The organism is Pseudomonas sp. MF7453 (assembly GCF_016405455.1).
In the GTDB taxonomy this organism is placed as follows: Bacteria; Pseudomonadota; Gammaproteobacteria; order Pseudomonadales; family Pseudomonadaceae; genus Aquipseudomonas; species Aquipseudomonas paralactis.
The window spans coordinates 1-56,759 of the sequence record NZ_JAEKCN010000008.1 but is presented as its reverse complement, the minus strand read 5'-3'; the positions used below and the strand labels follow the sequence as shown (position 1 = coordinate 56,759).

Sequence of the window (56,759 nt, the reverse complement as noted above, 5' to 3'; positions counted from 1 at the left end):
GCTTGACCACTTCCGGGTTGTCGCAACGCAGCCACTGGCCACTGACCGGGAAGCCGCCGAAGCCTTTGCTCTCTTCGATGCCCGAGGCTTGCAGCAGCGGCAGAGCCGCGCCACCTGCGCCAAGGAACACGAACTTGGCGTCCACTTCGCGGCTGTTGCCGCTGTTAACGTCCTTGATGCTCACGGTCCAGCCGGCGCCGTTGCGCTTGAGGCCGGTGACGCGCTTGCAGTACTTGACCTGGGCATCCGCAGAGCTGGTCAGGTGGCTGAGCAACTGATTGGTCAGGGCACCGAAGTTGACGTCGGTGCCGTTCATCACGCGGGTAGCGGCGATTTTTTCGTCGAGCGGGCGGCCCGGCATCATTAGCGGCATCCACTCGGCCATCTCACTGCGGTCTTCGGTGTAATGCATATCCGAAAACGCGTGGTGCTGGCTGAGGGTCTCAAAGCGCTTCTTGAGGAAGGACACGCCTTTGTCGCCCTGCACGAAGCTCAGGTGCGGGACCGGGCTGATGAACGACCTGGACGAGCCAAAGGTGCCTTTCTTGGTCAGGTAAGCCCAAAACTGCTTCGACACCTCGAACTGGGTGTTGATGTGCACGGCTTTCTTGATATCGATGGAACCATCGGCGGCCTGCGGCGTGTAGTTCAGCTCACACAGCCCGGCATGGCCGGTACCGGCGTTGTTCCACGGGTTGGAACTCTCCGCGGCACCCGAATCCATCAGCTCAACGACTTCCAGCGTGAGGCCGGGGTCGAGCTCTTTGAGCAGTACGGCCAGGGTGGCACTCATGATGCCGGCCCCTACCAGAACTACGTCGACTGCTTCGTTATGCGCCATTTAACGCGTCTCCAAAATCTGCAGCACCAAATTGACGGCATGGCTGCCAGGAGTGACGGGGCGGTTCACGTGTTGCCCCAGGTTACCCATGGCCAGGATCGCCATGTCCGTTTCGCAATTCTTTGCAACTTCAGCACACGCTTCCTGCCGGGCTAATCTGCCTATGAACGCATTCATGGGCGCCTGTGGCAATTCGACTTATGGTCAAAGCGTGCGATTCGTGCAACCAATCCGTAGCGGACAGGCTCAAGCTCCGGTTTTTGAGGAAGGCTCGATCCTGTGTAATTGGGCTGACCCAGACGCTGATGGTGCTTGTACAAACGCCAAACTATTCATTTGCTCGCCACACTCTTGTGAAGTTGTGAAAACCCGTTTTTTCACGCTCTTTTGAAGACGTGAACCTCAAAAAAGGGCTGCCCCAGCCTGGCACCTGGCCCGTAAACCTCTGCCGACACGCGGCAAAACGGGCAAACAACACAAGTGGCCGAGCGCAACGGCAGCTCTGGCAGATTCGATAAAAGGCGGGGTGGTTTGCAAAGGAAACAGCAAGCACGCCAGCTTCACTCGATCTGTGTGGGCGGCTCTCTGTGGGCGATTTGGGGGTTAATGCCTGGGCATTAACGATGCTGCGGGGCCCGATCAGGAGACGTCCTTATAATCGGGGGGAGATTGTAGCGAAGAACGCCAAGGAAATGGGCGTGTTTTATGACTTTTATTCGGGTCCCGGTCAGGAGGCCAACGCTTGCCGATGTCGTGCGCGAAAAACCTGCGGGCTGACCCGGGCGCTGGCCGGCAGGGGCCGGTGCATCCAGCCAAGGTGAGTCTCGGTCACTTCAACCCAACCTTCACCGACGGGCGGCAGGCTGCATTGCTTGAATGCCTGGCAATGGCCCTGGGCGTCGAGCAGGGCAAAGTGGCGATGACGGGCGTGTGACATGAACAGGGTCTTGAGAAGGCGCATGGCTGTGTACCTGGTGTGTTACATGCTTGAAGAGTGCCAGTGTGGCATGACACTGCGGTGACCAATTTATGCGAATTTGTAATTTGCCCGTGGCTTCAGCCACCGTTCAGGATTGCTGGTGAGTGGCGTGCGTGCACCGTTATACTGGCGACCTGTCTGCACCTAGTCCTGGAGAAATGAGTATGTTGCAACGCCTGTTGTTCGGTTTGATCACTGTGACCAGTTTGACCCTGGTTGGCTGCGCCAACAGCCCGCAACAACTCAGCCCGCAACCTAAAGTCACTGCGCCGTTGGCTGCGGTAGGCCATGGCCAGCCGGTCTCGGTACGCGTGGTCGACGGGCGTCCGTCGCCGACCCTGGGCTCGCGTGGCGGCCTGTACCCGGAGACCGCACTGATTTCGGTGACCGGCCAGGATGTGCTGCCCAAGCTGCAGGCCCAGGCTGAAGCTGCTGTGCGTTTGCTGGGCTTTACGCCGACCAACTCGCCAGGTGTGCCGCAACTGACCGTGACCCTGGCCGAGCTGAAGTACCAATCGCCCAAAGAGGGGCTGTATGTGACCGAAGCCTCCATCGGCGCGACCTTCAAGTCTGACGTCAGCGCCGGTACCCGTCGCTACAGTGGTCGCTACGCTGCTTCGCTGAACCAGCGCTTTGGCATGTCGCCCAACCAGGAAACCAACACTAAATTGGTCAGTGATGTGCTCAGTGATGCCTTGACCCGCCTGTTCAAGGACCCAAGCATCGGTCAACTGCTCAGCGCGCAATAAGCCGGTTATAAAAAAACCGGGCTCATCACTGAGCCCGGTTTTTTTGTGCCTGTAGTTTGGTCAGGCGGCCGTATCGACATAAAAGTCCAGCATGCTCACGCCGGTGAGAAAATCCAGCTCCGGCAGGTCGGCATGTTGGTGCCCGCCGAGGGCGCAATACACCAGCCAATGGCGGTCCTGAACGTTGAACGCAAGGCTGCCGACCAGCGCCTCTTGCTCATCGCTTTGGGCGATCAGATACAGCCGATCCTGGTTTTGCGCATGCAACATGACAAGCTCCTCAAGCGTCGAAGGGCAACAGAGTGGCTTGTTAAGGTGACGTTCAGGTGACGCTGTAAATTACTGGATACATTAACCGTCAACGGAGAAGGAGCATTAACGGCGCAGGAGGCGACTATCGTTCAGGTTGGTATCTGGGCTGATATCCGAATACTGATTCGCCGAGGTTTGCGATGGCGCTGCTCATCAATGCTATTGCCCTGTTGGTTGCCTGCTCGGGCGCCCTGGTGCTGTTCATCACCCGCTTGCATGCGCAACGTGCGATGGCCGATCTGGCCATGCGCAGCGAAGAGCGCGCTATCGACCAGCCGATGCTCTTTCTGGATACGCACACTGAACGGGCGCATCGCCAGGCTTACCGCGTCGGGTTCGGCTGCCTTGGCCTGGCCCTGGCAATCTCCTGGCTCAGCACCCATTTCTAATTTCACTGCAAAACCAAATGTGGGAGCGGGCTCACCCGCCAAGGCGGTGTATCAGCCACTGAATCTTTAACTGAACCACTGCTATCGCAGGCGAGCCAGCTCCCACACTGGTCATGTACTGCCCGTAGAATCAGCGCCTGCCACATATCCCCTGTAGGGTCACATATTACAGGGGGATCCCGGCCTTGACCCGATACTGATTGCGTACCGGCGTCGCATACTGCACCACCAGATAAGGCCGGTGCTCGGCCGGGCATTCGTTCAGGCGCCGCTCCCATTCAGCTTTCGCCTTGGCCAACTCATCGGCCGGAAATACTTCGGCGGCTTTAGGCACTTGCAACTGCGGATCGGCATCATCCCACTGCGCGTACGCCAGGTAATGCACCGGGAACAAGCGGTAGCCACCGAGGATCTGCCGATCCATTTCCACTGCCAGCAGCTTGGTATCTTCGAAGCGCTCGGTAATCGGTGGCGCAAAGTTCACGTGCACCCGGCCTTTGTAGCCGGTGATACCCAGGGCAATGCTCACGTCGTCCTCGCCCGGCGCCTTGGTGTAGGTGCCGGTGGTGGCGCGGATGTACAGCTCGCGGGCCTTGGCGGCATCGCAAGGGTCGTACTCGTAGCTGATGGACACCGGCGTCAGGTTCAACGACTGAATGACCTCGGCAAACGGCTCGTCCTTGCGGCTGACGTGGAACATTTTGAGGATTGCCGATTCGGTACGGTCATCACCATCCTTGGCCCGGCCTTCGGCCTGGGCGATCCAGATCGACTGGCAGTCGTTGCGGATCGAGTGGTTGATATAGGCCGACAGCAGGTTGTAGGCCGCCATCTTCTCCTTTCGCCCGGTGATCGAACGGTGCACGATGAAGCTCTTGTTCAGGCGCATCAGGTCGCTGACAAACGGCTTTTGCAGCAGGTTGTCACCGATGGCGATGCGTGGTGTCGGCAGGCCTGCGTGATAAACGGCATAGTTGACGAAGGCCGGGTCCATCACGATGTCGCGGTGGTTGGCCAGAAACAGATAGGCAGTGCCGGATTTGAGCTGCTCGACGCCGGTGTAGGTCACGCCGTCGGTCGCCCGGTCAATGGTGTGGTCGACGTAGTACTCGACTTTGTCTTGCAGCGTCGCCACGGTGGTGACGCCGGCAAACTCACGGCGCAATTTGCGCGCGATCATCGGCTTGAGCAACCAGCCCAGGGCGCCGGCAAAGCGCGGGAAGCGAAAGTGGGTCAGGATGTCCAGAAAGGCCTTGTCACTGAACAGACGCGCCAGCACTGCCGGGACTTCGCTGTCGTTGTAAGGTCGGATGGTATCGAATTCGCCCATCATGCTCTCTTGTTAGAAACGGCTAGGGTAAGTAAAGGAAATAGCAGGGGCGGCGTGAGTAAACTGGCTCTGCCGGAATAGCCCTGTAAATAGACCGGCGATTATACGCACAAGTCACCTGGGAGACTGCGATGCTGGAAACTGCGCTGTACGATTGTCCTTATTGTGGCGAAGCGGTCGAGACAACCGTGGATTTGTCTGGCGGGGACCAGACCTATATAGAAGACTGCCAAGTGTGTTGCCGGCCGATCACGTTCGACCTGCAAGTTCATGGTGAAGAGTGGATGCTTGAAACCCGCAGCGAAAATGAATAGCAGGTAAGCCCCATGCAGCGAATCTACGAACCGGAAAACCTGATGGAGGGCGAGTTGCTGCAGCAGATGCTTGCCAGTGAAGGCATCGAGGCGCACCTGGTGGGGCGTCACTTGCTCGGTGGTACCGGCGAGTTGCCAATCTTCGGCTTGCTGGGGCTGGAGGTCGATAACGATCAGGCGGCTGATGCCCGAGAGCTGATTACTGCCTATATTGGCGCGCAACCGTTGCCCGGCGACGAACCCGACAGCTTCCCCGACGTACTGGTCTGTTAGGCTGTCTGTCGGTTTACCCCAAGAGTCGTGTTGCCCCATGTGTGGACGTTATGCCCTGTTTCGCTGGAACCCTGCCTTTGCTGCCTTGCCGGGCTTCCCCGCCGACCAGCAGGCCCAGTGGAACATTTCCCCGAATGATTCGGTACTGATCCAGCGCCTGAGCGAAGGCCAGCTCACCCTGGCGCGTGCCCGTTGGGGTCTTACGCCGCCCTGGCTGACAGACATGTCGCGCACCCCAGCCCATGCCCGCGCCGAAACCCTGGCCGAACAACCGATGTTCCGTGAAGCGTTCCGCCAGCGCCGCTGCCTGCTGCCGGCCAACGGTTTCTACGAATGGCGCGGCACCCAGCGCAAGCGCCCGTATTGGTTGACGCCGGGGGAGGGTTCTACCTTATTTTTTGCTGCGATCTGGGAAGCGTATCCCGTGCAGGAACAGGTGTGGCTGAGTACCGCGGTGGTCACCCAGGCGGCGCAAAGCCAACGTCGGCCATTGATTCTTGATGCGGCGGGGCAGGCCGCCTGGCTCGATCCCGAGACGCCGTTGCAGGTGCTGCAAGGGTTGCTGGCGGGTGAGCCCAGCGCTTTGCGTGAGCGCGTGCTGGCCAATATGGTCAATGATCCAAAGCTCAATGGGCCGGAGTGCCTGACCCCGGCTTGAGCCTGCACTGTGGGATGTATCCGAAAATCAGCGGTTAAATGTCTGATGTATCTGGCGCCAATACCAACGACCGCCTACGATACGCGCCATGTTTTCAGGGAGCGTGTTCATGAAGAAGTCATTGGCGGTAAGCGGTTTGGTTGCAGCGATGTTGCTGGCGGGTTGCCAGTCGGTCAACACGACCAGCGGCGGAGCCGTTGGGGTTGAGCGCAAGCAATACATGTTCAGCATGTTGTCGAGCCAGGAAGTCGACCAGATGTATGCCCAGTCCTACCAGCAGACTCTGGGTGAAGCCAGTGGCAAAGGCGTTCTGGACAAGACCAGCGCCAACGCCAAGCGTGTGCAGGCCATCGCCAAGCGCCTGATCGCTCAGGCGCCGACCTTTCGCGCGGACGCCGCCCAGTGGAACTGGGAAGTGAACCTCATCAAAAGCGACGAGATGAACGCCAACTGCGGGCCTGGCGGCAAGATCCTGGTGTATAGCGCGTTGATCGACAACCTCAAGCTCACCGACGATGAGTTGGCTGCAGTGATGGGCCATGAAATTGCCCACGCCCTGCGTGAACATGGTCGTGAAGCGATGTCCAAGGCATACGGTATCGAGATGGCCAAGCAGGGCGCCGGGGCACTGTTCGGTCTTGGCCAGGACAGCCTGGCACTGGCCGATACCGTGGCCAACTATGGCATGACCTTGCCCAACAGCCGCAGCAACGAAAACGAAGCCGACCTGATCGGCCTGGAGCTTTCTGCGCGTGCCGGCTATAACCCGAACGCGGCGATCACGCTGTGGAATAAAATGGCCAAGGCTTCCGAAGGCGCACCGCCGGAGTTCATGAGCACTCACCCGGCTTCCGACAGCCGGATCGCTTCGTTGCAGGCCGCGATTCCGAAGGTAATGCCGCTGTACCAGCAGGCCAAAAAATCCTGATGGGCGCTGTGTAGGAGCGAGCTTGCTCGCGAAAAACTCACCGGCGCCGCGTTATTCAAGCAGCACGCGTTATCGTTGACGTTTCTTGCGAGCAAACTCGCTCCTACAGGCATCAAGGCAAACTAGATCCAGCCACTGCTTTGCATGGCTTTGTAGACCGCCACGATTGCCAGCACAAAAAACGCCGTAGCCGCCAATCGACGAATCAAGGTCAGCGGCAGTTTCTCCGCGGCGAAATTCCCCGCTAGAACCACCGGTACGTTGGCAATCAACATGCCCAGGGTGGTGCCGATAATCACCAGCCACAACTCCGGATACTGCGCGGCCAGCATGACCGTGGCGATCTGGGTCTTGTCACCGATTTCCGCAAGGAAAAAGGCAATCAGCGTGGTCAGGAATGGCCCGAACTTGCGTGTGGTGCTGGCTTCGTCATCATCGAGCTTGTCCGGCACCAGGGTCCAGAGTGCCGTGGCACAGAAGCTCGCCGCAAGAATCCAGTGAAGCACCGCATCCGAGAAGAAACTCCCGAACCAGGCCCCCACGGCGCCGGCCGCCGCATGGTTGGCCAGGGTCGCGGCGACGATGCCGGCGATGATTGGCCAGGGCTTGCGAAAGCGGGCAGCAAGAATGAGCGCGAGCAGTTGCGTCTTGTCGCCGATTTCGGCCAAGGCAACGATTGCAGTAGGAACGAGTAGTGAATCCAGCATCAGGTAGTTTCCAGGGGCGGGTCGACACGGCTATGACACGTACAGCCTTCCCGCCCCGGGTAAGGTGTGCGTGTCATAGGTCTTGTCAAACCCCGGTCCGTCTGTGCGGACTCCTGGGTCGCATACGCCATGATCTGCTGACCAAGTATGTTGACGTATGCCGGACGAGCATGGCGCTCGTGGGAGACTACTCCCCTAGGACGCTGCGGATTCTGCCTAGGCAAAACCCATTCGGCAAGCCTTCTTTTTCAAATGTCCTTCAGGGGCGCTTGGCGCGGTAGATACGAAAACCATTGCCTTCGGCCTTGATCGCGCAGATACCCAAATGCTCTTCGATCAGCGGCTGGTACTTCAGAAAGCTGTTGGCGACCAGGCGCAGTTCGCCGCCTTTTGCCAGATGTTTGGCCGCTTTTCGCAGCAAGTTCTCCGTGGCGAAATAATCGGTGTGCACCCCGACATGGAACGGAGGGTTGCTCAAAATCGCGTTCAAACCCATCGGTGCGGCATCGATTCCATCACCGGTCAGCACCTCGGCTTCCAGCCCGTTCGCCGCCAGCGTCAGCCGACTGCTGGCCGCCGCAAAGGCATCCACATCCAGCATGGTCACGGTGTTATGCGGGTAGCGACGCTTGACCGCAGCCCCCAGTACCCCGGCGCCGCAACCGAAGTCGAGCAGGTGCCCGCTTGGCAGTTTGTCCAGATGCTCCAGCAGCAACTCGGTGCCGCGGTCCAGGCGGCCATGGCTGAACACGCCCGGAAGGCTCACCACCTTCAGCGGGCCTTCGGCCAGCGGTACGTCGAAAACCTGCGCCAGGCTTTCCAGCTCCACGGCTTGCGGAGCATTGGCGACGGTGACTTGCCACAGCTGGCAATGCCGCGCGTTATCCAGCTTGCGTGGCTTGCCCAGAGGGCTCATCTGCTTGGCGGCGCTTTCGATGCCACCTTTTTTCTCACCCACCAGAAACAACTCGGCGCCAGGCAGGCGTGCGGCCACGGCATTGAGCAGGTAGTGGGTGAGGTCCTTGGACTTGGGCAGGAAGATCACCGCCGCATCAAAGGCACGCTCGGGCACATTTACCCCGAACTGGCTGCGCTCGGGAAACCGCGCATCAAGCGCCGCCTGGTCGCCGGCGTGCCAACACCAGCCATGGGCGTTGGGCAGGCGCCCGAGCAAATCGTCGGCAGGCAGACCTACCAGCAGCAGGTTGCCTTGAAAAAGTTCGGCCTGGCGAAGCAGTACTTCACTGCGCGGATCCATGGTCTGCTCCTTGAAAAAGGGGCGCAGTTTATCAACTGACGACGCGCAGCGGGGCACCGCTGAAAAAGCCTCGGGCGTTTTCCGTCAGTTGGCCGACGATCCGTTGCCGCGCTTCGCGACTGCCCCAGGCGTTGTGGGGCGTGACAATCAAGCGAGGAATGTCGCCGGCCAGCAGCGGGTTACCATTGACCGGCGGCTCCACACTCAACACGTCGGTCGCCGCGCCACCCAAATGCCCGCTGCGCAACGCGTCCGCCAAGGCCTGTTCGTTGATCAAGCCACCGCGTGCGGTGTTGACGATAAACGCGCCGGGCTTGAGCAGCGCCAGTTCACGGGCGCCGATAAAGTCGCGGGTGTGTTCATTGAGCGGGCAATGCAAGGTCAGCGCATCGACCTGGGCCAGCAGTTCATCCAGTGGCACGCGGTCGGCGCGGGCCGGGCGCCCGGGAATTGCGCCGAGCACCACACGCATACCAAAGGCTTCGGCCAGACGCGCCACGGCACTGCCCAGTTCGCCATGGCCGAGCAGGCCGAGGGTTTTGCCTTCCAGTTCGACGATTGGATGGTCCAGCAGGCAGAACTGCCTGGCCTGCTGCCATTTACCGGCGGCTACATCCTGTTGGTAGTCCTTCAGACGCGTGGCGAGGTTGAGCAGCAGCATGATCGTGTGCTGGGCCACCGACGGCGTGCCGTAACCCTGGCAGTTGCTCACGGTGATGCCATGGGCGCGAGCGGCTTCAAGGTCGATATTGTTGGTGCCGGTGGCCGATACCAGGATCAGCTTGAGCTTGGGGCAGGCCGCCAGGTTTTGCGCCGTGAGCGGGATTTTGTTGCTGATCGCAACTTGAGCGCCCTGCAAGCGTTCCAGCACATTCTGCGCCGTGGTCTGTTCAAACAACTGCAGCTCGCTGAAGCAGTCACGCAAATCGCTGAGGTCAAGGTCGCCCAAGTCCAGCGAAGGGTGGTCGAGGAAGACGGCGCGGCGATTGTTCATGATCAACTGTACCTTTTGCGACGAGGTTCGAAGGCGTAATCTTCCGAGCCTATCAGATGAAATAATCAGTTACTTAATGGAGTGAGCATGTACGTCGCCGAGTTTTTGACCGTAGCCTTGATTCACTTGTTGGCGGTGGCCAGCCCCGGCCCGGATTTCGCCGTGGTGGTCCGTGAGAGCGTGACCCACGGGCGCCGCGCCGGCACCTGGACGGCCCTGGGCGTCGGCACGGCGATTTTCGTGCATGTGGGTTATTCGCTGTTGGGGATCGGTTTGATCGTGTCCCAGTCCATCGTGTTGTTCAATGCGCTCAAATGGGCTGCCGCGGCGTACCTGCTGTATATCGGCTTCAAGGCCCTGCGTGCGCAGCCGGCCAAGCCCACCGCCGAGGGCGAGTTGCACCGTGAAGCGGGCGAGCGCACCCCACGCGGCGCGTTTACCGCAGGCTTTGTGACCAATGGCTTGAACCCCAAGGCCACGTTGTTCTTCCTCTCGCTGTTCACCGTGGTGATCAACCCCCACACGCCGCTGGCGGTACAGGCTGGTTACGGTGTGTACCTGGCGGTGGCCACGGCCCTGTGGTTTTGCCTGGTGGCCATGTTGTTCAGCCAGCAACGCGTACGTGCCGGGTTTGCGAAGATGGGCCACTGGTTTGATCGGACCATGGGCGCGGTGTTGATTGCGATTGGGGTGAAGCTGGCGTTTACCAGCATGAAGTAATCAATTTTCTCAAGGGTACACAGCTCAAATGTGGGAGGGGGCTTGCTCCCGATAGCGGTGTGTCAGCCCTACATAAGCTGACTGACACCCTGCTATCGGGGGCAAGCCCCCTCCCACATGGGTCTTCCCTAAGCCGCGGATACTGGCGCAAAGCTAGCATTTGCTGAGTTCTGCAAATCATTCCTTTGGCTGATTTGGCTGAAACATAAGCCCTCTACAGTGCAGGTCTTAAAGCCAAGACCGCGCAGTCATTAAAGGGATTCGTATGTTGCAGACCCGTGTCATCCCGCCCGCCGAAGGTGCGTACCAATACCCGCTGCTGATCAAGCGCCTGCTGATGTCCGGGACTCGCTATGAGAAGACCCGGGAGATCATCTACCGTGACAAGCTGCGCTACACCTACCCGACGCTGATCGAGCGCGTTGCGCGCCTGGCGAATGTGCTGACCGAAGCCGGGGTCAAGGCCGGTGATACCGTGGCGGTGATGGATTGGGACAGCCACCGTTACCTGGAATGCATGTTCGCCATTCCGATGATCGGCGCGGTTATCCACACCATCAACGTGCGCCTGTCACCGGAACAGATTCTCTACACCATGAACCACGCCGAAGATCGCTTTGTGCTGGTCAACAGTGAGTTCGTGGGGCTTTACCAGGCGATTGCCGGGCAACTCACTACCGTCGACAAGACCTTGTTGATTACCGATGGTGACACCAGGACCGCAGAGTTACCCAACCTGGTCGGCGAATACGAAACCCTGCTGGCCGCCGCCAGCCCCCAATACGACTTCCAGGACTTCGACGAAAACTCCGTCGCCACCACCTTCTACACCACCGGTACCACCGGCAACCCCAAAGGCGTGTATTTCACCCACCGCCAACTGATGCTGCACACCATCGGCGTGGCGACCATCATGGGCAGCGTCGACAGCGTGCGCCTGCTGGGCACCAACGATGTATATATGCCGATCACGCCGATGTTCCATGTACACGCCTGGGGCTTGCCGTATGTGGCGACCATGCTCGGCTTGAAGCAGGTCTACCCGGGGCGCTACGACCCGGAATACCTGGTGCAGCTGTGGCGCGAGGAGAACGTCACGTTCTCGCATTGTGTGCCGACCATTCTGCAAATGGTGCTTAACGCCAAGGCTGCCCAGGGTGTGGATTTTGCTGGGTGGAAAATCGTCATTGGCGGCAGCGCGCTCAACCGTTCGCTGTACGAAGCCGCCAAGGCCCGCGGCATTCAATTGACCGCCGCGTATGGCATGTCCGAGACCGGGCCGCTGGTGTCCTGCGCGCACCTCAATGAGGAGTTGATGGCTGGTAGCGAAGACGAACGCACCACCTACCGCATCAAGGCCGGTGTGCCCGGGCCGTTGGTTGAGGCGGCAATCATGGACACCGACGGCAATTTTCTCCCCGCCGACGGCGAAACCCAGGGCGAACTGGTGCTGCGCGCACCCTGGCTGACCGAGGGTTACTACAACGAACCGCAAAAGGGCGCCGAACTGTGGGCGGGCGGCTGGATGCACACCGGCGATGTGGCCACGCTGGATGCGTTCGGCGTGATTGATATCCGCGATCGCATCAAGGATGTGATCAAAACCGGTGGCGAGTGGATCTCGTCCCTGGCCCTTGAAGACCTGGTCAGCCGCCACCCGGCGGTACGCGAGGTAGCAGTGGTGGGCATCGCCGATCCGCAATGGGGCGAGCGCCCATTCGCCTTGCTGGTGGTGCATGAGGGCCATGTGATTGGCGCGCGGGAGCTCAAGGAGCACCTCAAACCTTTCGTTGAACTTGGGCATTTGAGCAAATGGGCGATTCCAAGCCAGATCGCGGTTGTTACTGAAATTCCCAAGACCAGTGTAGGAAAGCTCGACAAAAAACGTATCCGTATCGACATCATCGAATGGCAAGCCAACAACAGCACGTTCCTGTCTACGCTTTAATGCCCCTCGCCGCGCCCTTTCGGGCGCGGCAATGCTCTATCTCAAGCCTCTACTTGTGATTTGCCGAATTTCAGCCATCCTTCCCGCGTCGACCTTCGTCGGCGTGGCGAAAGGGTTGTGGCAGACAGGTTGGTGATGCAAATCACACTTTAGAGGGATCAAGCACTACCCCCCTCTGGCTATAGTCCCTTTCAGAGTTTTTCGCGGATGTTGCGCGTCGAGCCATGGAGGCTCGGTTGCGGTTCGGCATTGGAATCGTTGTATCCCGGCCGTTACATCTGAAGAAAGGGCTCACTGCCATAACAATAAAATATGCACATGGAGTAGCGTCGATGACCCAAGTAAACCAGTTCTGGCGCCGGGCAAGACTGCCCCTGGCCGTCAGTCTCGCTTCTACGCTCGCCGGGCCTGCATTCGGCGTCAGTTTCAACATCGGTGAAATCGAAGGGAGCTTTGACTCCTCGCTTTCGGTGGGCGCGAGCTGGTCTACGGCCAAGCCCAATCGTGATCTGATTGGCGCCAACAATGGCGGCAAGGGCCTGTCCCAGACCTCCGATGACGGCCACTTGAACTTCAAGCGCGGCGAGACGTTCTCGAAGATCTTCAAGGGCATCCATGACCTGGAACTGAAGTACGGCGACACCGGCGTGTTTGTGCGTGGCAAGTACTGGTACGACTTTGAGCTCAAGGACGAAAGCCGTCAGTTCAAGGACATCAGCGACAACAACCGCAAAGAAGGCGCCAAGTCTTCGGGCGGGCAGATTCTCGATGCGTTCGTCTACCACAACTACTCGATTGCCGATGCCCCGGGTTCGGTGCGTTTCGGCAAGCAGGTGGTGAGCTGGGGCGAAAGCACCTTCATCGGTGGCGGCATCAACTCCATCAACCCGATCGACGTGTCAGCGTTTCGTCGTCCGGGGGCCGAGATCAAGGAGGGCCTGATTCCGGTCAACATGTTCTACGTGTCCCAGACGCTCACCGACAACCTGTCGGCCGAGGCGTTTTACCAACTGGAATGGGACCAGACCGTCACCGATAACTGCGGCACCTTCTTCTCGCAGCCGGACGTGATTTCCGATGGTTGCAGCAATAACCTGCGGGTGCTGAACAAGCGCTCGACCATTCCCGGCGCGGCACTGCCGACCCTGGGTGCCCTGGGCGTGGACGTCAACAACGAGGGCGTACTGGTGCGCCGTGGGCCGGACCGTGATGCCCGTGACAGCGGCCAGTTCGGCGTGGCCATGCACTATAACTTCGAACCGCTGGACACCGAGTTCGGTGCCTACTTCATGAACTACCACAGCCGTGCGCCGATTTTCAGTGCACAGGGCGCGCCGTCGGCGGCCTATACCCGTCCACTGGGCCCGCTGGGAGCATTGCGTCCGCTGATCGTGGCGGGCAGCTCGAACTACTTCGTCGAGTACCCGGAAGATATCCGCCTCTACGGCTTGAGCTTCTCCACCACGTTGCCTACCGGCACCGCCTGGAGTGGTGAATTGAGCTATCGGCCGAATGCGCCGGTGCAGTTGAGCACCACCGACATTCTGTTCGCCGGTGTCACGCCGATTCCCGGCTTTGGCAATGCTTCGGTGCTCAAGGGCTCGCCCGGCCAGGACCTGCATGGCTACAACCGCAAGGAAGTCACCCAATTCCAGACAACCTTCACGCATTTCTTCGACCAAGTGATGGGCGCCAGTCGCCTGACCACTGTGGGTGAAATCGGTGTGACCCATGTGGGTGGCCTGGAAAGCAAGTCCCAGGCCCGTTATGGCCGCGATCCGGTATTCGGCCCAGGCACGCTGCCGGGTGGGTTTTGCAACGCGCTGAACAACTCCACCGCCAACGGCGCCGGCCTGCCCAACGCTGCCGGCCTGAACACCAACTGCAACAACGACGGCTACACCACGGCAACTTCCTGGGGCTACCGTGCCCGTGCCATCTGGGAATACCCGGACGTGTTCGCTGGCGTGAACCTCAAGCCTAACGTGGCCTGGTCCCATGACGTCAAAGGTTACTCGCCAGGCCCTGGCGGCAACTTTGAAGAGGGTCGCAAGGCGGTCAGCCTGGGCCTGGATGCCGAGTACCAGAACACCTACACCGCGAGCCTGGCGTACACCAACTTCTTTGGTGGCAAGTTCAGCACCGTGGATGACCGCGACTTTGTCGCCTTGAGCTTCGGCGCCAACTTCTAAGCACACTCTTTTCAAGTGGCATGTATTCAGGAAGACCAGAGTATGAAAATAACTAAAAGTCTGTTGCACGTCGGTGTGCTTGGGCTGTCGATCCTGGCGAGCAACGTCATGGCGGCAGTCTCGGCGGATGAAGCTGCCAAGCTCGGTACTACCCTGACCCCGATGGGCGCCGAGATGGCGGGCAACGCGGCCGGCACCATCCCAAAATGGTCACCCTTGCCGACCAACGCAGGTGCCGTGGATGCCCGCGGTTTCCTGGCCAACCCGTATGCCAGCGAACAACCCCAATTCACCATCACTGCGCAGAACGTCGAACAGTACAAGGACAAGCTGGCTCCAGGGCAGTACGCGATGTTCAAGCGTTACCCCGACAGCTTCAAGATGCCGGTCTACCCGACTCATCGCGGTGCCACGGTGCCGGCTGATGTGTTCGCCGCCATCAAGAAAAACGCTACCACCACCAACCTGGTGTCCGGCGGCAATGGCTTGGAAAACTTCGAGACCGCCGTGCCGTTCCCGATTCCCAAAACCGGCGTTGAAGTCATCTGGAACCACATCACCCGTTATCGCGGCGGCAGCGTGACCCGTTTGGTCACCCAGGCTACGCCGCAAACCAACGGCTCCTACAGCCTGGTGTACTTCCGCGACCAGTTCGTGTTCCGCGACAAGATGAAGGATTTCGATCCGAAAAATCCGGGCAATATCCTGTTCTACTTCAAGCAGCAAGTCACCGCCCCGGCGCGTCTGGCCGGTGGTGTACTGCTGGTGCACGAAACCCTGGACCAGGTGAAGGAGCCGCGTTCGGCATGGGTCTACAACGCCGGCCAGCGCCGTGTGCGTCGGGCACCGCAAGTGTCCTATGACGGGCCGGGTACTGCTGCCGATGGCCTGCGTACCTCCGACAACCTCGACATGTACAACGGTGCGCCGGATCGCTACGACTGGAAGCTGGAAGGCAAGAAAGAAATATACATCGCCTCCAACAGCTACAAGATCGACGATCCGAAGCTCAAGTACGCCGACATCATCAAGGCCGGTCACATCAACCAGGATCTGGCGCGCTACGAGCTGCGCCGCGTCTGGCACGTGGTCGCCACCTTGAAGGAAGGCCAGCGCCACATCTACGCCAAGCGTGACTTCTTTATCGACGAAGACACCTGGCAAGCGGCGGTGATCGACCACTACGACGGCCGTGGCCAACTGTGGCGCGTCGCCGAGGCCCATGCCGAGAACTACTACGACAAACAAGTGCCGTGGTACGCCCTGGAAACCCTCTACGACCTGCAGTCCGGCCGCTACCTGGCCCTGGGCATGAAGAACGAAGAGAAACAGGCTTATGACTTCGGCTTCACCGCCACCACCAGCGACTTCACCCCAGCGGCCCTGCGCCAGGACGGTGTTCGCTAACCACTGCTGATGTATCCCCTGTGGGAGGGGGCTTGCGCCCGATAGCGGCTCGACAGTCGATAACTATGTTGGCTGATCCACCGCAATCGGGAGCAAGCCCCCTCCCACTTTTTGTTTGTGGTGTCTTCTGGGATATTTCTTGTCGCAGTTCTTTTTCAGCCATTTGTTGCAAAGATCTACAATCCCGCCGCTTTTACCGCTAGTCTGCGGACATCTGCAATGCCGACAACAGCCTTCTACAAGAGCCCGGCGATGACTGATCTGTCCCGAATTCAAGCGCCTGCCGGTGTGGTGATACCAACCCTGGAAGGCCGTTTCTACAGGCCCCCTTTGCCTGACGGCTACGTGCTGCGCCCGCGCCTGTGCGAACGGTTGAATGCCGGGCTGGAGGGGCGACTGTTGCTGGTCTGCGCGCCCGCCGGCTTTGGCAAGAGCTCGTTGGCGGTGGAGTTCTGTCAGGGCTTGCCCGCGCACTGGCAAAGTCTGTGGCTGGGCCTCAGCCCGCGGGACAATGACCCTGGCCGCTTCCTTGAGCGGTTGCTCGACGGCTTGCAGCACTATTTTCCGCAGCTGGGCGCCCAATCCCTGGGCCTGCTGAAAATGCGTCAGCGTCATCAACCCTTTGCCTTTGAAGAGTGGCTGGACGGCTTGCTCGATGAGCTGGCGGAGCATCTGTCCACACGCTCGCCGCTATTGCTGGTGCTGGATGACTACCACCTGGCCCAGGGCCCGGTGCTGGATCGTTGTCTGCAATTTTTTCTCAATCATTTGCCCGATGGCCTGTTGGTACTGGTTACCAGCCGGCAGCGTCCGGACTGGCACCTGGCACGCCTGCGTTTGTCGCGGCATCTGCTGGAGTTGCATGAACAAGACCTGCGCCTGACCCACGACGAATCCCTGGCCGTGCTGGATGGACACAGCAGCGGGTTGGGCGGCGAGGCATTGGAAAACCTGATCCGCCGCAGCGAGGGTTGGGTCGCCGGCCTGCGCTTCTGGCTATTGGCCGCGTCCGAAGCCGGTGGTAATGAGGGGGCCTTGCCCCAAAGCCTGCACGGTGGCGAAGGGTTGATCCGGGATTACCTGCTTGAAGAAGTCATCGACTGCCTGCCTGCCGACGTGCAGGCGTTCCTGTACGACACCGCGCCCCAGGAGCGTTTTTGCAGCGAGTTGTGTGATGCACTCCGCGAAGCCCATGACAGCGCCGAAATCCTGAGGTATTTGCAGGCCCATCAGGTATTTCTGGTGCCGCTGGATGAACAGGGCCACTGGTTCCGCTATCACCATTTGTTTTCCGACCTGCTGCGTACCCGTCGCGAGAAGAGCGCCACCTTGCCGCCGGCCAGCTTGCACTTGCGCGCCTGCCGCTGGTTCAACGCCCAGGGCTTGATCGACGAGGCGGTGGAGCAGGCGCTGCGGGCCGGCCATCTGGACGTGGCGGCGAACCTGGTCCAGAACCTGTCCGAAGAGCAGCTGTTGGCGGAGCAGAATGTGGGCATGTTGCTGCGCTGGAAGATGGACTTGCCCGACAGCCTGCTGATCAGCACGCCGCGTTTGATCGTGCTCTACAGCTGGGCATTGGGGCTGGCGTGCCAATTGGACGCGGCGCAGGAGCTCTCCAGCTACCTCAGCCGCTTCCTGCCGGCACCCTCGGCGACCGCGCAAAAATCCATGTTGGCCCAGTGGCTGGCGTTGAGCGGAATCATTGCCCGTGGGCGCGGGGATCACGAATTGACCCAGCGCTATTGCAACGAGGCATTGGAAAGCCTGCCGCAAAAGCGCTACGGCCAGCGCCTGATGTGCCTGTCGACCCTGTCCAATCTGGCGATTGTCGATGCCGACCTGTGGCGCGCCCGCGGTTTGAACCGCGAATCCCTGGAACTGGCGCAGCGCGTCGGTAACCCGTTGTTTGAAGCCCTGGCTCATTACGACCGGGCAAGGGTTCTGCAGGCGCGTGGCGAAATCCTGCGCTCACTGGATGAAGTACGCCAGGGCCTGGAACGCCTGCACGGCCTGGCGCCCCAGCGCCTGTATGCGGTGCGGGCGCGGCTGTCGCTCTACGAGGGTTACCTGCTGCTGGCGCGTTACCAGCCCGAAGCCGGCCTTGTGCGTTTGCGTACGGGCCTGGCCGAAGCCCGCGCCTGTCGGGATATCAGCGTACTGATCGGGCATTGCGTGATCGCCAGCTATGAAGGGCGGCGCTGCCAGTTTGCCAATGCCTTTGCCGAGCTGGCCGAGGCCGAGCGCTTGATGCACATCTGGGACGTACCGCCGATCTATTACCTGGCGATGATTACGCTGATCAAATGCGAGCTGTGGTTGGCTCAAGGCCGTATCGACCTGGCGGACGCCTGGCTGACCCGGCTGGGGCAGACTTACAACGGCGAGCACGCCGCCGCCGCGCCGGAATTTCATCCACATCTGCCGCAACATATCGAACTGCAACAAGCCGCGCTCGATGCGATACGCAGTCAGCCCGACACCGCGTTGCGACGCCTGGAAGAACTGGCGCAACAGTCCCAAAACAGCGGGCGTCAGATGATTGCCTTGATGGCGCTGACCCAGCAGGCACAGCTTCTGTTGGTGTGCGGCCAGGAAGCCAAGGCCCGGGCAGTATTGGCACGTGCGCTTGAAGCCGGCTCGGGCGGCGCATTGCAGCCATTTCAGCGGCTGCTGGAGGGCCACCCGGACTGGATGCGCGAGCAGTTGGGCAAGGATCCCCATGGCTTGCTGAACCAGAGCTTGCTGGCGCTGTTGCCCCAGGTCAGCGTGGTCCAGGCCCCGGCTCATCAGGAAACCCTGAGTACGCGGGAGCTGGCGGTGCTGCAACTGATTGCCCAAGGCTGTTCAAACCAGGAAATCAGCAACCAGCTGTTTATCTCCCTGCACACGGTCAAGACCCACGCCAGCCATATCAACAGCAAGCTCGGCGTGGAGCGCCGAACCCAGGCAGTGGCGCGAGCCAAGGCCATGGGCTTGCTGGCCTGAGCCCAGCGCCGTTTATGGCGCGGCGGGGCAGCCTTTGAGTGACGTGCCGATGGTTTGATTGATCAGTGCGGCGAACCGCTTGAGGTTGTTCTGATGCGCCACCACCAGATCGTCGATGCTCGGCCCCGCCGGTGATTGCAAAGTGCTGCGGCAGGTCAGTGCCGGGCGGTCGCCGTTGATCTGCCGCAGGCGCCAGCGTACATCGAGCAGCGCGTACTGCCCTGGGACCGAGTCAAAGCGCTGCACTTCAAGGCGCAGGGCCACTGCGTGGCGCGGATCGCTATTGGCCAATTGATCCACCAAAGCGCTCTTGAGTTCGTCAGCAAGGCTGGCGGCCCACCACTGGGTTTCCAGAATCGCCAGCCCGCTGTCACCCTGGCGCACCACGATCTGCGCGCGGTCGACCTGTGGCGGCACGCTGAGGCTTTCAATCCGTACACCACCGGCATCTGCGCCTGTGCTGTTGCTGGCGTGCGACGGAGTCAGGGTGTGGAAGGCGATGGGGTCACTGCGACAGGCCGCGAGCAACAGCATCGTGGTCAACAGGGTGATCTTCAACGGCGACGTCATGGCGGCTCCAATGGTCATTTGCGGGGTGGCCCTTGCAGGTCGTTCGGCGCAGCGTTATCGGGACGACCGCGAATCAGCGACTCTGGATGCCGGCCCAGGTAATCGGAAAGCTCGCGCAAGGAACGCGACATGCGCGCCAGTTCATCCAGGGTCTGTGTCAGTTGTTCACGCTGGGGAGAGTCTTCGGCCAGGGTTGAGCTGGCCGATTGCAGGGTCTTGCTCACGTCGGCCAGTGTCGTCTGCACACCCGGCAGCGTCTTGGCGTTGAATTGCGCCAGGCCCTTGCGCAGTTCGACAAGGCTGGCGTCCAGGTTGCCGGCAATCCGCTCGACCGGCAGTTGGCTGAGCTTGTTGACGATACCTTCGAACTTCTCTTGCAGTTGTTCCAGGTTGCCCGGGATGGTGGGGATGCCCACAGGGCGCTGGTTTGGATCGAACGCCACTTTCTCGGCTTTGGGGTAGAAGTCCAGAGCGATGTACAACTGGCCGGTCAAAAGGTTACCGCTGCGGGCCTGGGCGCGCAGGCCGTTTTCGATGAAGCTGCCGATCAGGCGCACGCCGGCCGCCTCATCGTCAGGGTTATTGTTCATGGCCTTGAGCAACTTGGTGTGCGCTTCGCCGAGCAGTTGCGGGTAGATCACGATGCCGACATTGACCGGGAAGCTGCGTTTCTTCGCATCGAAATCCAGATTGATCGATACCACCTTGCCGAACTCGACACCGAGGAACTCCACCGGTGCGTCGACTTTCAGCCCGCGCAGGGCCTGATCAAAGCGCAGGACCATGTATTGCCCCTTGCCATTGGGTGGGGCGAGGGCGCTTTGCTGGTCTTCGAACAGTTCAAAGCCGCGGTTCTCTTCTGCCGGCTTGTCGTTGGGATTGTAGGGTGGGGCCTGGAAGGAGATTCCGCCCATCAGCATGGACGACACCGATTCGGTCTTCAGTGCAAAGCCATTGGCACCGACGCTCAGATCCACACCGCTGGCATTCCAGAACCGGGTGTTTTCGGTGACGTACCCATCATTGGGCGCGTGAATAAAGACTTCGACGTTCACGCCCTTGCCTTCGCTGTCCAGCTCGTATGCCACCACCTGGCCGACCGGGATTTTGCGGTAATAGACCGGCGAACCGATGTCCAGGGAACCCAACGTTTGCGTGTGCAGAGTGAAGCGCTTGCCAGGCTCGCCATAGGTGATGGGGGGCGGGTTTTCCAGGCCGGTGAAATGTTTGGCGCGGTTTTCGGATTGGCCGATATCGGCGCCGATGTAGTCGCCGGACAACAGCGTGTCGATACCGGATACGCCGCCTGCGCCGATGCGTGGGCGCACGACCCAGAATTTCGAATCTTCACGGGTGAAGCTTTCGGCCTGCTTGGACAGCTCGATGGTGGCGTTGACACTTTTCTGGTCATCGCTCAAGGCCACGGCGGTCACTTGGCCGATCACCACGTTGCGGTACTTGACCTCGGTCTTGTTGGCGACCAGCCCACTCCCGGTCTTGAAGTTGAGGACGATGGTGGGCCCTTGCTGAAGCACGCTGTGGACCACCAGCGAAATACCGACCAGCACGGCGACAATCGGCACGATCCAAACCAGCGAGACACTGAAGCGACGCGTCTTGATCATGGGTTGCCCCGCAGGGGTGTCAGCCTTGGATGCACTCATCCGAGGTCTCCTCGTTAGGTGGGTTTTCCCAGATTAGCCGGGGATCAAAACTCATGGCCGCGAGCATGGTAAATACCACCACCAAGCCAAAAAACAGAATGCCCAGGCGCGGTTCGATCGTGCCCAGGGCTTGAAACTTCACCAGCGCGGCCACCAGTGCAACCACGATGACATCAAGCATCGACCAATAGCCGATCAGCTCGATAAACCGAAACAGCTTCGAACGCTCCTTGCGCGCCCACTGGCTGTTGCGCTGCACGGTGATCAGCAGCAGCCCCAGTGACAAGAACTTGATGCCCGGCACGGCAATGCTGGCGATGAAAATGATCAGTGCAATGTCCCAGGCGCCATGCTGCCAGAACTCCAGCACGCCGCTCATGATGGTGCTGTCTGCGCCGGAGCCGAGCATGGTGGTATTCATCACCGGCAGTAAATTGGCCGGTACGTAAAAGGCGAGGGCGGTCAGCATGTAGGCCCAGGTGCGCGTCAGGGATTGAGTTTTGCGCCGGTGCAAAGGCGCGCCGCAGCGCTCGCATTCGGTGGGCTCCAGGCGCATGTCGCAGGCCTGGCCGCAGGTATGGCACAGGCACAGGTTGAGCTCGCGGGCGGTGGGCGGTGAATTCATACGGTGTCCCAGAGGTCGCGGACATCGCGTCCGGCAATACGGATCAGCAACAGGCTGAGGGCGGCCAAGGCAAACAGGCCGGTGCCGGGGATTACATCCAGCATACCCGCCAGCTTGAACACGGCGACCATGGCGCCCAGCAGGCAGACTTCCAGCATACTCCAGGGCCTGAGCGCTTCCAGCCAGCGCATGCAAAGCTTGAATGCCGGCGAGCGCTTGCCGATCAAGGCGAAACTCAGCACCCAGATCAGCAAGGCCAACTGAAACACCGGCGCGATGATGATGGAGATTGCCGCCACCAACGCAATGAACGTGATCGGCCCCAGGCTCAGCGCCACCACCGAATCCCACAGCGTCGCGCTGTTTTTCAAGCCCTGCAGGCTGATGCTCATCACCGGATAAAAGTTGGCAAAGGTCCACAGCACTGCCGCGGTCACCGTCAGCGCGAGGCGTTGTTGCACCGACAGGCCGTTATAGCGCTGCAGCACACCCGAGCACCGCACACACAGGGCTTTTTGATGTTTAGCGAGCGTGACTTTTTCGTACACGCAGTCGCAGTGCTCGCAGATGATCTGTTGATTCACCAAAGGTGTTGCTCCAAATGCGACTGACTGCAGCGGTGGACTTAATGGCGCTTGTGTAGCTTAGCAGCGGATATACCGCGCAATCGACTCCTTCCAGAGCAGGGGCAAGCTACACCATACTGCACTTGGAACGCGCCATAGAGCTTGCAGGACACCCATGACTATCGAAAAACAACCGTTGATTCGCGAAACCTTCCCCGTCGGCCCGTTGCAGTGCAACTGCACCATCATTGGCGACCCGATCACTAAAAAAGCCATCGTAGTCGACCCCGGCGGCAACCACGAGTTGATCCTGGCGCGTCTTGATGCGTTGGGTCTGAAGGTGGTGAGCATTATCCATACCCATGCTCACCTGGATCACTTTCTGGCTTCCGGCCAATTGAAGGAAAAGACCGGCGCCACGCTGCACCTGCACAAGGACGATCAATTTCTGTGGGACAACCTGGAAATGCAATGCCAGATGTTTCGCGTGCCCTATGTGCCGGTGCCGTCGCCGGATCGCTGGCTGGAACACGATGAAGAGTTGGCTTGTGGGTGCGGCGTAGCCTTGCACACTCCAGGGCATACGCCGGGCTCGATGAGCTTCTGGTTTGCCGATGCCAAGCTGCTGATTGCCGGTGACACCTTGTTCCGGCGTGGCGTGGGGCGTACGGATTTGTGGGGCGGCGACCAGGCGACGATCGTGCGGTCGATCAAGCAGCGCTTGTATACGTTGGACGAAGGCGCGACGGTGGTAACCGGGCATGGGCCTGATACGTTGCTGGGGGATGAGATGCGCGAGAATCCGTTCGTGCGTGCCTGATCGGGTCTTTCAGTCAGGACTGTGGCGAGGGAGCTTGCTCCCGCTGGACTGCGCAGCAGTCCCACAAACAAAAAGCGGGGCCGCTTCGCGCCCCAGCGGGAGCAAGCTCCCTCGCCACAGACACACACCGACACAGGCCCGAGCCAAAGACAGCTATGCTTTACGCACCCCAGCACGGAATTTTTGCCGTTTGTCGCGTTCCAAACTCGGCACAGGTCCATTGCCAATGTCCTCTGCATCACAGAATGCAAAAGTAGGAGCTCCCTTCATGTTTACTCCGCGTCGTCTGCTTGTTGTCGCTACCGCCGTAGCCCTGTTGTCCGGCTGCGCCTCACCTAATCCTTATGACGGCAGCCAGGGACAGGCCGGTAATGGTTCCGAAAGCGGTATGAGCAAGACCGCCAAGTACGGCGGCCTCGGTGCGCTGGCCGGTGCATTGGCCGGTGCGGCCATCGACCATAACAACCGTGGCAAGGGCGCGCTGATTGGCGCAGTCGTTGCGGGTGCCGGTGCTGCAGGTTATGGCTACTACGCCGACCAGCAAGAGAAAAAGCTGCGTGAGAGCATGGCCAATACCGGGGTAGAGGTGCAGCGCCAGGGTGACCAGATCAAGCTGATCATGCCGGGTAATATCACCTTCGCCACCAACTCGGACGCGATCTCCAGCAGCTTCTACCAGCCGCTGAACAACCTGGCCAGCTCCCTCAAGCAGTTCAACCAGAACACCATCCAGATCGTCGGCTACACCGACAGCACCGGCAGCCGCCAGTTGAACATGGACCTGTCCCAGCGTCGTGCGCAGAGCGTGGCCAACTACCTGACGTCCCAAGGCGTCAATGGTGCCAACCTGAGCGCGCGCGGTGCCGGCCCGGATAACCCGATTGCCAGCAACGGTGATGTGAATGGCCGTGCCCAGAACCGTCGCGTTGAGGTCAACCTCGGTCCTATCCCAGGCCAGCAGTACGGCCAGCCTGGTCAGCAACAACAGGCGCCACAGCAGAACAATCAGTTCCAGGGCAACCCGTACCAGCAATACCAGTAAACGCTGGCCACTAAAAAGGGCGCCGTGCAGTCAATGCACGGCGCCCTTTTTTGTGGCTGTTGGTCTAGGGGGCGTTCTCAATCGATGTATTCGAACACCTTTACAATTTTCTGCACGCCGGACACGCCCTGCACCAGGTTGGCGGCGCGGGTGGCTTCGGCCTGGGTCAGCAGGCCCATCATGTAGACGATGCCGTTATCGGTCACGATCTTGATTCGCGAGCCTGGCACCGCGCTGTCGGTCAGCATCTGCGCCTTGATCTTGGTGGTCAGCAGCGCATCGTTGCTGATGGCCAGCAGGGTGATCGGGTCCATGACCTGCAGTTCGTTGTGGACCTTCTTGACGCGCTGCACGCCCGCAGCGGCTTGTTCAGCCTGGGCCTTGAGGTCGGCGCGCGGGGTTTGCCCTGCCAGCAGGACGACGCCGTTGAAGCTGGTCACCACGATGCGCGAAGCACCGTTGCCCAGGTCGGTAGCAGCCTTGGCGACGTTGACTTTGACCTTGGTTTCGATCAGCGAATCATCGATGGTGCTGCCGAAGGTGCGTGTGCCACGGTCGTCCTGGATAGGGGTGTCCCGTGTAGCGGTGATAGCCGAGCTGCAGCCGCTGATGGCGACGCACAGCGTGATGGCCAAAAGACTGATGCGATTAACGGTCATTCTTCACTCCCGAACAGTTGGCTGTCGATCAGATCGCACAGGCAGTGGATCGCCAGCAGATGAACTTCTTGGATACGTGCAGTGACATTGGCCGGGACGCGAATCTCCACGTCCTCAGGCAGCAGCAGCGAAGCCATGCCGCCACCGTCGCGACCGGTCAAGGCTACGACAATCATTTCGCGATCATGTGCGGCCTGGATCGCTTGAATAATATTGGCCGAGTTGCCGCTGGTGGAAATCGCCAGCAACACATCGCCCGGCTGGCCGAGGGCGCGGATCTGCTTGGAGAAGATTTCGTTGTAGCTGTAATCGTTGGCAATCGAAGTGATTGTCGACGAGTCGGTGGTCAAGGCAATCGCTGGCAGGCTCGGACGTTCGCGCTCGAAGCGGTTGAGCAGCTCGGAAGAGAAATGCTGGGCATCACCAGCCGAACCCCCGTTGCCGCACGAAAGCATTTTGCCTTCGTTGAGCAAGGCGTTGACCATGACCTGACTGGCTTGCTCGATGTGCGGTGCAAGTACGTCCATCGCCTGTTGCTTGGTGTCGATGCTGGCCTGGAAAAGCTGGCGAATTCGGGATTGCATGTCCATCTGTGTGACCTTAAGTAGCGCGGCTGTTTGGCACAGGTAATGTGCAGCCCGCAATGCAAAGAGCAAAAATGTGTGGTGAAGGTGCCGGGTGCGTCAGCTGTCGAAGGCATCTTTGAGCCAGTTCAGATCAGCAGGACCCGACGGTGTGCTTTCTATGGCGACCACATCGAAACGGCAGGGGCTGTCAGCCCAGCGATGCTCTTTTAGCAGAAAAAACTGCGCGGCGAGTATCAGTTTCTGACGTTTGCGCCCGTCGATACTGGCGAGCGCGCCACCCCATTGTGCGTGTTTTCTGTAGCGGACTTCGACGAATACTACTGTATCGCCGTCAAGCATGACCAGATCAAGCTCGCCGCGTTTACATAACCAGTTCTGCGCCAGAAGGCGCAGACCCTGTTGTTGCAGATATTTCAGCGCTTGAAGTTCGGCATCCTTGCCGCTTTGTGTGCTGGACCGCTCGGGCATCAGCGTGGGGTATCGGGCAGTCGCTGGATGGCGCCGCCAACGAACTTCGCCCATGGCATCTGGCGATCGACGCGCTGGTTGGCGCTGATGCCCAGATTGCCCGAGAGGCCGTCGACACGGGTGTCGGGCAGTGCCTTGAGTTGGCCCAGGCGCGGTGCCAGGCGGTAGGCGTCGACGCCCATCGCGTACAGGCGACCCAGGCTGCCATTGGCTTGCGGCCATTGCGCGGCGACCTGGTTGCGCAGCGGGTCGGTGGTGTCCAGCAGCCAAGGGGTTTCGCAGAACATCACGTTGGTCATATCCAGGTACTGGTTGCGGTCGCCGCTGGCACTGAAGACATGGGACGTGGCGTAGACCGGCACATCGCCGGCGTACTGGAAGTTCAGGGTCGGCTTGATCTGCTGGGCCAGTTGCGGGGTGACGGCCAGGAAGATGAACTCAATGTCCTGGCGACGTGAAGGCTGGGCGGCAACGTCGGTGCCGACCGTGCTTTGCAGGCTCTTGGCGCGACCTTCGCTTTTACGCAACTGGAACAGGTCGGCGATCTGCTGGGCCAGTGCCACAGGTTGATCGACATACTCGACGCCCATCACAGTGCCGCCGTTGGCTTCCCAATCCTGGCGGAAGGCCTTGTAGACACGCTCGCCCCATTCGCCACGGGGCACCATGGCAGCGGCGCGATGCAGGCCGTCGGCACGGGCGCGGCGCGACACTTCACGGGCTTCGTCTTCAGCCGCCAGGCCGAATTGGAACAGTTGCGCCGGGGCTTGATCGGTCTCGCTGTAATTGAGTGCCAGGGTGGTGATCGGCAATTGCGGGCGTGCGCTGAGTTGTTTGACCAGGGGCTTTTCCAGCGGGCCTACCACCAGTTGCACGCCGGCGGCCTGGGCCTTGGCGTAAAAATCATCAAGAGAGCTCAGGCGCGAGCTGTCGTAGAACTCAATGACCGGCGCCTTCTGCCCGGCCTGTTCGGCCTGGTAGTGAGCCGCCATGAAACCTTCACGCAGCGCCTTGCCGACCGAAGCCAGCGGGCCCTCCTGCGGGAGCAGCACTGCAATCTTGTTCAGGGGCTGGCTGGCCAGCTCCTTGAGTTTGGTCAATGGCGTCGGCAGTTGCACCGCTGCCGGGTGGCCCGGGTTCTGCGCGCGCCAGGTATCGATGGCAGCCTGTTGTTGCTCCAGGGTGCCGGCGCCCTTGACTGCCTGGGCCAGGGTCACCCAGCCATCGAGTGTCGGGTTGCCGCTGGCTTGCAGCTGTTCGGCCGGCAGCGCGGCAATCAGTACCCAAATGGCTTCATGATTGCTTGCGGCGGCGTCACCGGTGAGCAGCGGTGCCATGGCAACCCGCTCGCGAGCGGCGGCCAGGGTCTGGCCGTCGGCTTCATAAGCGCGGGCGTGCACGGTGCCGGTGCGGATCTGCTGGTCTGCCGGCAGCTCCTTCAGGCTTTGCAGGCTGGGATGGTTCAGCGCCGCCAATGCCGCCTTGGGCTGGTTGCGTGTCATCGCCAGTTCGGCGGCCAGGGTGCTGGCGAATATCTGCGCGGCGGGCTTGAGAGCATCCAGGGGCACCTGCGCAAGAATCTGCGACGAGCGGCCGGGGTTGTTTTGCCGGTAGGCCAGGTCTGCCGCACTCAGGCGCAGCATGGCAGCCTTTTCTGGCGTGTTGGCGTTCGTCGCCTGTTCGAGCAGTTGCTCGATACTGGCATCCGGAGTCCGTGGCAGGTCGCCAAGGCTGGACGAGGGCGAGCTGGCACAGGCAGCCAGCAAGGCAGCGAGGCAGAGGGCGGAAAGCAGCCGCAGGCAAGCGATCATGTAAGTGTTCCTGATACCGATCAAATTAGCGTGGAAGTGTACCCAAGCACTGGCCCAGGCGCGATGTTAGTGGCGTTAAACCGTGGATTTAGGTCGTGTAAATGTTGCGATTGGCAAAGGCTGGCTGAAACGGCATCCACCGTGATGGCATATTTTCAAGGCGTCTACGCGCTACAATGTGGCTTTTGCCAACCATCGAGGTGTGCGTTTTGACTGCTCCAGGTCCATTGAATTCCACTGCTGGCTCGCTTTTTGTGGTGGCGACGCCCATTGGCAACCTGGACGACATCAGTGCCCGGGCGCTGAAGGTGTTGCGCGAGGTTAAATTGATCGCGGCGGAAGACACGCGGCACTCCCAACGGTTGATGCAGCATTTTGGTATCAGCACGCCGCTGGCAGCGTGCCATGAGCACAATGAGCGCGAAGAAGGCAGCCGTTTCATCACCCGCTTGCTGGCCGGTGACGATGTGGCGCTGATCTCCGATGCGGGGACGCCGTTGATTTCCGATCCGGGATACCACCTGGTCCGCCAGGCACGCGCCGCTGGTATCAATGTAGTGCCTGTTCCGGGAGCGTGCGCGCTGATTGCCGCATTATCTGCCGCAGGCTTGCCGTCGGACCGTTTTATTTTTGAAGGTTTCCTGCCGGCCAAGGCAGTAGGGCGTCGCGCACGCCTTCAGGCCCTGAAGGAAGAGCCACGCACCCTGATCTTCTACGAAGCTCCGCACCGCATCCTTGAATGCCTGCAGGATATGGAACTGGTGTTCGGCGGCGAGCGCCTGGCCTTGCTGGCCCGCGAGTTGACCAAGACCTTCGAAACCCTCAAGGGGCTGCCGCTGGAGGCGTTGCGGGCGTTTGTCGAGGGCGACAGCAATCAGCAGCGCGGCGAATGTGTGGTGCTGGTGGCCGGCTGGACTGCGCCGGAGAATGAAGACGCTGTGGGCAGTGAAGCCATGCGCGTCCTTGATTTGTTGCTCAAGGAGATGCCGCTAAAGCGTGCCGCCGCCCTTGCCGCAGAAATTACCGGCGTGCGCAAAAACGTGTTGTATCAAGTGGCGCTTGATAAACAGAAGGCCGAATAGTTCCGGGGTCAAACCTGTATTTCGTCCGAACATGATGGCACTGCTGCACTTTAATACTTGTCCTCAGACCCTCGTGCCGTTAACCTGCGCGGCGGAGAGTCGATTGGACAGTCGCTGCCCTCTATGAAAATTAGGGGGGGGAGGAAAGTCCGGGCTCCATAGGGCGAAGTGCCAGGTAATGCCTGGGAGGCGTGAGCCTACGGAAAGTGCCACAGAAAATAACCGCCTAAGCACTTCGGTGCCGGTAAGGGTGAAAAGGTGCGGTAAGAGCGCACCGCACGACTGGCAACAGTTCGTGGCTAGGTAAACCCCACTTGGAGCAAGACCAAATAGGGTCCCAAGGCGTGGCCCGCGCTGGGACCGGGTAGGTTGCTAAAGATGTCCAGTGATGGCCATCGTAGACGAATGACTGTTCAAGACAGAACCCGGCTTACAGATCGACTCTCCACCTTTTTTCCTTGCGTTCGAATCTCGTGCGCAAACCCGGTAGTAACGCAAGAATCCCTCCCTGCCAAATCATTGGCAGATGCGTCTTCGTAATACCAAAAAAATCTTACTCTTAATAAATTACTTTAACTTTAAGTCGTAGCTCCATGAGCTATTTGCCGTTGTTGAGTCAAAAACATCGTCAAACTCTCGTTTCTCCTCCTTTTACCTTCCTAAATCTCCGTTCTGTAAGGCTTTTCCTTGAATACGCGCCTTGACGGTGTGGTGGGCGCATTCCTATAGTGTGCGCAAGTGGCGGAAAGTGGCACAAAGTGGGTTTTTTGAACGTAAAACGCTAAAATTTGGAGAAACGCATCTGTGTTTCGCGGAGCTAACGCTATCAGTCTCGATGCAAAAGGCCGTCTCGCCATGCCGAGCCGGTATCGTGACGAGCTCATTTCGCGAAGTTCAGGGCAGTTAATCATCACGATTGACGCCGTTGATCCATGTTTGTGTGTTTACCCGCTCGATGAGTGGGAGTTGATTGAAACCAAGTTGCGCGCGCTGCCTTCATTGCGTGAAGAAAACCGCCGCCTCCAGCGTTTGCTGATCGGCAATGCCGTCGACCTTGAACTCGATGGCAGCGGTCGTTTCCTGGTGCCGCCGCGTCTGCGCGAGTACGCCAAGCTCGACAAGCGCGCAATGCTGGTAGGCCAACTGAACAAGTTCCAATTGTGGGACGAAGATGCCTGGGACGCTGTTTCTGCAGCAGACCTGGCTGCTATTCAACAACCGGGCGCCATGCCTGATGAACTGCGTGATTTGATCCTGTGACTATAGATAGCGGCTTTAACCACATCACCGTACTGCTTGACGAAGCCGTTGAGGCTCTCGCCGTACGCGCGGATGGCTGCTATCTGGATGGCACCTTCGGCAGGGGCGGGCACAGTCGTTTGATACTCAGCCGGCTCGGGCCCGACGGTAAGCTCCTCGGGTTCGACAAGGACCCTCAAGCGATTGCCACCGGGCAAGCGCTAGCGGCCGAAGACGGCCGCTTTGTCGTTGTGCAGCGCAGCTTTGCCGAGTTGGGTGCCGAAGTTGCCGAGCGCGGCATGGCGGGCAAGGTGGCCGGGGTTTTGCTCGACCTGGGCGTGTCTTCGCCGCAGCTTGATGACCCGGAGCGCGGCTTCAGCTTCATGAACGACGGCCCACTGGACATGCGCATGGACCCCACTCGTGGTGTAAGCGCTGCCCAGTTCATTGCCACCGCACCGGTGGAAGAAATCGCCCGCGTATTCAAGGAATACGGCGAAGAACGCTTCGCAGGCCGCATGGCGCGTGCCGTGGTCGAGCGTCGGGAAATCCAGCCGTTCGAGCGTACCGCCGACCTGGCCGAAGTGTTGAAGGTCGCTAACCCTGCGTGGGAAAAGGGCAAGAACCCGGCGACCCGCGCGTTCCAGGGCCTGCGCATTCACGTCAACAACGAATTGGGCGATCTGGAAGCTGGCCTTGAAGCCGCTCTGGATGCTTTGGAAGTGGGCGGTCGCCTGGTGGTGATCAGCTTCCACTCCCTGGAAGACCGCATCGTCAAACTGTTCATGCGTCGTCTGGTCAAGGGCGAGTCCGACAACCTGCCGCGCAACCTGCCGGTACGTTTCGAAGCCTTTGTGCCGAAAATCAAAATCCATGGCAAAGCGCAGTTCGCTTCCGAAGCCGAGCTCAAGGCCAACCCACGTTCCCGTAGCGCCGTCATGCGCGTCGCGGAGAAGTTGCGGTGAGCAAGCTTTTCGCCAAGCCCCTGCCGGGCGGCAGCTTCTTTATGTTGCTGCTGTTTGTCGGCGTGCTGGTGTCCGCGATTGCGGTGTCCTACAGCGCCCACTGGAATCGTCAGTTGCTCAATACCCTGTATGGGGAGTTGAGCGTGCGTGACAAGGCGCAGGCGGAGTGGGGCCGGTTGATCCTCGAACAAAGTACCTGGACAGCCCACAGCCGTATTGAAGTCCTGGCCACCGAGCAGTTGAAGATGCACATTCCGGGCGCGGCCGAAGTCCGTATGGTGGCGCCATGATGAAGCTCGAAGGCGCACTCTACCCGTGGCGCTTCCGCCTGATGCTCGGCTTGCTGGCATTGATGGTGGGCGCGATCGTCTGGCGCATCTTCGACCTGCAGGTGGTCGATCGCGACTTCCTGATCGGCCAGGGTGACGCCCGCAGCCTGCGGCATATTCCCATTCCTGCGCACCGCGGTCTGATCACCGACCGTAACGGCGAGCCCCTGGCGGTCAGCACCCCGGTAACCACGCTGTGGGCCAACGCCAAAGAGCTGCAAGTTGCCAAGGACAAGTGGCCTGAGCTGGCCGCCGCCCTTGGCCAGGACCGCAAGGCGCTGACCGAGCGCCTTGAAGCCCAGGCCAACAAGGAATTCATCTATCTGGTTCGTGGGCTCACCCCGGAACAAGGCCAGCAGGTGCTTGACCTTAAAATCCCCGGTGTCTACGGCATCGAGGAGTTTCGTCGTTTCTACCCGGCCGGTGAAACCACCGCGCACATGGTCGGCTTTACCGATATCGATGACCATGGTCGCGAAGGTGTCGAGCTGGCCTACGACGAATGGCTGGCCGGCGTTCCCGGCAAGCGGCAGGTCATCAAGGATCGGCGCGGCAGGCTGATCAAGGATGTCCAGGTCACCAAAAACGCCAAGGCCGGCAAGCCTCTGGCGTTATCGATCGATTTGCGCCTGCAATACCTGGCCAACCGCGAACTGCGTAACGCAATCATCGAGAACGGCGCCAAGGCCGGCAGCCTGGTGATCATGGACGTGAAGACCGGCGAGATCCTCGCCATGGTCAACCAGCCGACCTACAACCCGAACAACCGTCGCAATCTGCAGCCGGCGATGATGCGTAACCGCGCAATGATCGACGTGTTCGAGCCGGGTTCGACCATGAAAGCCATCTCCATGAGCGCTGCCCTGGAAACCGGGCGCTGGAAACCCAGCGACAAGGTCGAGGTTTACCCAGGCACCTTGCAGTTGGGCAAATACACCATTCGTGACGTGTCCCGTACCGAAGGTCCGGTGCTGGATTTGACAGGCATCCTGATCAACTCCAGTAACGTGGGCATGAGTAAGGTTGCCTTCGACATTGGCGGCGAGACGATCTATCACCTGGCGCAAAAAATCGGCCTGGGGCAACCCACCGGCCTTGATTTCCCGGGTGAGCGCGTGGGCAACCTGCCGAACTACCGCGAGTGGAGGAAGGCCGAGACTGCCACGCTGTCCTACGGCTACGGCCTGTCGGTGACTGCGATTCAGTTGGCCCACGCTTTCTCGGTACTGGCCAATAACGGGCGCATGGTGCCGCTGAGCCTGATCCATGTGGACGAGCCGCCGAAAGCCAACCAGGTCATTCCGGAAAAAGTCGCCAAAACCATGCAAGGCATGCTGCAACAAGTGATCGAAGCACCCCGCGGCGTATTCCGCGCCCAGGTGCCGGCGTACCACGTTGCAGGCAAGTCCGGTACGGCGCGTAAGACCTCGGTGGGCACCAAGGGCTATGCCGAAAACTCCTACCGTTCGCTGTTCGCCGGCTTCGGCCCGATGAGCGATCCGCGCTACGCCATCGTCGTGGTGATCGACGAACCGAGTAAAGCCGGCTACTTCGGTGGCCTGGTCTCGGCGCCGGTGTTCAGCAAAGTGATGTCCGGCACCCTGCGCCTGATGAACATCACGCCGGACAACCTGCCGCCGACTCAACAAGCCAACGCAGGGCCGCCGGCCGCCGTTGTCAAAGCCAATGGAGGGCGCGGCTGATGTCTCTGAGCCTCAACAAGATTTTTGCCCATGCCGGCCGCGATCTGCTGATTCGCGAGCTGAGCCTGGACAGCCGCAACGTACGCGCCGGTGACCTGTTCCTGGCGGTGCCTGGCGGCAAGTTCGATGGGCGTGCCCATATCGCAGACGCCCTGCAGCGCGGCGCGGCGGCTGTGGCCTATGAAGTGGAAGGCGCCACTGTGCTGCCGATCACCGACGTGCCGTTGATTCCGGTCAAGGGCCTGGCTGCACAGCTTTCCGACATCGCCGGGCGCTTTTACGGCGACCCGAGCCGTCAGCTCAACCTGATCGGCGTGACCGGCACCAACGGCAAGACCAGCGTCACCCAATTGGTCGCCCAGGCCCTTGACCTGTTGGGCCAGCACTGCGGCATTGTCGGCACCCTCGGCACCGGCTTTTATGGCGCGCTGCAAAGCGGCCTGCATACCACGCCCAATCCAATTGCCGTGCAAGCGACCCTGGCCGACCTGAAAAAGGCCGGTGCCAAGGCAGTTGCCATGGAAGTCTCCTCACACGGCCTGGATCAAGGGCGAGTGGCTGCCCTGGCTTTTGACGTAGCGGTGATGACCAACCTGTCCCGCGATCATCTCGACTACCACGGCACCATGGAGGCGTACGCCGCCGCCAAGGCCAAGCTGTTTGCCTGGAATGATCTCAAGTGCCGGGTTATCAACCTCGATGACGCATTTGGCCGTCAACTGGCTGGCGAAGAAAGCGAAGCACGCTTGATCAGCTATAGCCTGAACGATTCCAGTGCCTACCTGTATTGCCGCGAAGCCCAGTTCAATGACGAAGGCGTACGCGCCACGCTGGTCACGCCCCAGGGTGAACACCACTTGCGCAGTACCTTGCTCGGTCGCTTCAACCTGAGCAACGTCCTCGCCGCCATCGGCGCATTGCTGGGTCTGGATTACGCCCTGGATGAAATTCTGCGCGTATTGCCCAAGCTGGAAGGTCCGGCTGGCCGTATGCAACGCCTGGGTGGCGGCAAGCAGCCGCTGGTGGTGGTCGATTACGCCCATACTCCGGACGCCCTGGAAAAAGTCCTCGAAGCGCTGCGCCCACATGCCAAGGGCAAATTGCTGTGCCTGTTCGGTTGCGGCGGTGATCGCGATCGCGGCAAGCGTCCATTGATGGCCGAGATCGTCGAGCGTTTGGCCGACGGCGTACTTGTCACCGACGACAACCCGCGCAGCGAAGACCCCAGCCAGATTTTCGATGACATTCGTGTCGGCTTCAAAGATGCCTCCAAGGCCACCTTCGTTGCCGGTCGCGGCGCCGCCATTGCCCAACTGATTGCCAGCGCCAGCGCTGACGACGTGGTGGTGCTGGCGGGCAAGGGCCACGAGGACTACCAGGAAATCAACGGCGAGCGTCATGCCTTCTCCGATCTGGTCGAGGCCGATCACGCCTTGACTGCCTGGGAGGTCGCCCATGCTTAAAGTCATGAAGTTCAGCGAACTCACCCTGGCCTTGTCGGCCCGTGTCGTGGCCAGCGATTGCACCTTCAACGGCGTCAGCATCGACAGTCGCAACATTCAGCCTGGGCAGTTGTTTGTCGCCTTGGCAGGACCGCGCTTCGATGGTCACGATTACCTGAACGAAGTCGCCGCCAAAGGTGCCGTCGGTGCCTTGGTGCAGCGTGAAGTGGCCGACTCCACCTTGCCGCAATTGCTGGTTGCCGATACCCGCCTGGCCCTGGGCCAACTGGGCGCGCTCAACCGCGCTGCTTTTGACAAACCGGTGGCGGCCATTACCGGCTCCAGCGGCAAGACCACGGTCAAGGAACTGCTTGCCGGAGTCCTGCGTACGCGCGGACCGGTGCTTGCGACCCGTGGCAACCTCAACAATGATTTCGGCGCACCGCTGACCCTGCTCGAACTGGCTCCGGAACACACGGCCGCCGTGATCGAACTGGGTGCTTCGCGCATTGGCGAAATCGCCTACACCGTGGCGCTGACCAAGCCTCACGTTGCCATTATCAATAATGCCGGTACCGCCCATGTCGGCGAGTTCGGCGGGCCGGACAAAATCGTCGAAGCCAAGGGCGAAATCCTTGAAGGCCTCGATGCCTCAGGCACCGCTGTGCTGAACCTGGACGACAAGGCTTTCGAGACCTGGCGTGTACGCGCTGCCGGGCGCAAGGTGCTGACGTTTGCGGTGCTCAATGCAGCGGCCGACTTCCATGCCTCAAACATTACCGTCGACGCCCGCGGTTGCCCGTCCTTCACCTTGCATACCCCGCAAGGCAGCGAACACGTGCAGTTGAACCTGCTGGGCAACCATAACGTCGCCAACGCCCTGGCCGCCGCCGCCGCTGCCCATGCCCTGGGTGTGTCGCTGTTCGGTATTGCCACCGGCCTGGGCGCGGTGCAGCCGGTCAAGGGTCGCACCGTGGCGCAATTGGCCGGCAACGGCATGCGTGTGATTGATGACACCTACAACGCCAACCCGTCCTCCATCAATGCCGCCGTGGACCTGCTCAAGGGCTTTGATGGGCGCAAGGTGCTGGTGCTGGGCGATATCGGCGAATTGGGCGATTGGGCTGAACAAGGCCACCGTGAAGTCGGTGCCTATGCCGCCGCTAAGGTGGATGCGCTCTACGCAGTCGGCATGAACATGATTCATGCGGTCAACGCCTTCGGCCCCGGTGCGCGGCATTTCGCGACGCAGGCTGAACTGATCCAGGCGCTGACGGCGTCTGAACACGACAAACACACAACCATTTTGATCAAGGGATCGCGCAGCGCGGTGATGGAAAACGTCGTCGCAGCCTTGTGTGGCTCAAGTACGGAGAAACATTAATGCTGCTGCTGCTGGCTGAGTATCTGCAACAGTTCCACAAAGGCTTCGCGGTCTTCCAGTACCTGACCCTGCGCGGGATCCTGGGTATTCTGACCGCGCTGTCTTTGTCACTGTTCCTGGGGCCGTGGATGATCCGCACCCTGCAGAACCTGCAAATTGGTCAATCGGTTCGTAACGACGGCCCGCAGTCGCACCTGTCCAAGTCCGGCACGCCGACCATGGGGGGTGCGCTGATCCTGTCGTCCATCGGCGTCAGCACCTTGCTCTGGGCCGACCTGCATAACCGCTACGTGTGGGTGGTGCTGCTGGTAACCCTGCTGTTCGGTGCCATCGGCTGGGTAGATGACTACCGCAAAGTCATCGAGAAAAATTCCAAGGGGCTGCCAAGCCGCTGGAAGTATTTCTGGCAGTCGGTGTTCGGCCTCGCTGCGGCGATTTTCCTCTATACCACTGCCCCGAGCGCAGTCGAGACCACCTTGATCATCCCGATGCTCAAGGACGTGAGCATTCCACTGGGTGTCGGCTTCGTGGTGCTGACCTATTTCGTGATCGTCGGCTCCAGCAACGCGGTGAACCTGACCGACGGCCTCGATGGCCTGGCGATCATGCCGACCGTGATGGTGGGCGGCGCACTCGGCATCTTCTGCTACCTGTCGGGTAACGTGAAATTTGCTGAGTACCTGCTGATTCCTTATGTACCGGGTGCCGGTGAGCTGATCGTGTTCTGCGGCGCGCTGATTGGTGCCGGCCTTGGGTTCCTGTGGTTCAACACCTACCCGGCACAAGTCTTCATGGGTGACGTCGGCGCGCTGGCGCTGGGCGCTGCCCTGGGCACCATCGCGGTGATCGTTCGCCAGGAAATCGTGCTGTTCATCATGGGCGGTGTGTTCGTGATGGAAACCCTGTCGGTGGTCATCCAGGTGGCTTCCTTCAAATTGACCGGGCGTCGTGTGTTCCGCATGGCGCCGATTCACCACCACTTTGAACTCAAGGGCTGGCCCGAGCCACGCGTGATTGTCCGTTTCTGGATCATCACCGTGATTCTGGTACTGGTCGGCCTTGCCACCCTGAAACTGAGGTAGAAACGAGTGTCCCTGATCGCTTCAGACCACTTCCGCATCGTTGTCGGCCTCGGCAAGAGCGGCATGTCCCTGGTTCGCTTCCTGGCGAACCGGGGCACGTCGTTTGCCGTGGCCGACACGCGGGAAAATCCACCGGAGCTGGTCACGCTGCGCCGTGACTACCCGCACGTGGAAGTGTGTTGTGGCGAGTTGGATGTCGAGTTTCTGTGCCGTGCCGATGAGCTCTACGTGAGCCCCGGCCTGGCCCTGGCGACGCCCGCCCTGCAAGCCGCTGCGGCCCGCGGCGTGAAGCTGTCCGGCGATATCGACCTGTTCGCACGCAACGCCAAGGCGCCGATCGTGGCTATCAGCGGTTCCAACGCTAAGAGCACCGTCACCACCCTGGTCGGCGAGATGGCGGCTTCGGCCGGTAAGCGCGTGGCCGTGGGCGGCAACCTGGGTGTGCCCGCACTGGACCTGCTCAGCGACGACGTCGAGTTGTACGTGATGGAGTTGTCGAGCTTCCAGCTGGAAACTACCCACGACCTCGGCGCTGAAGTGGCCACCGTGCTGAACGTCAGCGAAGACCACATGGACCGCTACAGCGGCCTGCCGGCTTATCACTTGGCCAAGCACCGGATCTTCCGTGGCGCCAGGCAATTTGTCGTCAACCGCCAGGATGCCCTGAGCCGTCCGCTGATGGGCGAGGGCATGCCTTGCTGGACGTTCGGCCTGGGCAAACCGGACTTCAAAGGTTTCGGGATTCGCGAAGAGAGCGGCGAGAAGTACCTGGCCTTCGAATTCCAGAATCTGATGCCGGTACGCGAGCTGAAAATCCGTGGCGCACACAACCAGTCCAATGCCCTGGCGGCGCTGGCGCTCGGTCATGCGGTTGGCCTGCCATTCGACGCCATGCTCGCCAGCCTGCGTACGTTCGCCGGCCTTGAGCATCGCTGCCAGTGGGTACGCGACCTCAATGGCGTCAGCTACTACAACGACTCCAAGGCCACCAATGTCGGTGCCGCCCTGGCTGCCATCGAGGGCCTGGGAGCCGATATCGACGGCAAGCTGGTGCTGATCGCCGGTGGTGATGGCAAGGGGGCCGACTTCAAGGACCTTAAAGCGCCAGTGGCCGCCCATTGCCGCGCCGTGGTGCTGATGGGCCGCGATTCGGACCTGATCGCCGCCGCCCTCGGTGACGCTGTACCGCAAGTACGTGCGACTTCGCTGGATGACGCCATTGCCCACTGCAAAGCCCTGGCCCAGCCGGGTGATGCGGTGCTGCTGTCGCCGGCCTGCGCCAGTTTCGACATGTTCAAGAATTACGAAGAGCGCGGTCAGCTGTTCGCCCGCGCCGTGGAGGCTTTGGCATGAGCCTCAACCTGAAAAACATCATCAAGCCGTACCCGTCGCCGATCATTACCGGGCGCGGCATCGACCTCGATTTCCCGATGCTCGCCGGTTGCCTGGCGCTGCTCGGCCTGGGCCTGGTGATGATCACTTCGGCGTCCTCCGAAGTGGCTGCCGTGCAGTCGGGCAACACGCTGTACATGATGATCCGCCACCTGGTGTACCTGGTGATCGGCCTCGGCGCCTGCATCGTCACCATGATGATTCCGATTGCTACCTGGCAGCGTCTGGGTTGGTTGATGCTGATCGGTGCGTTCGGCTTGCTGGTCATGGTGATCGTGCCCGGCATTGGCCGCGAGGTGAACGGTTCGATGCGCTGGATCGGTTTCGGCGCCTTCAACGTACAGCCCTCGGAAATCGCCAAAGTATTCGTGGTGATTTACCTGGCCGGTTACCTGGTGCGCCGTCAGAAAGAAGTGCGCGAAAGCTGGATGGGGTTCTTCAAACCTTTCATCGTGCTGCTGCCCATGGCCGGACTGTTGTTGATGGAGCCTGACTTCGGCGCCACCGTAGTTATGATGGGCGCTGCGGCGGCCATGCTGTTTCTCGGCGGCGTCGGGCTGTTCCGCTTCACCTTGATGGTGGTGCTGGCCGTCGCGGCGGTGACCATTCTGGTGCAGGCGCAACCCTACCGGATGGCCCGTCTGATTACCTTTACCGACCCCTGGTCCGACCAGTTCGGTTCCGGCTACCAGTTGACCCAGGCGCTGATTGCCTTCGGTCGCGGCGAGTGGCTGGGCGTGGGTCTGGGCAATAGCGTGCAGAAGCAGTTCTACCTGCCCGAAGCCCACACCGACTTCGTGTTCTCGGTGCTCGCCGAAGAGCTGGGTGTCGTGGGTTCGCTGTGCACTGTCGGCCTGTTCGTATTCGTCTGTGTACGCGCCATGTACATCGGGCTGTGGGCCGAGAAAGCCAAGCAGTTCTTCGCCGCCTATGTTGCTTACGGGCTGGCCTTCCTGTGGATCGGCCAGTTCCTGATCAACATCGGCGTGAACGTCGGTCTGTTGCCGACCAAGGGCCTGACCTTGCCATTCCTCAGTTACGGTGGCAGTTCGTTGGTGATCTGCTGCGCCTGTCTTGGCTTGTTGCTGCGTATCGAGTGGGAGAGTCGAACCCACTTGGGCAGCGAAGAGATGGAGTTCAGCGAAAGCGACTTCGCCGAGGAGCCGACTCATGGGCGCTAACGTGCTGATCATGGCGGGCGGCACCGGGGGCCATGTGTTCCCGGCCCTGGCCTGCGCCCGTGAATTCCAGAACCGTGGCTACACCGTGCACTGGCTGGGTACGCCCCGTGGCATCGAAAACGAATTGGTGCCCAATGCCGGTTTGCCCCTGCATTTGATCAACGTCACCGGCCTGCGTGGCAAGAGCAAGTTGTCGCTGCTCAAGGCGCCGTTCGTGTTGCTCAAGGCGGTCATGCAGGCGCGCAAGATCATTCGTGAGTTGAAGCCGGTGTGTGTGCTCGGCTTCGGCGGTTATGTGACCGGCCCCGGCGGCGTCGCGGCGAAACTCGCTGGCGTGCCGGTGATCGTTCACGAACAGAACGCCGTCGCCGGTACTGCCAACCGCCTGCTGGTGCCATTGGCTGCGCGGGTGTGTGAAGCCTTCCCGAAAACCTTCGCCGCCTCGGACAAGCTTCGCACCACCGGCAATCCGGTGCGTACCGAACTGTTCATGGCCATTGCGCGTGACGCGCTGGCCGGACGCAAGGCGCACCTGCTGATTCTGGGCGGAAGCCTGGGCGCCGAGCCACTGAATAAATTGCTGCCTGAAGCCGTTGCGCAACTTCCTGAGGATGTGCGCCCGGAGATCTTCCACCAGGCCGGCAAAAACCACGATGAAGTCACCGCCGCACGTTATCGCGAGGCCGGTGTAGAGGCGAACGTACAGCCTTTCATCAAAGACATGGCCCAAGCCTATGGCTGGGCCGACCTGGTGGTCTGCCGCGCTGGTGCGCTGACCGTCAGTGAACTGGCGGCCGCCGGTCTGCCGTCCTTGCTGGTGCCTTTGCCCCATGCCATCGACGATCACCAGACCCGCAACGCCGAATATTTGGCCGGGGAGGGCGCTGCCTTCCTGCTGCCGCAAAGAACGACTGGCGCCGCCGATTTGGCCGCACGCCTGACCGAGGTTTTGATGCAACCGGAACGACTCAACAGCATGGCGAGCACCGCAAGCCGCCTGGCCAAACCTGACGCAACCCGCACCGTGGTCGATATCTGCCTGGAGGTGGCCCATGGTTGAGAATCAGAAAGCCATGCCGCAACCCGAGATGCGCCGCATCCGTCGCATTCATTTCGTCGGTATCGGCGGCGTGGGCATGTGCGGCATCGCCGAAGTACTGCTGAACCTGGGCTACCAGGTGTCCGGCTCGGACTTGAAAGAGTCGCCGGTCACTGAGCGCTTGAAGTCCTTTGGCGCGCAGATCTTTATCGGTCACCGTGCCGAGAACGCCGCCGAGGCCGACGTGCTGGTGGTGTCCAGCGCCGTGAACACCTCCAACCCGGAAGTGGCCACTGCCCTTGAGCGCCGAATTCCGGTGGTGCCGCGTGCCGAGATGCTCGCCGAGCTGATGCGCTATCGCCACGGCATCGCCGTCGCCGGTACCCATGGCAAGACCACCACCACCAGCCTGATCGCCTCGGTGTTCGCCGCCGGTGGCCTGGACCCGACCTTCGTCATCGGTGGCCGCCTGAATGCAGCCGGCACCAATGCGCAGCTGGGCACCAGCCGCTACCTGATCGCCGAAGCCGATGAAAGCGATGCAAGCTTCCTGCACCTGCAGCCGCTGGTCGCCGTCGTCACCAACATCGACGAAGACCACATGGCGACCTACGACGGTGACTTCAACAAATTGAAGAAAACCTTCGTCGACTTCCTGCACAACCTGCCGTTCTACGGTCTGGCGGTGGTGTGCCTGGACGATCCGGTAGTGCGCGAAATCCTGCCGCAGGTCAAGCGTCCCACCGTGACCTACGGCTTCAGCGAAGACGCCGACGTGCGCGCAATCAATGTCCGCCAGGAAGGCATGCAAACCTTCTTCACTGTGCTGCGTCCCGACCGCGAGCCGCTGGATGTCTCGGTGAACATGCCGGGCAACCACAACGTGCTGAACTCCCTGGCGACCATCTGCATCGCCACCGATGAGGGCGTCAGCGATGAAGCCATCGTCGAGGGGCTGTCGCGCTTTGCCGGTGTAGGCCGTCGCTTTCAGGTCTACGGCCAACTGCCGGTTGATGGCGGTGACGTGATGCTGGTGGACGACTACGGTCACCACCCGACCGAAGTTGCGGCCGTGATCAAGGCTGTGCGCGGTGGCTGGCCGGAGCGTCGTCTGGTGATGGTTTACCAGCCGCACCGCTACAGCCGTACGCGTGATCTGTACGACGATTTCGTCAATGTACTGGCCGATGCCAACGTGCTGTTGCTGATGGAAGTCTACCCGGCCGGTGAAGAACCGATCCCGGGCGCTGACAGCCGCAAGCTGTGCAACAGCATTCGCCAGCGCGGCCAACTGGACCCGATCTACATCGAGCGTGGCGTGGACCTGGCGCCTATCGTCAAGCCGCTGCTGCGCGCTGGCGACATCCTGCTGTGCCAGGGGGCCGGTGATATCGGTGGCCTTGCGCCCAAGTTGCTGGCCAGCCCGCTGTTTGCAGCGGCTGCAAAGGGAGTGTCGAAATGATCACTGACTACGCCTCTCTGTTTTCCACGGTTGCGCCAGCCGACTTCGGTCGCGTCGCCGTACTGTTCGGCGGCAAGAGCGCTGAGCGCGAAGTGTCGCTCAAGTCCGGCAATGCCGTGCTCCAGGCGCTGCAAAGCGCCGGTGTGAACGCGTTCGGCATTGATGTCGGCGATGATTTCCTCGCCCGTCTGCAGGCCGAGAAAATCGACCGCGCCTTCATCATTCTCCATGGCCGTGGCGGTGAAGACGGCAGCATGCAAGGCCTGCTCGAATGCGCCGGCATCCCCTACACCGGTAGCGGTATCCTCGCTTCCGCACTGGCGATGGACAAATTGCGCACCAAGCAGGTGTGGCACAGCCTGGGTATTCCGACCCCGCGTCACGCCGTACTGTGCAGCGAAGACGATTGTATTTCTGCGGCCAAGGAACTGGGCCTGCCTTTGATCGTCAAACCAGCCCATGAAGGCTCCAGTATCGGCATGGCTAAAGTGAACTCGGCCGCCGAATTGATCGACGCATGGAAAGCGGCAAGTACCTACGATTCGCAAGTGTTGGTGGAACAGTGGATTTCCGGTCCCGAGTACACCATCGCCACCCTGCGTGGCCAGGTATTGCCGCCCATCGCTTTGGGCACGCCCCACACTTTTTATGACTACGACGCCAAGTACCTGGCTTCTGATACCCAGTACCGGATCCCATGCGGCCTCGAAGCAAGCAAGGAACAAGAATTGATGGACCTCACGGCGAAAGCCTGTGAGGCGCTGGGTATCGCCGGTTGGGCGCGGGCAGACGTGATGCAGGATGACCAAGGGAATTTCTGGTTCCTTGAAGTCAACACCGCACCGGGGATGACCGATCACAGCCTGGTGCCGATGGCCGCTCGCGCAGCCGGCCTGGATTTCCAGCAGTTGGTGCTGGCGATTCTGGCGGCAAGTATCGAGTCACGAGGCTAAGACATGAAAGGCGCATCGCTTCGTCATCAGCCCCCACAAGCACCGAGCCGCAAGCCGGTGCCACGGGGTGCCAGCCGCATGGTGGCCAAAGAGCCGATGTCGGCGCGCCTGCCCAAAGCCAACTTTGGTTTTCTAAAGGCGCTGTTCTGGCCGGTGTTGCTGGTGGTGCTGGGCTTTGGTACCTACGAAGGCGCACAACGCCTGTTGCCGTATGCCGACCGCCCGATCACCAAGATCAGCGTGCAGGGTGACTTGAGCTACATCAGCCAGCAGGCGGTACAGCAGCGTATTGGCCCGTACCTGGCCGCGAGCTTCTTTACCATCGACCTGGCCGGTATGCGCTCGGAGCTGGAACAGATGCCGTGGATCGCCCACGCCGAAGTGCGCCGCGTATGGCCCGACCAGGTCACGATCCGCCTGGAAGAACAACTGCCCGTGGCCCGTTGGGGCGATGAAGCGCTGTTGAACAACCAGGGCCAGGCGTTCACCCCGCGTGAACTGGCCAACTATGAGCACCTGCCGCAGCTGTTCGGGCCGCAGCGGGCGCAGCAGCAAGTGATGCAGCAGTACCAGGCCTTGAGCCAGATGCTGCGGCCACTGGGCTTCTCCATTGCACGCCTGGAACTGCGTGAACGGGGCAGCTGGTTTTTGACGACCGGGGCAGGCAGTTCCGGCCCGGGCATCGAGTTGTTGCTGGGACGCGACCGCTTGGTGGAAAAGATGCGCCGCTTTATTGCCATCTATGAAAAAACCCTGAAAGAACAGATTACGAACATTGCGAGCGTCGACCTGCGTTACGCCAACGGCCTGGCCGTCGGCTGGCGTACACCGGCCGCGCCCACGGCAGCACAACCCGCTGTCGCGAAGAATTAAGAAGAGGCAGGACCCATGGCAAACGTGCAAAGCGGCAAAATGATCGTCGGTCTCGATATCGGCACCTCCAAGGTGGTGGCGCTGGTGGGCGAGGTTGGGGAAGACGGCGCGATCGAAATCGTCGGTATTGGCACGCATCCGTCCCGGGGCCTGAAGAAGGGCGTGGTGGTGAACATCGAGTCCACCGTGCAATCGATCCAGCGCGCTATCGAAGAAGCGCAGCTGATGGCCGGTTGCCGGATTCACTCGGCGTTCGTCGGCGTGGCCGGCAACCATATCCGCAGCCTGAATTCCCATGGCATCGTGGCGATCCGCGACCGTGAAGTCAGCTCGGCCGACCTTGAGCGCGTCCTCGACGCCGCCCAGGCTGTGGCGATCCCGGCTGACCAGCGCGTGCTGCACACCCTGCCGCAGGACTACGTGATCGACAACCAGGAAGGCGTGCGCGAGCCCCTGGGCATGTCGGGCGTTCGCCTGGAAGCCAAGGTCCACGTGGTGACCTGTGCCGTCAACGCCGCACAGAACATTGAAAAATGCGTGCGCCGCTGCGGCCTGGAAATCGACGACATCATTCTTGAGCAGTTGGCTTCGGCCTACTCGGTACTCACCGACGACGAAAAAGAGCTGGGCGTGTGCCTGGTGGACATCGGCGGCGGCACCACCGACATTGCGATCTTCACCGAGGGTGCGATCCGTCACACCGCGGTAATCCCGATTGCCGGCGACCAGGTCACCAACGATATCGCCATGGCGCTGCGCACACCGACCCAGTACGCCGAAGAAATCAAGATCCGCTACGCCTGCGCCCTGGCCAAACTGGCCGGTGCCGGCGAGACCATCAAAGTGCCAAGTGTGGGCGACCGTCCACCGCGCGAACTGTCGCGCCAGGCCCTGGCTGAAGTGGTCGAGCCGCGCTACGACGAGCTGTTCACCCTGATCCAGGCTGAACTGCGCCGCAGCGGCTACGAAGATTTGATCCCGGCCGGCATCGTGCTGACCGGTGGCACCTCGAAGATGGAAGGCGCGGTCGAACTGGCCGAAGAGATCTTCCACATGCCTGTGCGCCTGGGCGTGCCTCATGGCGTCAAGGGTCTGGGCGACGTGGTGCGTAACCCGATTTATTCCACCGGTGTGGGCTTGCTGTTGTACGGGCTGCAAAAGCAGACCGACGGCATTTCCCTGTCGGGCCCGAGCATCCGTGACAGCTACCGCAGCGACGACGAAGCCAAAGCACCGTTGTTCGAGCGGCTGCAGGCTTGGGTAAAAGGCAATTTCTAAAGATTTACCGCGACACCGCAACACCCGCAACAAGCAGTAGGCGAAAAAACTAGAGAAAATGAAAGGAGAGGGAACATGTTTGAACTCGTAGACAACATCCCCGCTAGCCCGGTTATCAAAGTAATCGGTGTCGGCGGTGGCGGCGGCAACGCTGTCAACCATATGGTCAAGAGCAACATTGAAGGCGTTGAATTCATCTGCGCCAACACTGATGCCCAAGCGCTCAAAAGCATCGGCGCGCGGACCATCCTGCAATTGGGCACAGCCGTGACCAAGGGCCTCGGCGCGGGCGCCAATCCGGAAGTCGGCCGTCAAGCCGCCCTGGAAGACCGCGAGCGTATTGCCGAAGTGCTGCAAGGCACCAACATGGTGTTCATCACCACCGGCATGGGCGGCGGTACTGGTACCGGTGCTGCACCGATCATTGCCGAAGTGGCCAAGGAAATGGGGATTCTGACCGTTGCTGTCGTGACGCGTCCGTTCCCGTTCGAAGGCCGCAAGCGTATGCAGATCGCCGACGAAGGTATCCGTCTGCTGTCTGAAAGCGTCGACTCGTTGATCACCATCCCCAACGAGAAACTGCTGACCATCCTGGGCAAGGATGCCAGCCTGCTGTCCGCCTTCGCCAAGGCTGACGATGTACTGGCCGGTGCCGTTCGCGGTATCTCCGACATCATCAAGCGTCCGGGCATGATCAACGTCGACTTTGCCGACGTACGTACCGTCATGAGCGAAATGGGCATGGCGATGATGGGCACCGGCTGCGCCAGCGGTCCTAACCGTGCACGCGAAGCGACCGAAGCGGCCATCCGCAACCCGTTGCTCGAAGACGTGAACCTGCAAGGCGCACGCGGCATCCTGGTGAACATCACCGCCGGTCCCGACCTGTCCCTGGGTGAGTACTCCGACGTGGGTAGCATCATCGAAGCCTTCGCGTCCGAGCACGCCATGGTCAAGGTGGGTACCGTTATCGATCCGGACATGCGTGATGAACTGCATGTAACCGTGGTTGCGACCGGCCTGGGTGCGAAAATCGAGAAGCCTGTGAAGGTTATCGACAACACCCTGCACAACAGCCAGGTCAGCCAGGCTAATCAGGCAGCGGCCGCTGCAGCACCTGCTCGCCAGGAACTGCCGTCGGTGAACTACCGTGATCTGGACCGTCCGACCGTGATGCGCAACCAGGCTCAGGCCGGTGCTGCTGCGTCCCGTAGCCTGAATCCGCAAGATGATCTGGACTACCTGGACATCCCGGCATTCCTGCGTCGTCAGGCCGATTAATGGAATGTATCAGGGCTATGAAGGTGATTGGTGTTCAGCAAAGGTCTGGTCTGTTATTATCGCCAGCCTTTGTTGATACCAGTTCGCAATTTGCGCTGAAGCGGTCCAAGCCATGATTAAACAACGCACCCTGAAGAATATTATCCGTGCCACAGGTGTAGGTCTGCACTCCGGGGAGAAGGTATACCTGACCCTCAAGCCCGCACCTGTCGACACCGGCATCGTGTTTGTTCGTGCCGACCTGGACCCTGTGGTGCAGATTCCTGCTCGCGCGGAAAACGTTGGCGAAACCACAATGTCGACCACACTGGTCAACGGTGACGTCAAAGTGGACACGGTGGAGCACTTGCTCTCGGCCATGGCTGGCCTGGGCATCGATAACGCCTACGTCGAGCTCTCTGCGTCCGAAGTCCCGATCATGGATGGCAGCGCTGGACCCTTCGTATTCTTGATTCAATCTGCCGGCCTGGAAGAACAGGACGCAGCCAAGAAGTTCATTCGCATTCTGCGGGAAGTGACAGTAGAAGACGGCGACAAGCGCGCCACCTTCGTCCCGTTCGAAGGCTTTAAAGTGAGCTTTGAGATCGATTTCGATCACCCGGTATTCCGTGACCGCACCCAAAGTGCAAGCGTGGATTTTTCCAGCACTTCGTTTGTAAAAGAAGTCAGCCGCGCCCGTACCTTTGGTTTCATGAGTGACATCGAGTACCTGCGCAAGCACAACCTCGCACTCGGCGGCAGCGTTGAAAACGCCATTGTGGTCGACGCGGATGGTGTACTGAACGAAGACGGCCTTCGCTATGAAGACGAATTCGTGAAGCACAAGATCCTCGATGCAATCGGTGACCTTTACCTGCTGGGCAATAGCCTGATAGGCGAGTTCAAAGGCTTCAAGTCGGGCCACGCCCTTAACAACCAGCTGCTGCGCAAGTTGATTGAGCAGACAGACGCTTGGGAAGTCGTGACCTTCGAAGATGCCAGCACCGCACCGATCTCTTACATGCGTCCCGTTGCGGCGGTGTAAGTAACAACTCTCTTTCTTTAGTTTTTAAAGGCTGCCTTCGGGTGGCCTTTTTTTATGCCTGACGAATATCCAAATGTGGGAGTTGGCTTGTCGGGTCGCCGCATCGCTGCGAAGACGGCCTGCCAGCCGACGCCAATCTGCCTGCCCCCCCACGATCCAGCTGTGGGAGTTGGCTTGCCTGTGATGACGGCCTGCCAGCCCACGCCAATCTACCTGACACTCAGCGATCCAACTGTGGGAGCTGGCTTGCCTGCGATGGCGGCCTGCCAGCCGACGCCAATCTACCTGACACCCCGCAATCAAACTGTGGGAGCTGGCTTGCTCGCGAAGGCGGCCTCGCAGTCAACACAGTTGGATTGTGTACATATCCATTCCTGCGGTAACGGCCACCTAGGGTTCCGCTCTGACAGCGGCTCACTTTTGAAAAGCGCAAAAGTAAGCAAAACGCTCTTGCCCCACCACTCGGCACCTCGCCTAGGCTCGGTGTGCCCGAACGCAGGCTTGAATCCGTGGGCCGCCGCCACGCGCCATCCATGGCGCGGGGCGGCTAACCCGGCGTCCTGCCGGGTTACCCACGAATTCAAGCCTGCGTTCGGCCAGCGTGGTTTAACGGGGCGCCTGAGATCAAGATCAAAAGCAGATCAAGATCAACGGCGACTCGCTTCGCATCGTGGTTACCGTTGAGCGCTACAGAGTTGTGTAGATACCTATGCTGCGATAGCGGTAGTGAATCCAACACTGCCATCGCAGGCAAGCCCCCACAATTGACCTCATCAGTTTGAGGTCTTTGAAACATCCATTGTCCGGTTACGGCCGCTGTGCTTGGCCTGATACAACGCTTGGTCAGCCTTGAGCAGCAGGTCTTCAAGGGAAATACGGCTGTGCTTCTGCCAGTTACTCAGGCCGATGCTTACGGTGATCGGTTGCTCGTCCCCGGCCACTCTCGGCAAGTGCTGGACCCCCTCGCGGATATACTCGGCGATCACCCACGCCCCCTCGGCGTCGGTATTGGGCAGCACTACCGCGAATTCCTCACCGCCGTAACGCGCCGCCAGGTCGGCAGGGCGGCGGATATGGCTGGCGATCACCTGTGCGACTGTACGCAACGCCTCATCGCCGCCCTGGTGACCATGACGGTCGTTGAAGGCCTTGAAGTGGTCCACATCGATCATCAACACGCTCAACGACTCGGTCGAGCGTTGTGCCCGGTCCCATTCCAGCCGCAAGCGTTCGTCCAGCGTACGACGGTTGGCCAGCCCGGTGAGGGCGTCGGTGGCTGCCAGTTCTGACAGTACCTGTTCCACGTGCTGGCGACGGCGCAGCTCCATGCTCAACGCCCAGGTCAGCCACAGCAGGCCCACGCACAGCACCCCGGTCGCGAGGCTAACCAACCACGCCGCACGCCGCCAGGGTGCGAACACTTCATCGCTGGACAAGGCCACCGCCACGATCAGCGGCAAGTTGCCCACATTCGAAAAACTGTAAAGTCGTGCCTGATGATCGACACTGGAAATACTTCGGAAGCTGCCGTCCCGTTCGCGCAGCATACGTGCGACGTTGGGACGTTGGCTCAGGTCCTTGTTGATGATGTCCACTTCCAGCAAAGGCTCTTGTGCCAGCAGGATGCCTTGGTGGTTAAGCAGGTTGATAGTGCTGTTGCTGCCGATATTCAGGCTGTTGAACAGCTGGTGGAAGTACGACAGACGCATGGACGCGACGGCAACCCCCAGGAAACGCCCGTCCGGTGATGAAATGCGGCGGCTGAAAGCGATGCGCCATTGGTCATCGCACACGCAGCGGGCCATGAACGGACGGCTGATGTACAACCCCACGTCCGGATTCTTGCGGTGAACCTGAAAATAGTCCCGATCAGCGAAGTTGCCGGTCTTGGGCGTGAGCAGCGAGGAGTCGGCAAGCACCTCGCCGGTGGGGTCCAGCAACAAGACATCGCCCTTGTACGGCGCCGCAGCAGAGCGGTCGAACAGCATTAAATGGCGGATGCTCGCTGAAACATCCTGAAGGTCAGTACGCTCTGTAGCGCTAATCAAACCCTTGAGGCCCAGGTCGTAGAGCTCGACGTTACGCAGTACGTCAGCATCAATCATTTGAGTGATGGTGTTGGCGGTGCGCTTGGCCGTCTGCAGGGTATTGGCGTGTTCACGAATCAGCAGTGCCGTGACGACGCCCACGATCAGCAACACTGTCAGCGTGCTGCCCAGGATAAGCAGGCGCTCAGGGCGGCGGTTGGGGCGGGTAGGGCTTGAACTCATCGGGAATACTTCTGCGTTGAGAATGCCCTTAGCGTAGTAGCAACTCTTGAATATGGCTGTAGGAGCGAGCTTGCTCGCGAAAAACTCACAGACGCCGCGTTTATTCAGGAAGCACGCGTTATCGTTAACGTTTTTCGCGAGCAAGCTCGCTCCTACCTGTATTCAGAACACGTTGATCGGGTAATCCACAATCACACGGTACTCATCCACATCCCGATCCACTGCCGAGTAGCCGTTGCTGCCGCGGTTGGTCGCCCATTGCAGGCGCACCGCCAGGTCCTTGGCCTTGCCGCCCTGCACCACATATTTCACGTCGATATCCCGTTCCCAGTGCTTGGCGTCCTTGCCATCGGCGCTGTACCAACTGCTGTAGCCACGGCTGTTGGGGTCGACCTTGGTCAGGTCGGTCTTGCCGCTGATGTACGACACGGCAGACGTCAGCCCAGGCACGCCGAGGCCGGCGAAATCATAGGCGTACTTGAGTTTCCAGGAGCGCTCGTTGGGGCCGTTGAAGTCCGAGTACTGCTGGGAGTTGTCCAGGTACACGCTGTCGCCCTGGGTGATGTAATCGAACGGGGTGTTGCCGTTGACCCGCTGGTAGGTGGCCGTGACGCTGTGGTTGCCCACACCTACGGTGAAATGCAGGCTGTAGGTGTTGTTGTCGATATCGCCCAGCAGCGATTGGCCGGTGTCCTGGGTGTGGTAGTAATGCAGGCCGGGGGTCAGGCTGACCAGATCGTTGAGGGCGTAGGTATATTCGAGGTCGTAGTAGTACTGGTGCCATACGTCCTTGAGTTCGGAGGCGTACAGGTTGCTGGTCAGCCCGGCGATACCGCTGAACGACACGCCGGCCCAGTCCAGGTGCTGGCTGTCGGCATTGGCCGGCAGGGCACCGTAGCTGGTGCCGATGCGACGATGGCCACTCTGGTTGTAGAGCTTGGTGAAGCTGGCCTGGCCACCTTCGATCATCCAGCCGTCAAAGCTGTGGTTGGTCAGGCTTACACCCCGGAACGTCTGCGGCAACATGCGCGTCATGCCGCCGGCGATTACCGGGTTGTTGAGGAACAGGTCGCCGGCCTTGAGTTCAGTGTCGAAGGCACGCATTTTCAAGGTGCCGCCAGCGGTAGAAAACGACCCCGGCGCCTTGCCGTTGCCGCTGCCGTAGGGAAGTATGCTGGAGCCATCAGTGCCACCGCCGCCGTCAAGCTTCAGGCCGAGCATGGCATTGACGTCCAGGCCGAAACCGACGGTGCCCTGGGTGTAGCCGGATTCGAAGGTGCCGATAAAGCCCTGGCCCCATTCCTTGCTGTCATCGGTGTGGATGTCGCGCCGGTCGCGGTTCATGTAGTAGTTGCGGGTGTTGATCGTGAGGTGTGAACCCTCGACGAAACCTTCGGCGGGCGGGGCGTCTGCCGCGTGGGCAAACGGGATGATCGTTGCTGCGATTGCGAGGAATAACGGGGTGAACGTCAGCGAGTTCTTCACCGGTGGAGCTCCTTTGGTCGATCATGAACGGCCAGTGTCGTGGGGTGTGCCCGGCCTTTTTTCACGGCAAAAAAAAGCCGCTGAAGTCAGCGGCTTTAAGACAGATTCCCAGTGTAGAGCCCTGGAAATAAGTCGAGGGAAATTCGGGTGAGTGGTCAGCTGTCTTTGCCGTCGCGCTCATCGGTGCGTCAAAGTAACGCAGGCGAGCGGTGCGATACAGAGTGTAACAAGATAATAACTATTGCCCAAACCGCAACAGTTGACCTCTGGCGTGGACCTTCAAGCTATCGATTGATTTGCCTACAGTTGTACGGCTTTACTCTGAGTAGTACAGAAAGGTCTGACAGCTCTTTGTAGCTGCGTGGGTAAGAGACCTCTCGATTTCCTCCGCACCATTGAAGTGCTAGATCACAGCTTCCTAGGATTACGTCTTGTCTCAGGCGTATTACAAGGATGCCCTCATGCCCCGTCAAAGTGACCTGCGTTACACCTTCGAACCGCTGCGGGGCGATCCCTTCGAAGTGGTCTCGTTCACCCTTGAAGAAGGCTTGTCCCAGCCCTTCAAACTCGAACTGGAACTGGTCAGTCACCACCCGGCCATCGACTTCTACCGCATGCTCGACCTGGCCGCCGTGTTCACCATTTGGCGCGATGACACTCCGGTACGCTACGTCCATGGCCTGGTCAGCCTGTTCCAACAGGGCGATACCGGTTTTCGCCGAACCCGCTACACCGCCGTGGTCGAACCGACTCTGAAGCGTTTCGATCTGCGCTCCAACTGGCGCATCTTCCAGGCCCAGACTGTGCCAGACATCATCACCAGCATGCTGGCCGAGCACAAACTGACCGACATCCGCAGCGAAATCTGCTTCGAACACCAACCCCGCGAATACTGCGTGCAGGCCGGTGAAACCGACCTCGATTTCATCGCCCGCCTCGCCGCCGAAGAAGGCCTGCTCTACACCTTCGAACACCGCGCCGACGGCCATACCCTCGTGCTCACCGACCGCGTCGGCGGTCTCGGCACCATCGGCACCCACACCGACTGCCCGGTGATCTACCAGCCCATGGGAGGTGGCGACTCCAAGGAACCAGCGTTAAACCGCTTCCACTACACCGAGCAAGTACGCACCGCACGCCAGGTGCAGCGCGACTACACCTTCACCCACCCGCGCTACGACCAACAGCACACCGCCACCGGCGACCAGGACTTGAAAAACCAGCACAAGGACTACGAACGCTACGACTACCCCGGCCGCTACAAACGCGACATTGCCGGCAAGCCCTTCACCAAGACGCGCCTAACGGCGCTACGCAACGACGCCAAACTGGCCCATGTCGAAGGCGACGATGAACGCCTGCAACCGGGGTTGGCCTTCGACCTCAACGATCATCCCCGCGAAGACTTCAACGACCGCTGGCGCACCATCGCCATAAAACACGAAGGCAAGCAGCACACCAGCTTGCAGGAAGAATCGTTCGGCAGCGGCCTCGGTACCTCTTACTCGTTGAAAGCCAGCGCCATCCGCTGGACCTCGGACTGGAAAGCGCCGCTGCCCCCCAAACCCTGCATCGATGGCCCGCAGATCGCCACGGTAGTTGGCCCGCCGGGGGAAGAGATCTATTGCGATGAATGGGGCCGGGTCAAGGTGCAGTTTCCGTGGGATCGTGCGGACAAAAACAACGACCACAGCTCGTGCTGGATCCGCGTCACCCAAGGCTGGGCCGGGGCGACCTGGGGCTCCATCGCGATCCCGCGTGTAGGTCAGGAGTTAGTGATCAGCCACCTGGACGGAGATCCTGACCAGCCGATCGCCACTGGGACCGCCTACAGACAGACCAACCTGCCGCCCTACGAGCTGCCTAAATACAAGACGCGGATGACCATCAAGAGCCGCACCCATAAGGGCGAAGGTTTCAATGAGCTGCGCTTTGAGGATGAGCTGGGCCAGGAGGAAGTGTTTATCCATGCCCAGAAAGATCAGAACACCATCGTCAAGAACAACCAGACCCAATCCATTGGCGCCGACCGAAGCAGCCAGGTCGGCCAGGACGAAACCATCACTGTTGGCCGTACCCGCATGCGGGTGGTGAAGGCCAACGACACGTTGAAAGTAGGCGGCAGCAAAAGTGACTCGGTCGCCGACGAATACACCGTCGAAGTGGGCAACGCGTTACGCCTGAAATGCGGCAAGACGGTGATCGAATTGCACGCCAACGGCACCCTGAATATCACCTGCGAGAACTTCAATATCACCGGGTTGAAGTCCGGCCAAATCAACACCCCCGACGGCATGTTGGATCTCAATGTGGAAGGTGGTACCGCTGCCGTTGCGGCTGACGGGCGAGCTGCCAGTGCGCTCCAAGACCAAGCGAACAGCCACTTCCAGCAGGACTGAGACTCCGATCACTGACCTGCATTTCCCCAAACAAGGAACACCTGAATGGCCAGATACCTGACTCAGGATCTCAACGTCGATCTCGGCGATGAGATGCCCGAAGACACCACGCTGAACATGCTCCAGTTTCGCGAACGGCAAACGACCTTGGTCATCGCTCGCAGTGCGCTGCCCGAGCACCAGACCTTGGATGAGGCTTACGCGTTTCAACTGAACTTGCTGCACAAGCGGCTCGCTGCGTTGACCTGCACTGACCCAGTAACCGTTTTTATTGGGAAAGACAAGCCAGTCGAAGGTCGCGAAGCCGTGCTCCAGTTTACGCACGCAAACAAGCCGATGTACCAGCTTCAGTTGGCCTGCCAACTGCCTGGGCAACAACGCCTGCTGGTCCTGAATTACAGCAAACATAGCGCGCTTAGCGAAGCAGACATCGGCCATTGGCGCGCGATCAAAGACAGCCTGCACTTTGCCTGATCAGGTCACTCATTCCATTTGCCTGCACGCCCGTTAAGCAAGGAGCACACACCAATGGCGCAGAACGTACACGCCGCCAGGGAGGGAGACGCGATCCTTCACCCACCACTCGCTGCCGAGCTGATGAGCGCATTGGCAGAAGCGGTTGTCTACGCCGCAGCTACCGCTCTTGTTGCGGCGGCTATCGCCGGTACTGTTGTCGCGGTTGTGGGTATGGGCGGTGCGGCGGCAGTACTTGTCCCTGTGATTGCTGGAGCACTGGTAGGCGGTGCCAGCATGATTCCAATAGGCGACAAGAGCATTGGTGAAGCCATCACCGATGGGTGTGATTCACTCGCCAACAGCGTGTTCCCGGCAGAACCTTTCGGCAAGATTGAAAGCGGCTCGCAAAATACCCACGTCAACGGAAAACCCGCTGCTCGGGCCGCTGGACGCAGCTCAGAGGGTGGCAGCGAGGACGCTTCCGAAGAACAGGCAGAACCGTCATTTCTGGACAATATCGGCGCAATGGCGATGTCCGCCGCGCCCATGCTCATGCCGGTACTCGGGCTGGGCATGGCGATCTACGACATCTTCAACCCGCCGGTCACCACGCCAGCAGCCCCGGGAACACAACCGGCAGACCAAGATGAGATCACTTGCGAACGCCATCCGCCCATGCCGATTGGCTACATCGCGCAGGGGTCCAGCAAGGTCTTCATCAACGGGCAGCCTGCCGCCCGAGCCGGCGACAAGACCACGTGCGATGCAACCATCGACAGCGATGCCAATGTGTCTCCCAACGTGCGCATAGGTGGCGAGCCACTGACCGTGCGGGATATCCGCAATGGCAAAAGCAAGATTGCGCAATTCACCGGCATGGTGGCGGGGATGTTGATCTCGCGCAAAATCAAGCTTCGCCCGCGACCAAAGGGCAGCCCCAAACCGCTACCACGCATTCGTCCGTGCAAAGGCAGCCCGGTGATTGTTTCAACCGGAAGCAAAGTGCTGGGAGGACCGGAGGATCACGACTTCACCTTGCCGGGGTTGCTTCCCATTGAATGGGCCAGAGGTTATGACAGCAATGACCTGCGCAGCGAAGGCCTGTTCGGCATGGGCTGGAGCGTGCCCTACGAAGTGGAAATCCTGCGCGTGCCCCACACCGAGGGCGGCGAGTTGTGGATCTATGTCGATGACGAAGGCACCCGCCTGGAACTGGGTCGGCTAAAGGCGAACGATGCCTTTGTCAGCGTTCTCGATGGGTTAGCGTTCTTTCAACTTGAAGACGGGCAGACCGTGGTCGAGGACATCTACACCGGTCTCTACCAAGTCTTCCAGACTGACCCGCACAACCCGAAACGCTCACGCCTGATCAAGCTGGGTGATCGCAACCTGAATACCGTAGGGCTTCTCTACGATCAGACAGGTCGGCTGCACTACGTGTGCGACGGTTTGAGCCGAACCACCATCCGACTGAGCTATGACACGCAGCACCCGAAGCGGGTCAGCCAAGTAGAACGACTCTACATCAAGCTTGGCAATGATCCGCAGATCGAACACACCGAAGTCCTTGCCAGCTATCGCTATACCCAAAGCGGCCAACTGCAGGAGGTGCTCGATGCCACCGGCCAGGTCTTGCGTAGCTTCACCTACACGGCGCATGGCTACCTCGGTAGCCACACCCTGCCCAGTGGCGCGACTCGACAGTATCAATGGCAACGTTTCGAAGTTCCTGCGCAATGTCCTCAATCAGTGCGCGCAGATGGCAGCCTCTGCAACTTCCCTCCGCTGCTGGAGCCTCTGCCTGACCATGAGTGGCGCGTCATTCGCCATTGGGGCAGTGATGGCGAAGACTACCGCTTCGATTACGACCTGGAAAAAGGCGAAACCCGCGTTACCGACAGCCTCGGTCGCCAGGACCATTACTACTGGGGGCCGTTCTACGAGATTTACAAACACATCGACCCCATGGGCCATTGTTGGCAAGACGATGTACTGGCCGGCCAACTGCTCAAGAGCATTGACCCGCAGGGCGGCGAGTGGCAATACGGCTACGACGAACTCGGCCGCCTGATCGAAACCCGCGACCCACTTGGCCGCTACGAACGGGTCCGTTACACCCGCCACTGGGCGTTACCCCTGAGCATTACCGACGGCGCCGGGCGCACTCAACGTTTCGGTTATGACAGCCAGGGCAATCTGCTGTGGGAGCAAGATCCTCTCGGCCGAAAGACCCAGTACCGTTACGACAGCCAAGGCCAAGTCCAATGCATCCTCGACCCGCTGGACAAGCACAAATACCTGCGCTGGAACGCCCATGGACAGTTACTCAGCTACCGCGACTGCTCCAACGCCGAAACCCACTACCGCTATAATCGGCGCGGCCAACTCAGCGAAGCTATCAATGCCCGTGGCGAACACACCCACTATCGGTATGACACCCGCGGCTACCTGATCGAAAGCCAGCGCCCGGACGGCCGCATCGACCGCTACGATATTGACGCCGCCGGCCACCTCATTGCCTATACCGACCCGGCCCAGCGCATCACCCGCCTGCGTTACGACCACAGTGGCCGGCTAATCCGCCGGATTGACGCCCTCGGCCACAGTGTCGAGTTTGGCTACGACGCCTATGGCCGCCTGCTGC

Annotated in this window: 50 protein-coding genes, 1 other RNA gene and 1 riboswitch (1 of these 52 running past the window's edge); of the genes, 34 read left to right on the top strand and 17 right to left on the bottom strand. The window is 60.4% G+C overall.

Going from position 1 to position 56,759, the window contains the following annotated elements:
* Positions 1-841, bottom strand: the 5' portion of a protein-coding gene (mqo, locus tag JFT63_RS14085; RefSeq protein WP_198844177.1) for a malate dehydrogenase (quinone). The gene continues 698 nt to the left of window position 1, outside the view; the window shows 841 of its 1,539 coding nt (coding positions 1-841); it begins with the start codon at positions 839-841; its stop codon lies off the left edge, out of view.
* 727 nt (positions 842-1,568) lie between these two features.
* Positions 1,569-1,802: a hypothetical protein gene (locus tag JFT63_RS14080; RefSeq protein WP_198844176.1), complete on the bottom strand. Its 234-nt coding sequence runs from the start codon at positions 1,800-1,802 to the stop codon at positions 1,569-1,571.
* Positions 1,803-1,984: 182 nt separating this feature from the next.
* On the opposite strand from JFT63_RS14080, the gene JFT63_RS14075 reads away from it, so the two are divergent.
* Positions 1,985-2,569, top strand: coding sequence for a YajG family lipoprotein (locus tag JFT63_RS14075; protein ID WP_043050774.1), 585 nt, complete (start codon positions 1,985-1,987; stop codon positions 2,567-2,569).
* 60 nt (positions 2,570-2,629) lie between these two features.
* Here JFT63_RS14075 and JFT63_RS14070 read toward each other — a convergent pair whose 3' ends face one another.
* Positions 2,630-2,839: a hypothetical protein gene (locus JFT63_RS14070; protein WP_057701577.1), complete on the bottom strand. Its 210-nt coding sequence runs from the start codon at positions 2,837-2,839 to the stop codon at positions 2,630-2,632.
* Positions 2,840-3,021: 182 nt separating this feature from the next.
* Here JFT63_RS14070 and JFT63_RS14065 point away from each other — a divergent pair, with 182 nt between their 5' ends.
* Positions 3,022-3,270: a hypothetical protein gene (locus JFT63_RS14065; RefSeq protein ID WP_057701576.1), complete on the top strand. Its 249-nt coding sequence runs from the start codon at positions 3,022-3,024 to the stop codon at positions 3,268-3,270.
* Between the two features lie 166 nt (positions 3,271-3,436).
* On the opposite strand, the gene JFT63_RS14060 is transcribed toward JFT63_RS14065, so the two are convergent.
* Entirely contained in the window at positions 3,437-4,600 is a 1,164-nt protein-coding gene (locus JFT63_RS14060) for a 1-acyl-sn-glycerol-3-phosphate acyltransferase (protein ID WP_194440139.1), read from the bottom strand.
* A gap of 131 nt (positions 4,601-4,731) precedes the next feature.
* Here JFT63_RS14060 and JFT63_RS14055 point away from each other — a divergent pair, with 131 nt between their 5' ends.
* From JFT63_RS14055 to JFT63_RS14040, 4 genes are all read left to right on the top strand, one after another.
* Positions 4,732-4,914, top strand: a complete 183-nt coding sequence (locus JFT63_RS14055) for a CPXCG motif-containing cysteine-rich protein (RefSeq protein WP_034126324.1) — start codon at positions 4,732-4,734, stop codon at positions 4,912-4,914.
* Positions 4,915-4,926: 12 nt separating this feature from the next.
* Complete coding sequence (locus JFT63_RS14050) at positions 4,927-5,187, top strand: putative signal transducing protein (RefSeq protein WP_198708266.1); 261 nt, start codon at positions 4,927-4,929, stop codon at positions 5,185-5,187.
* 37 nt (positions 5,188-5,224) lie between these two features.
* Positions 5,225-5,845 (top strand): SOS response-associated peptidase, encoded by a 621-nt coding sequence (locus JFT63_RS14045; RefSeq protein ID WP_057701573.1) that lies wholly within the window; start codon positions 5,225-5,227, stop codon positions 5,843-5,845.
* Between the two features lie 109 nt (positions 5,846-5,954).
* Positions 5,955-6,773: a M48 family metallopeptidase gene (locus JFT63_RS14040; RefSeq protein WP_057701572.1), complete on the top strand. Its 819-nt coding sequence runs from the start codon at positions 5,955-5,957 to the stop codon at positions 6,771-6,773.
* 122 nt (positions 6,774-6,895) lie between these two features.
* Here JFT63_RS14040 and JFT63_RS14035 read toward each other — a convergent pair whose 3' ends face one another.
* The 3 genes from JFT63_RS14035 to JFT63_RS14025 form a co-directional block, all read right to left on the bottom strand.
* Positions 6,896-7,480 (bottom strand): TMEM165/GDT1 family protein, encoded by a 585-nt coding sequence (locus JFT63_RS14035; protein WP_005784895.1) that lies wholly within the window; start codon positions 7,478-7,480, stop codon positions 6,896-6,898.
* Between the two features lie 87 nt (positions 7,481-7,567).
* A riboswitch (yybP-ykoY riboswitch) is annotated at positions 7,568-7,689 on the bottom strand.
* 50 nt (positions 7,690-7,739) lie between these two features.
* On the bottom strand, positions 7,740-8,738 hold the full coding sequence (locus tag JFT63_RS14030) for a class I SAM-dependent methyltransferase (RefSeq protein ID WP_198708268.1): 999 nt from the start codon (positions 8,736-8,738) through the stop codon (positions 7,740-7,742).
* 31 nt (positions 8,739-8,769) lie between these two features.
* Entirely contained in the window at positions 8,770-9,732 is a 963-nt protein-coding gene (locus JFT63_RS14025; RefSeq protein WP_233102306.1) for a 2-hydroxyacid dehydrogenase, read from the bottom strand.
* Positions 9,733-9,819: 87 nt separating this feature from the next.
* On the opposite strand from JFT63_RS14025, the gene JFT63_RS14020 reads away from it, so the two are divergent.
* The 5 genes from JFT63_RS14020 (at position 9,820) to JFT63_RS14000 (ending at position 18,984) form a co-directional block, all read left to right on the top strand.
* Positions 9,820-10,452 (top strand): LysE family translocator, encoded by a 633-nt coding sequence (locus JFT63_RS14020; protein ID WP_057701570.1) that lies wholly within the window; start codon positions 9,820-9,822, stop codon positions 10,450-10,452.
* A 265-nt stretch (positions 10,453-10,717) separates the two neighbouring features.
* Positions 10,718-12,400, top strand: a complete 1,683-nt coding sequence (locus JFT63_RS14015) for a fatty acid--CoA ligase (RefSeq protein WP_198844175.1) — start codon at positions 10,718-10,720, stop codon at positions 12,398-12,400.
* 332 nt (positions 12,401-12,732) lie between these two features.
* The gene (locus JFT63_RS14010; protein WP_198844174.1) at positions 12,733-14,592 is read left to right on the top strand and encodes a DUF1302 domain-containing protein; all 1,860 of its coding nucleotides are present in this window, start codon (positions 12,733-12,735) and stop codon (positions 14,590-14,592) included.
* Between the two features lie 42 nt (positions 14,593-14,634).
* Positions 14,635-15,999, top strand: coding sequence for a DUF1329 domain-containing protein (locus JFT63_RS14005; protein ID WP_005784906.1), 1,365 nt, complete (start codon positions 14,635-14,637; stop codon positions 15,997-15,999).
* A 252-nt stretch (positions 16,000-16,251) separates the two neighbouring features.
* Entirely contained in the window at positions 16,252-18,984 is a 2,733-nt protein-coding gene (locus tag JFT63_RS14000) for a LuxR C-terminal-related transcriptional regulator (protein ID WP_198844173.1), read from the top strand.
* Positions 18,985-18,996: 12 nt separating this feature from the next.
* Here JFT63_RS14000 and JFT63_RS13995 read toward each other — a convergent pair whose 3' ends face one another.
* Genes JFT63_RS13995 through JFT63_RS13980 form a run of 4 tightly spaced genes read right to left on the bottom strand, consistent with a single transcriptional unit; the run spans position 18,997 to position 22,430 of the window.
* Entirely contained in the window at positions 18,997-19,554 is a 558-nt protein-coding gene (locus JFT63_RS13995; protein WP_057701566.1) for a PqiC family protein, read from the bottom strand.
* A gap of 14 nt (positions 19,555-19,568) precedes the next feature.
* Positions 19,569-21,218, bottom strand: a complete 1,650-nt coding sequence (locus JFT63_RS13990) for a PqiB family protein (protein WP_186559213.1) — start codon at positions 21,216-21,218, stop codon at positions 19,569-19,571.
* The gene (locus JFT63_RS13985; RefSeq protein WP_186559211.1) at positions 21,199-21,843 is read right to left on the bottom strand and encodes a paraquat-inducible protein A; all 645 of its coding nucleotides are present in this window, start codon (positions 21,841-21,843) and stop codon (positions 21,199-21,201) included. The genes JFT63_RS13990 and JFT63_RS13985 overlap by 20 nt, the downstream gene beginning before the upstream one ends.
* Positions 21,840-22,430: a paraquat-inducible protein A gene (locus tag JFT63_RS13980; protein ID WP_186559209.1), complete on the bottom strand. Its 591-nt coding sequence runs from the start codon at positions 22,428-22,430 to the stop codon at positions 21,840-21,842. Before JFT63_RS13980 ends, JFT63_RS13985 begins: the two co-directional genes overlap by 4 nt.
* Before the next feature lie 154 nt (positions 22,431-22,584).
* Here JFT63_RS13980 and JFT63_RS13975 point away from each other — a divergent pair, with 154 nt between their 5' ends.
* Both JFT63_RS13975 and JFT63_RS13970 read left to right on the top strand, forming a co-directional pair.
* Positions 22,585-23,229 carry an MBL fold metallo-hydrolase gene (locus tag JFT63_RS13975; RefSeq protein ID WP_034126333.1) on the top strand — a complete coding sequence of 215 codons (645 nt, stop codon included), beginning with the start codon at positions 22,585-22,587 and terminating at the stop codon, positions 23,227-23,229.
* Positions 23,230-23,497: 268 nt separating this feature from the next.
* The gene (locus tag JFT63_RS13970) at positions 23,498-24,271 is read left to right on the top strand and encodes an OmpA family protein (RefSeq protein WP_186559207.1); all 774 of its coding nucleotides are present in this window, start codon (positions 23,498-23,500) and stop codon (positions 24,269-24,271) included.
* Between the two features lie 77 nt (positions 24,272-24,348).
* Here the strand turns inward: JFT63_RS13970 and JFT63_RS13965 are convergent, their stop codons facing one another.
* From JFT63_RS13965 to JFT63_RS13950, 4 genes are all read right to left on the bottom strand, one after another.
* Entirely contained in the window at positions 24,349-24,930 is a 582-nt protein-coding gene (locus JFT63_RS13965; protein ID WP_198844172.1) for a BON domain-containing protein, read from the bottom strand.
* The gene (locus JFT63_RS13960; protein WP_007904374.1) at positions 24,927-25,520 is read right to left on the bottom strand and encodes a phosphoheptose isomerase; all 594 of its coding nucleotides are present in this window, start codon (positions 25,518-25,520) and stop codon (positions 24,927-24,929) included. Before JFT63_RS13960 ends, JFT63_RS13965 begins: the two co-directional genes overlap by 4 nt.
* Before the next feature lie 93 nt (positions 25,521-25,613).
* Positions 25,614-25,985 (bottom strand): YraN family protein, encoded by a 372-nt coding sequence (locus tag JFT63_RS13955; RefSeq protein ID WP_057701561.1) that lies wholly within the window; start codon positions 25,983-25,985, stop codon positions 25,614-25,616.
* Positions 25,985-27,796: a penicillin-binding protein activator gene (locus JFT63_RS13950; RefSeq protein WP_186559203.1), complete on the bottom strand. Its 1,812-nt coding sequence runs from the start codon at positions 27,794-27,796 to the stop codon at positions 25,985-25,987. Before JFT63_RS13950 ends, JFT63_RS13955 begins: the two co-directional genes overlap by 1 nt.
* Before the next feature lie 176 nt (positions 27,797-27,972).
* Between JFT63_RS13950 and rsmI the strand changes: the two genes are divergently transcribed.
* The 18 genes from rsmI (at position 27,973) to lpxC (ending at position 47,505) form a co-directional block, all read left to right on the top strand.
* A complete protein-coding gene (gene rsmI, locus JFT63_RS13945; protein WP_087149482.1) occupies positions 27,973-28,878 on the top strand; it encodes a 16S rRNA (cytidine(1402)-2'-O)-methyltransferase in 906 nt (301 codons plus the stop codon).
* A gap of 95 nt (positions 28,879-28,973) precedes the next feature.
* Positions 28,974-29,327: RNase P RNA component class A (gene rnpB, locus JFT63_RS13940), an RNA gene on the top strand.
* A gap of 355 nt (positions 29,328-29,682) precedes the next feature.
* The gene (mraZ, locus tag JFT63_RS13935) at positions 29,683-30,138 is read left to right on the top strand and encodes a division/cell wall cluster transcriptional repressor MraZ (RefSeq protein WP_003171868.1); all 456 of its coding nucleotides are present in this window, start codon (positions 29,683-29,685) and stop codon (positions 30,136-30,138) included.
* Complete coding sequence (rsmH, locus tag JFT63_RS13930; protein ID WP_057701559.1) at positions 30,135-31,082, top strand: 16S rRNA (cytosine(1402)-N(4))-methyltransferase RsmH; 948 nt, start codon at positions 30,135-30,137, stop codon at positions 31,080-31,082. Before mraZ ends, rsmH begins: the two co-directional genes overlap by 4 nt.
* Positions 31,079-31,372, top strand: a complete 294-nt coding sequence (gene ftsL, locus JFT63_RS13925) for a cell division protein FtsL (RefSeq protein WP_003188663.1) — start codon at positions 31,079-31,081, stop codon at positions 31,370-31,372. Before rsmH ends, ftsL begins: the two co-directional genes overlap by 4 nt.
* A complete protein-coding gene (locus tag JFT63_RS13920) occupies positions 31,372-33,114 on the top strand; it encodes a peptidoglycan D,D-transpeptidase FtsI family protein (RefSeq protein WP_167346925.1) in 1,743 nt (580 codons plus the stop codon). The genes ftsL and JFT63_RS13920 overlap by 1 nt, the downstream gene beginning before the upstream one ends.
* Complete coding sequence (locus tag JFT63_RS13915) at positions 33,114-34,577, top strand: UDP-N-acetylmuramoyl-L-alanyl-D-glutamate--2,6-diaminopimelate ligase (protein ID WP_198844171.1); 1,464 nt, start codon at positions 33,114-33,116, stop codon at positions 34,575-34,577. Before JFT63_RS13920 ends, JFT63_RS13915 begins: the two co-directional genes overlap by 1 nt.
* The gene (locus JFT63_RS13910; RefSeq protein WP_198844170.1) at positions 34,570-35,940 is read left to right on the top strand and encodes a UDP-N-acetylmuramoyl-tripeptide--D-alanyl-D-alanine ligase; all 1,371 of its coding nucleotides are present in this window, start codon (positions 34,570-34,572) and stop codon (positions 35,938-35,940) included. Before JFT63_RS13915 ends, JFT63_RS13910 begins: the two co-directional genes overlap by 8 nt.
* Positions 35,940-37,022, top strand: a complete 1,083-nt coding sequence (gene mraY, locus JFT63_RS13905) for a phospho-N-acetylmuramoyl-pentapeptide-transferase (protein WP_057701555.1) — start codon at positions 35,940-35,942, stop codon at positions 37,020-37,022. Before JFT63_RS13910 ends, mraY begins: the two co-directional genes overlap by 1 nt.
* A 6-nt stretch (positions 37,023-37,028) precedes the next feature.
* Positions 37,029-38,375: a UDP-N-acetylmuramoyl-L-alanine--D-glutamate ligase gene (gene murD / locus JFT63_RS13900; RefSeq protein ID WP_198844169.1), complete on the top strand. Its 1,347-nt coding sequence runs from the start codon at positions 37,029-37,031 to the stop codon at positions 38,373-38,375.
* Complete coding sequence (gene ftsW, locus JFT63_RS13895) at positions 38,372-39,595, top strand: putative lipid II flippase FtsW (RefSeq protein WP_005784942.1); 1,224 nt, start codon at positions 38,372-38,374, stop codon at positions 39,593-39,595. The genes murD and ftsW overlap by 4 nt, the downstream gene beginning before the upstream one ends.
* Complete coding sequence (gene murG, locus JFT63_RS13890) at positions 39,585-40,655, top strand: undecaprenyldiphospho-muramoylpentapeptide beta-N-acetylglucosaminyltransferase (RefSeq protein ID WP_003188675.1); 1,071 nt, start codon at positions 39,585-39,587, stop codon at positions 40,653-40,655. The genes ftsW and murG overlap by 11 nt, the downstream gene beginning before the upstream one ends.
* Positions 40,648-42,096, top strand: coding sequence for a UDP-N-acetylmuramate--L-alanine ligase (gene murC / locus JFT63_RS13885; protein WP_057701552.1), 1,449 nt, complete (start codon positions 40,648-40,650; stop codon positions 42,094-42,096). The genes murG and murC overlap by 8 nt, the downstream gene beginning before the upstream one ends.
* Positions 42,093-43,049: a D-alanine--D-alanine ligase gene (locus JFT63_RS13880; protein WP_057701551.1), complete on the top strand. Its 957-nt coding sequence runs from the start codon at positions 42,093-42,095 to the stop codon at positions 43,047-43,049. The genes murC and JFT63_RS13880 overlap by 4 nt, the downstream gene beginning before the upstream one ends.
* A 3-nt stretch (positions 43,050-43,052) precedes the next feature.
* Positions 43,053-43,922 carry a cell division protein FtsQ/DivIB gene (locus JFT63_RS13875; RefSeq protein WP_057701550.1) on the top strand — a complete coding sequence of 290 codons (870 nt, stop codon included), beginning with the start codon at positions 43,053-43,055 and terminating at the stop codon, positions 43,920-43,922.
* A 15-nt stretch (positions 43,923-43,937) separates the two neighbouring features.
* A complete protein-coding gene (ftsA, locus tag JFT63_RS13870) occupies positions 43,938-45,200 on the top strand; it encodes a cell division protein FtsA (RefSeq protein ID WP_003188682.1) in 1,263 nt (420 codons plus the stop codon).
* A 75-nt stretch (positions 45,201-45,275) separates the two neighbouring features.
* Positions 45,276-46,481, top strand: coding sequence for a cell division protein FtsZ (gene ftsZ, locus JFT63_RS13865; protein WP_005784951.1), 1,206 nt, complete (start codon positions 45,276-45,278; stop codon positions 46,479-46,481).
* 112 nt (positions 46,482-46,593) lie between these two features.
* Positions 46,594-47,505 carry a UDP-3-O-acyl-N-acetylglucosamine deacetylase gene (gene lpxC / locus JFT63_RS13860; RefSeq protein WP_003171886.1) on the top strand — a complete coding sequence of 304 codons (912 nt, stop codon included), beginning with the start codon at positions 46,594-46,596 and terminating at the stop codon, positions 47,503-47,505.
* A 773-nt stretch (positions 47,506-48,278) separates the two neighbouring features.
* Here lpxC and JFT63_RS13855 read toward each other — a convergent pair.
* Together JFT63_RS13855 and JFT63_RS13850 are read right to left on the bottom strand one after the other, a co-directional pair.
* Positions 48,279-49,775 carry a diguanylate cyclase gene (locus JFT63_RS13855; protein ID WP_057701549.1) on the bottom strand — a complete coding sequence of 499 codons (1,497 nt, stop codon included), beginning with the start codon at positions 49,773-49,775 and terminating at the stop codon, positions 48,279-48,281.
* A gap of 162 nt (positions 49,776-49,937) precedes the next feature.
* Positions 49,938-51,260, bottom strand: coding sequence for an OprD family porin (locus JFT63_RS13850; RefSeq protein WP_186563116.1), 1,323 nt, complete (start codon positions 51,258-51,260; stop codon positions 49,938-49,940).
* Between the two features lie 461 nt (positions 51,261-51,721).
* Between JFT63_RS13850 and JFT63_RS13845 the strand changes: the two genes are divergently transcribed.
* The 3 genes from JFT63_RS13845 to JFT63_RS13835 form a co-directional block, all read left to right on the top strand.
* On the top strand, positions 51,722-53,659 hold the full coding sequence (locus JFT63_RS13845) for a type VI secretion system Vgr family protein (protein ID WP_198844168.1): 1,938 nt from the start codon (positions 51,722-51,724) through the stop codon (positions 53,657-53,659).
* Positions 53,660-53,704: 45 nt separating this feature from the next.
* Positions 53,705-54,133, top strand: a complete 429-nt coding sequence (locus JFT63_RS13840) for a DcrB-related protein (protein WP_034126343.1) — start codon at positions 53,705-53,707, stop codon at positions 54,131-54,133.
* 54 nt (positions 54,134-54,187) lie between these two features.
* A partial coding sequence (locus tag JFT63_RS13835; RefSeq protein WP_198844167.1) for a PAAR domain-containing protein occupies positions 54,188-56,759 on the top strand: 2,572 nt, incomplete at its 3' end.

What these genes read in the sequence shown, in the direction of transcription:
- JFT63_RS14080 (WP_198844176.1), bottom strand. Translation starts at nt 1,802, where the DNA reads ATGCGCCTTCTCAAGACCCTGTTCATGTCACACGCCCGTCATCGCCAC.
- JFT63_RS14075 (WP_043050774.1), top strand. Translation starts at nt 1,985, where the DNA reads ATGTTGCAACGCCTGTTGTTCGGTTTGATCACTGTGACCAGTTTGACC.
- JFT63_RS14070 (WP_057701577.1), bottom strand. Translation starts at nt 2,839, where the DNA reads ATGTTGCATGCGCAAAACCAGGATCGGCTGTATCTGATCGCCCAAAGC.
- JFT63_RS14065 (WP_057701576.1), top strand. Translation starts at nt 3,022, where the DNA reads ATGGCGCTGCTCATCAATGCTATTGCCCTGTTGGTTGCCTGCTCGGGC.
- JFT63_RS14060 (WP_194440139.1), bottom strand. Translation starts at nt 4,600, where the DNA reads ATGGGCGAATTCGATACCATCCGACCTTACAACGACAGCGAAGTCCCG.
- JFT63_RS14055 (WP_034126324.1), top strand. Translation starts at nt 4,732, where the DNA reads ATGCTGGAAACTGCGCTGTACGATTGTCCTTATTGTGGCGAAGCGGTC.
- JFT63_RS14050 (WP_198708266.1), top strand. Translation starts at nt 4,927, where the DNA reads ATGCAGCGAATCTACGAACCGGAAAACCTGATGGAGGGCGAGTTGCTG.
- JFT63_RS14045 (WP_057701573.1), top strand. Translation starts at nt 5,225, where the DNA reads ATGTGTGGACGTTATGCCCTGTTTCGCTGGAACCCTGCCTTTGCTGCC.
- JFT63_RS14040 (WP_057701572.1), top strand. Translation starts at nt 5,955, where the DNA reads ATGAAGAAGTCATTGGCGGTAAGCGGTTTGGTTGCAGCGATGTTGCTG.
- JFT63_RS14035 (WP_005784895.1), bottom strand. Translation starts at nt 7,480, where the DNA reads ATGCTGGATTCACTACTCGTTCCTACTGCAATCGTTGCCTTGGCCGAA.
- JFT63_RS14030 (WP_198708268.1), bottom strand. Translation starts at nt 8,738, where the DNA reads ATGGATCCGCGCAGTGAAGTACTGCTTCGCCAGGCCGAACTTTTTCAA.
- JFT63_RS14025 (WP_233102306.1), bottom strand. Translation starts at nt 9,732, where the DNA reads ATGAACAATCGCCGCGCCGTCTTCCTCGACCACCCTTCGCTGGACTTG.
- JFT63_RS14020 (WP_057701570.1), top strand. Translation starts at nt 9,820, where the DNA reads ATGTACGTCGCCGAGTTTTTGACCGTAGCCTTGATTCACTTGTTGGCG.
- JFT63_RS14015 (WP_198844175.1), top strand. Translation starts at nt 10,718, where the DNA reads ATGTTGCAGACCCGTGTCATCCCGCCCGCCGAAGGTGCGTACCAATAC.
- JFT63_RS14010 (WP_198844174.1), top strand. Translation starts at nt 12,733, where the DNA reads ATGACCCAAGTAAACCAGTTCTGGCGCCGGGCAAGACTGCCCCTGGCC.
- JFT63_RS14005 (WP_005784906.1), top strand. Translation starts at nt 14,635, where the DNA reads ATGAAAATAACTAAAAGTCTGTTGCACGTCGGTGTGCTTGGGCTGTCG.
- JFT63_RS14000 (WP_198844173.1), top strand. Translation starts at nt 16,252, where the DNA reads ATGACTGATCTGTCCCGAATTCAAGCGCCTGCCGGTGTGGTGATACCA.
- JFT63_RS13995 (WP_057701566.1), bottom strand. Translation starts at nt 19,554, where the DNA reads ATGACGTCGCCGTTGAAGATCACCCTGTTGACCACGATGCTGTTGCTC.
- JFT63_RS13990 (WP_186559213.1), bottom strand. Translation starts at nt 21,218, where the DNA reads ATGAGTGCATCCAAGGCTGACACCCCTGCGGGGCAACCCATGATCAAG.
- JFT63_RS13985 (WP_186559211.1), bottom strand. Translation starts at nt 21,843, where the DNA reads ATGAATTCACCGCCCACCGCCCGCGAGCTCAACCTGTGCCTGTGCCAT.
- JFT63_RS13975 (WP_034126333.1), top strand. Translation starts at nt 22,585, where the DNA reads ATGACTATCGAAAAACAACCGTTGATTCGCGAAACCTTCCCCGTCGGC.
- JFT63_RS13970 (WP_186559207.1), top strand. Translation starts at nt 23,498, where the DNA reads ATGTTTACTCCGCGTCGTCTGCTTGTTGTCGCTACCGCCGTAGCCCTG.
- JFT63_RS13965 (WP_198844172.1), bottom strand. Translation starts at nt 24,930, where the DNA reads ATGACCGTTAATCGCATCAGTCTTTTGGCCATCACGCTGTGCGTCGCC.
- JFT63_RS13960 (WP_007904374.1), bottom strand. Translation starts at nt 25,520, where the DNA reads ATGGACATGCAATCCCGAATTCGCCAGCTTTTCCAGGCCAGCATCGAC.
- JFT63_RS13955 (WP_057701561.1), bottom strand. Translation starts at nt 25,985, where the DNA reads ATGCCCGAGCGGTCCAGCACACAAAGCGGCAAGGATGCCGAACTTCAA.
- JFT63_RS13950 (WP_186559203.1), bottom strand. Translation starts at nt 27,796, where the DNA reads ATGATCGCTTGCCTGCGGCTGCTTTCCGCCCTCTGCCTCGCTGCCTTG.
- rsmI (WP_087149482.1), top strand. Translation starts at nt 27,973, where the DNA reads ATGTGGCTTTTGCCAACCATCGAGGTGTGCGTTTTGACTGCTCCAGGT.
- JFT63_RS13920 (WP_167346925.1), top strand. Translation starts at nt 31,372, where the DNA reads ATGAAGCTCGAAGGCGCACTCTACCCGTGGCGCTTCCGCCTGATGCTC.
- JFT63_RS13915 (WP_198844171.1), top strand. Translation starts at nt 33,114, where the DNA reads ATGTCTCTGAGCCTCAACAAGATTTTTGCCCATGCCGGCCGCGATCTG.
- JFT63_RS13910 (WP_198844170.1), top strand. Translation starts at nt 34,570, where the DNA reads ATGCTTAAAGTCATGAAGTTCAGCGAACTCACCCTGGCCTTGTCGGCC.
- mraY (WP_057701555.1), top strand. Translation starts at nt 35,940, where the DNA reads ATGCTGCTGCTGCTGGCTGAGTATCTGCAACAGTTCCACAAAGGCTTC.
- ftsW (WP_005784942.1), top strand. Translation starts at nt 38,372, where the DNA reads ATGAGCCTCAACCTGAAAAACATCATCAAGCCGTACCCGTCGCCGATC.
- murG (WP_003188675.1), top strand. Translation starts at nt 39,585, where the DNA reads ATGGGCGCTAACGTGCTGATCATGGCGGGCGGCACCGGGGGCCATGTG.
- murC (WP_057701552.1), top strand. Translation starts at nt 40,648, where the DNA reads ATGGTTGAGAATCAGAAAGCCATGCCGCAACCCGAGATGCGCCGCATC.
- JFT63_RS13880 (WP_057701551.1), top strand. Translation starts at nt 42,093, where the DNA reads ATGATCACTGACTACGCCTCTCTGTTTTCCACGGTTGCGCCAGCCGAC.
- JFT63_RS13875 (WP_057701550.1), top strand. Translation starts at nt 43,053, where the DNA reads ATGAAAGGCGCATCGCTTCGTCATCAGCCCCCACAAGCACCGAGCCGC.
- ftsA (WP_003188682.1), top strand. Translation starts at nt 43,938, where the DNA reads ATGGCAAACGTGCAAAGCGGCAAAATGATCGTCGGTCTCGATATCGGC.
- ftsZ (WP_005784951.1), top strand. Translation starts at nt 45,276, where the DNA reads ATGTTTGAACTCGTAGACAACATCCCCGCTAGCCCGGTTATCAAAGTA.
- lpxC (WP_003171886.1), top strand. Translation starts at nt 46,594, where the DNA reads ATGATTAAACAACGCACCCTGAAGAATATTATCCGTGCCACAGGTGTA.
- JFT63_RS13855 (WP_057701549.1), bottom strand. Translation starts at nt 49,775, where the DNA reads ATGAGTTCAAGCCCTACCCGCCCCAACCGCCGCCCTGAGCGCCTGCTT.
- JFT63_RS13845 (WP_198844168.1), top strand. Translation starts at nt 51,722, where the DNA reads ATGCCCCGTCAAAGTGACCTGCGTTACACCTTCGAACCGCTGCGGGGC.
- JFT63_RS13840 (WP_034126343.1), top strand. Translation starts at nt 53,705, where the DNA reads ATGGCCAGATACCTGACTCAGGATCTCAACGTCGATCTCGGCGATGAG.